The organism is Undibacterium sp. CY21W, from assembly GCF_014284265.1.
Classification (GTDB): Bacteria; Pseudomonadota; Gammaproteobacteria; order Burkholderiales; family Burkholderiaceae_D; genus Undibacterium; species Undibacterium aquatile.
This window is the reverse complement of record NZ_JACOGE010000001.1, coordinates 980,413-1,025,944: the sequence shown is the minus strand read 5'-3', so window position 1 is coordinate 1,025,944 and position 45,532 is coordinate 980,413. Positions and strand designations below refer to the sequence as shown.

Sequence of the window (45,532 nt, the reverse complement as noted above, 5' to 3'; positions counted from 1 at the left end):
CAACCGGAAGTGCATCTGCGTCCGAATGCGGTGGTGCCGTACAAATCGGTCGCCGCGGTGATGGCCTCGGCCCAGCGTCTTGGGGTGACCAAGATCGGTATGGTCGGCAATGAGCAGTTCTTGAAGTAATTCAGCCGCAAACGTAGTCACAAAATGCCGTCACAACGCGGCACATAAAAAAAGGCAGGGATTCCCTGCCTTTTTTGCTTTCGGTCCAGTCTGTCAGTAAGGCACCCGCTGAGCAATAAATATACTCCCCCCAGTATCTTAAAACGTCTTTATTTCATAAGGACATCAGGGGTGATTTCATAAAAATAGGGGGGAGTATATGAAATTCAGGATAAAACAGCTGCCGTTGTGTATCTTACTGCGACTCTTTTTCAGCCGCAGTATGAGTTGTAGCATCAGCCGTCGTATTAGTGACAGCTTCGGTAGCAGCTTCGGTTACAGCTGCGGTCGCCATGTCATCCGCAACAACATCCGCAATACCAGCATTAGCAGCAAGCGGAGTGAAACCAGCAGACTCCGGCTGATTGCGGTCTTTCTGCCGTATCGTTTTGAGCGCCAGTGCAATCAATAAAAATAACAAACACAGTAAAGCAATCGCTGGCGCAACCCATTTCACCCCCAGCAAGATCAGCCGTTGCTGCTCTTCTGATTGCGCAAAGAACCAGACATCCACCAATGGCAGCACATAGCTGACAAACACTGATGGCGCCAGCACCAGCACCGCCGTCATCACCAGAGCAATCAGCAAGGCTAACAGTTTAAGCAATACGTTCATTCTCATCTTCCTTCGCAATCGGCGTCGTTATTCTTGCGCGAACTCAGTTACTCACATCCGTGCTACTTAAAGGAACAGCACTGGCATCCACTATCCGGCTCACAGTGCGGATCACCACATATTGCTTACGAAATTCCAGTCCGCGCTGCGGCCATTTTTCTACATAAGCCGTCAGCGCTGGCAATGCCGCCGCAAAATCCTCACCGTTGACGCGGCAATCCGCTGCCTGCGCGCCGAGCTGATCACGCGATGCGAACAAGCGCACACCAAGAAACTGATCGGTCTGCAAGACAGCGTGAAATGCCTCCATGCTCTCGGTAAACAAACAGCAAGGGCAAAACGGATGCGCTTCTTTTTGCTTTGGTGGCGGATTGGTCGCCAGATGCGCAACCGGCCCTAATATCACCTGACGGAACCGCGTCAGTCCGACCGGTTCAGCCGCTTCAACAATTTTCGCGTCATTGGCCACATTCATTTCTATCACGGTGCAATCTCGTGGCACATCACGCGTCGCATCGAGCAAAACCACCAGATCCATTTTGACCCATTGCGCAAAGCCCTCCGCGATGGCGGCCGCCTCGTCAGGACCAAGCGCGTGCTGATATTCAGAAATCCCTTGCGAAAAATACTGTGAATGCCAGGCGTGTATGCGGGTGCAGCTACGAACCCGCCCTTCACCAATCACATTCGTTGTCACCGGCTGCACGGCCAGTGCCAACCCTTCCGGCAGTTGTATGCACGAAGCTAAGCGCTCAAATGCGAATCCGGCATCGCTTAGTGCAGCGGCCAGCACTTCCGTCAACAGCGGGTCGCTCTGCATCTGCGGCGTCTGCACTGACGACGTGACAGAAGCCACCGCAGGCGAGCCAGAGCTGAACTTATTTTTGAGGGTTTTGAGAGATTGAAGCAGCGACATAAAGTACGATCAGAAGACAGATGAAGCGCAATTGCAGGTCACGCTAAACCAGCATTGTACTTTTTTACGCCGCCGCTGAGCAGCAGTGCAATAAATTCTTACACTGCATCACACCAGAACCGGCTGAGTCTTGCTGCTTCGCTGCCGTGAAACCAACGCGGCAGCTCTCCTCAGATCAGCTATCCAGATGTGAAATCAGCAGATGACTCAGACGTGTCGCTTCTTTCTCACGGGAGTCTGCGCTGTGCGGTGCATCGACTGATAAACCGACGGCCAGAATATCGATCAGCAACAACTGCAATATGCGCGAAATCATCGATAAAAATGTAGCGTTATCTTCGGTGTGATTCACCGCCAGACAGACGCTGGCTTTTTTCGCTAACGGTGACTGATGTGGGGCAATCGCAATCACATCGGCACCAGCATTCAATGCAACGTCCACTGCATTCAGCAGTTCCGGCAACTTACCGGAATTAGACACCACAATCACGACATCACCGGGATTGAGTAATTCGGCTGCCATCGTGAACAAATGCGCATCGCCGTAATTGGCGGTCGGAATGCGGAAACGGAAAAATTTGTGCTGCCCATCCAGCGCGACCGCGCGGGAATTACCCATCGCATAAAATTCGACCTTGTTTGCCTTGCGCAATAAAGCAATCGCCTGATCTATCGCGTGCACTTCCAACTGATCGCGGAAATTCAAAATCGCCGACACGGTGTTATCGATCACTTTGGCACTCAGATCGTGGGTGCTGTCATTGCGCCTGACCTGACTGTGACGTACGGGAATAGTACCCGTCAGACTGCTGGCAAATTTCAGCTTGAAATCGGCGAGGCCGGTAAAACCCAGCGAGCGGCAAAAACGGATCACCGTTGGCTGGCTGACATCGGCCAGACGCGATATTTCTGCAATCGCTTCATTCAATACGGTACGCGGATTCTCCAGGATCAGCGCCGCAACGCGACGCTCTGCCGGGCTCAGTTCCAGCTGTATCTGTTGTATGCGATCCAGCAAAGAACTGTCGCCGCTGCGCCCGCGCAAATGCTCAGACAAGATGGCCGACACACCGTAAAAAGCCGGATTCGGTGTGGTAATCACATACGTTGGAATTTGCGCCAGATAGCTGCTGAAGCGCCCTTTCGCCTCGAAACGGCTGCGGAACAGCGACGCTGCAAACTTTTCTCCCATCAGTGGCACAATTCCACCACCAATATAGATGCCGCCAAAAGCACCCAGCGTTACCGCCAGATTCGCGGCGAAACTTCCCAGCATCGCGCAAAAACACTCCAGGGTTTCCAGACTGAGCGGCTCGGCTTCATGCAAGGCGGCATGCATAATTTCCTGCGCCGATAAGGCGCGCACCTGCTGCTGATGCCGCGCTGCCAGCGCACGATAGATCAGCTCCAGGCCGGGGCCGGAAATCAGACGCTCAGTCGAGACGTGCGGCCATTCTTTCCATGCGAACTGCAAGATCGCATATTCACGTTCATCACACGGCGCAAAATTGACATGCCCACCTTCGGAGCCCAAAGTGACGAAACCATCCGAGGTAGGTATCAGCCCGGAGACACCCAGACCGGTACCCGGGCCGAGCACGCCTATCACTGATTTTGCGACGGCAGTGCCGCCGCCGATCTGCATCACATCGCTTGCCTGCAAGCCGGGCAAAGACATCGCCAGCGCCGTAAAGTCGTTCACAATCAGCAAGGTGTACAGGCCAAATTCACGCCACACCGCTTCGATAGAAAAAGCCCAGTCACGATTCGTCATGCGGACATCGTCGCCGTCAATCGGGTTGGCAATCGCAAACGCTGCATGTTGAATGCGGCTACCCTGATGATCATGCAGGTAAGCACGGATCAAGGGCACGATGCCGGTGTAATCATCACATTTCAATACACGTACTGCAGAAAAATTTCCGGGTGCCGTTTCCAGCGTAAAACGGGCATGGGTCGCGCCGATGTCTGCCAGTAAACGTGGGCCACCGGAAAACCCGGCGCTATGATGTTCTGCGTGTTCTGCGTATGCAGGTCCTGCCAACGTGTGTTCTGCCATGTTTTTTTATTTAATTAATTTCCGGAATTTCATCACACCATGATCCAACATTTGTCTCGCTGTCTGCGCTGACAAAGGCTAAGCAATTTACCACAGCCGCTGCCGATTGCCGCATATTCTGTCGTGCTCAGTCCGACATTTGAACAACTAATTTCGCCGTGCTGCCCGCCTTCCAGAGTGCATCCAGCGTCACTTGCCGGCTGGACGCATCCCAGGCAAACGCGACCGGCTGATGTTGCAGCAGAATTTTTTCCGGTGCAGCGGTGATATTGTGAATAACGATTTGCAAGCGTCTGTCGCTGGCAGCACGCTTTTTACCGTTCACGGCATCCAGTGTCAGCACCAGTTGTCGTTGCCGGTATGCGCTGCGAAACTTCATCAGTGTATATGCGCCGTGTTCAAATGCCTTGGCCGTCATACCGTCATCATCGTATAACTGCGACTGGGAAGAGGCAACTGCGGGGTCATAGTAGTAGTGTAAATCAAGCGTCTGAGTCGAATACTCCCGGGTATTCTGCAGCGGCTTTGCCATCGGAATGAAAGCGCCGCCACGAACAAAAACCGGGATATGTTCACGAACAACATCGATGCTATGCCGGCTGCCTGCGGCATAAGTCTGCCCCGTATAAAAATCAAACCAGTTACTGCTGACTGGAAAGTAAACCTCTGCCTTTTTCTGACCTGCACTCAGTACAGGATGCACCAATAAATCACGCCCCCACAGATAACTATCGGATGCCGAGGTCAACACCGGATTCATTGGTTCGGCAAAAAACAGCGGGCGCATCAGTGGCCAGCCATGCTGGTTATTCTCAAATGCCAGCGTATAGTTATACGGCAGCAGGCGGTAGCGTAACTCTATCGCCGCCTTAGCAAGCGCCCGCGTCGCAGGCTCACGAAACACCGGCTCTGAGGCAACTTCCTCCTGTGCATGCGGGCGAAACACCGGTTGAAATACACCATATTGCAACCAGCGGGTATATAACTCGTCGTCCAGATTGGCACCGGCAAAACCGCCAAGATCAGAATGCATATACGCCATTCCCTGCATTCCCATTTGTAGCGCAATTTCGGGTTGCGAACGCAAACCACCCCAGGTCCGGTTCACGTCGCCCGACCACGGAATCATGCCGAAACGCTGCGAGCCGGAATAACCCGCGCGCATCAGAATGAAAGGCCGTTCTTGCGGATATTCTTTGCGGTAGCCTTCCGCAATGAGTTTCGCCCATTGATGCCCGTAAATATTATGAACCTGATCTGCCGATCCGGTTTTATGCTGCAGACCGGCAGGATGCACTTCCGGCTCGCCCAGATCGCCCCACCATCCGGCAACACCTTCGGCTTTCAGATTTTTGTAGATATTCCAGAACCATTGTTGCGCATGCTTATCGAACAGATCAATCAGGCCAGTGTGGCCGAAATAAAAATCATAGGTATAAGGCTGACCTTGCTGATCTTTCGCCAGAATATTTTCTGCAACGGCTTCTTTCCATCTGGCCGAACTGGTCAGGATAAACGGTTCGGTAATCAGTATGGTTTTGACGCCTTGTTGCGCAAAGTCGGCAATCATTTTTTTGGGTTGCGGGAAATTATCGCGATCAAAAGCGAGATTGCCCATGGTTCCTTTAATCTCTTTTCCGAACCAGTACAGGTCAAAAATAATCGCATCAACAGGAATCTGCTCTTCCTTATATTTCGCCAGTACTGAACGTGTCTCGGATTCTGAATGATAGCCAAAGCGGCTGGCGAAATTACCGAAGGCCCAACGCGGCGGCAATGGTTGCCGGCCTGTCAGTTGCGTGTACGCAGAAACGATGTCTTCCCAGCTATCCCCCGCAATCACCTGATAAGTCTGGCGTCCACTCAGGCTTTCATAGGCGAGCAGATTTTTCTTTTTACTATCGAGATCGAGAAATCCTGTTGTCGGATTATCGAAATGTATGCCGTACATTTTGGAAGAAAAAACCAGAGGCATAGCAAAATTCATTTGCTCGGAATGTTCTTCGTAACCGTAATGCGCCTTGTTATATAAGGGCAGGCGATAGCCACGCCGATTCATGCCAAGGGCGCGGGCACCTGCGCCATATAAAGCCTCATCCTGATCCAGCTGGAAATCCAGACTTCGCCCCTGTGCCGATTGCTGATACCCCTGATGTTCTGCAATCAGGGCTTGATTTTTGTAGGTATAACTGATCTGGAATGGCGCACGATTGATATGAACTGCCATGTTGCCGGCGATATAGCTGAGATGCTGGGCATCAGTACGAAGCTGTGCTTTGATTTTTTCCGGCTTCAACACCACTGCATGTGAGGCTTGCTGAAAATGTTCGCCCGCCGGAATAAAACTCGTCTCGATAATATTTTTTGTATACGGCTTGAATAGATAGCGGCCATCATTCGTTACCACTTCGAGATAAGCAGGCTGAACAGAAACACGCTGTATGCTGCGGCTGAGATTTTGCGCGGCAAGATCAGTCACACAGAACTGCATCAACAGCGCCAGCGTTGCCAGACATGAGATGCGTTTGAAATGCGTTTTCTGTTTCATGGTGCATCCTGTGCAATCAGAGCAATCGGAAACTGGCTCGCAAAAGTCACGCGGCCGTTAATGACGATTGCAGTCTTTCCTGAATAATGGTCACGTAATCGCTGACCATCAGAAAATACGCCGGCAACTGAAATCGGATTATCCTGATGTGCAGGTAAATCTAAGGCCACCACTACCTTATCGTGCCGCCCGTGGTCGTCGTATGTGCGCTTGAATGTATAAGGACGATCATTGATTTTCTGATGTATTCCTGCGCCGATGGCAGGATGCAGCCTTCTGAATGACGCGAGCTTTTGCCAGTGTGCGAGTACATCGGCAATCCGGTAATCCTGTTGCATAGCATTGGCTTTCAGCGCGTCCCAGTTCATGAAGGAACGCAGTCTGGCATCGCCCTGCGCTTCTTTCATATCGATATCACGCGCGGTTTCGTCGCCATAATAAATCTGCGCTGCGCCCGGACTCAGCAAGAGCCGCGTCGCCGCCTCAAAAGGCTGGTGTCGTTGCAGATCGAAAGGTGTGCTGTCATCGTGAGAACTGATGTAATTGAGAACCGAGTAACCTTGCAGATCGCCATGCAGTCGCGCTGAATACGTGCTGAAGAGCTGCTCACGATCTTTCTTCGCATCAGACTTGAAGCCAAAATTAATCAGATTATCAAAACCGTTTTGGTAAAAATTAATCTGGCTGCCACCATCCATCGTGAACTTCTGGCCTTCAGTGATCGAATAACCATAAACTTCTGCGGTCATAAAAAAAGGCGTGTCCCCGATTTTTTTCTTGGGATTTGCAGTTTTCCACTCGTCATAAGCACTGCTGGCGAGTTGTTTCAGTTCTTTCCAGACACCTGGCTCAACATGCTTGACGGTATCGGCGCGAAAGCCATCAACACCGTATTTCCGTATCCAGTCGATATGCCATTTCATCAGGTAATACCTGGGCGCGCGCGGATAGCCGGTACGTTGAAAAAAGTGATCAAGCTCGCTGATTTCTTTGGCATAACGGCCTTCGGCTTTCCATTTATCGATCAGAAATGGCGGTAATGGCGTCGACTCATTACTGTCGGTACGGATATCCGGCAAACCTTGCACCAGTGTGCAACTGACGGTACTGGCCACATCTTTGTAGGTACAGACTGGTGCATGGCGCACCCAGCTGTCTGGCCAGGCAGTATCTTGATCGGTCTGCGGACCGACGTGATTCATGACGATATCCAGCAAAATCCGTATGCCATGTGCATGCGCGGTATCGACCAGTTCGTGCATATCTGCTTCGGTGCCAAGATTGGCATCAACGCTGGTGAAATCGCGCGCCCAGTAACCATGAAAACCGTATGATTTACCACTGCCCTCGTCTGTCGCGCCATGTATCTGTTCGACTGGCGGTGTCAGCCAGATCGCATCCACACCCAGCTGATTGAAATAGCCTTCTTTTATTTTCGCAGTAATTCCCGCCAGATCACCGCCCATATAAGCACGCAATGGTCCAGCATCTTTTTTCCGGCCGTAAGCAAGATCGTTCGCAGGATTTGCATTGTAAAAACGGTCGGTCAGTAAAAAATAGATGGTCGCATTGTCCCAGGTAAAGAAGGGCTTCTCAGACGATGCTTTTTTATTTTTTTCGCTGCTATCGCTGCCGTGGCTTTCGGCTTTCAGGTGAACTTCATTGCCCGTACTCTCTGCGCGGACTGAAGGCGATACACATAAACTGCTAAAACACAGGAATAAAAATGGAATGCAGAACAGGAGGTTTTTTTTCATGGCGGAGCTCTTACCGGTCAATGCGGAATTGGGGCGCAGACGAAAGAAAAGTATCAGGTTGCGCCAGAGGAGATTGGAGACACCGCAACCTGAATTCAAATCAGCGTAATACAATCAAAACTCAGACAAAAATAAAGATGATTTTTTAAACCAAACGGTATCGTGGTTTATCTATGCGACTCATCTTTCACGATCAGAGTCAGCAAGCCCGCCAGTATCATGCAGGCACCACCAAGCACCAGCGTTTGCATGGTGTGTCCGTGAAAGAAAGTCTTCGTCACAAAGCCTAACAACAAGCCGCTGACAATTTGTGGAATCACGATAAAGAAGTTAAACACGCCCATGTAGTAGCCCATCTTTTCAGCCGGCAGTGCAGACGCAAGTATCGAATACGGCATAGTCAGAATACTGGCCCATGCGACACCGACACCGATCATCGGCAGCAGCAGCCATTCTTTTTGGGTGATCAGGAACATGCTCATCAAGCCCAGACCACCGAGCACAAGACAGGTCAGATGCACCGCTTTTTTGCTGCTCAGGCGAGCGAAAACCGGTAGCAAAAATGCTGCCAGCGCCGACACACCGTTGTAGACGGCAAACATGGTTCCCACCCAGTTTCCGGCATCCTGAAAAATACCGGAATGAGAATCCGTCGTGCCGAATACCTTATCGGCCACCGCTGACGTGGTGTAAATCCACATCGAAAACAAAGCGATCCAAGTAAAAAACTGTACGATCGCCAGTTGCACCATGGTCTGCGGCATCTGACGAAAACCGGCCATGATCTCTTTGACTACGTGAGCCATTCCGACTTTTTTCTGACGAGCCGCCTGAAACGCCTGCAGATCGGCCGGTGGCAATTCGTAGCTGAAAAATACCGTCCACATCACTGCCAGAAAATAGATAGCACCACCGGCATAGAATGAATATCGGACCGTGTCAGGAATAGTACCGTTCAATGACTCATTACTGAAACCAAACACGTCTGAAAACAGGGTCGGCAGCAATGATGCAATGACCGCACCGCAACCGATGAAAAAAGTCTGCATCGCAAATCCTGCTGTCTGCTGTTCCGGATTCAGCTTGTCGCCAACGAAGGCGCGGAACGGCTCCATCGACACATTGATCGCCGCGTCCATCAGCCACAGCACCAGGACGGCCATCCATAACGCAGAAGAATTCGGCATCAGAAACAAGGCCAGCGAGGCCAGAATTGCACCGATAAAAAAGAATGGCCGGCGACGTCCCCATGTCGGATGCCAGGTGTGATCGCTGAGATAGCCTATCACGGGCTGCACCAGCAGACCGGTGACCGGCGCCGCCAGCCAGAATAAAGGGAGATCATCCGGGCTGGCACCCAGGGTTGAAAATATGCGGCTGGTATTGGCGTTCTGTAATGCAAACCCGAATTGAATTCCAAAAAATCCGAAACTCATATTCCACAACTGCCAGAAAGACAGCAGGGGTTTATTGGTCAAACTAGGCATCTTGGTGTCCCCGTATTATGTGTGAGGCCGGATGAAATCTGGCATTGCGACCGCAAAGTCTTCACATTTTATGCTTGAATGTTTTTCAGATGATGAAGGCAATCACAGCCATGCTGAAAAACCCTTCTCCGGCATGCGTCAGAGAAGGGTCAGATTCACTACAGTGCTGAATTACCGGAGCAATTACATTTTGTAATTGATACCGACAAACATCTGGCGACCATACTTCTGGTAGCCGCGTGGACGATCAGGCGAACCGGAATACGTCTGGAACGCGGTATCGGTCAGATTATTCACCTGGAACAGCAACGATGCGCCTTTCGCAAATCCACTGGAAAAATCATAGCCAAGTTGCAGATCGACGACATTATCCGCCTTCACAAATGTCAGCTCGTTCTGCCCACCCGGGCCACCGATTTCGCCAACAAAATCGCTACGGCGACGCTGACTGATACGTGCGGAATAGCCGTTCTTTTCATAGTAAGCCGTAATATTTGCAACGCTCTTGGAAAGACCTGGCAAAGGAATGCTCTGACTACCGAAGCGGCTGTCTTTGATAGAAATAGCGCTATTGGTCAACGACAGATTGGCTGTCAGTCCAAAGCCATCCAATGCCGACGTCAGCAAATCCAGTGGCAGTGATACCGCCAGTTCCAGGCCTTCGAGCTTGCCACCCTGACCATTAACCGGTTGGGTAAATGTGCCGATATTTGTCGTCGCACCTGCAATATTCATGGCCGAAAAATCATACGGTGTCGTTTGCTTGTAGATATATGATTTCAGGTTTTTATGGAATATCGCTGCAGAAACGTAGGCTTTCTTGCCGAAATATTTTTCGTAAGAGAGATCAATGTAATCTGCCTTCCATGGGTCAAGCTGCGCATTACCACCGTTACCGCTTGGCGTTCCGGTTTTGCCGTTAGACAAACCGACTTCACGCGCTGCATTCAGCTCATCCAGCTTAGCCCGGGCAATCGATTTACCAATACCAAAACGGATTACCTGATCACCAGGCAAATTAGCTGCCAGATTCACACTAGGTAAAACGTCGGTATAAGTTTTTCCATCGGTAATTGGCACCAAAGCAGCGATAGGCCAAGACAACAAAGCATTTGATGTCGATGACTGATCCGTACGCACGACCTGTGCACCAACGTTACCCGACACAGGAATATTGGACACCATCGTTTCCAGATTCAGCTTCGCATAACCAGTCGTAACTTTTTCTGTCAGAGACCAGTTTTTTGTCGCACCCCATGGATTCAGGACGGCGGCTTTGTAGGGGCCGAAATTAGAGGACAGAACGCCCGGAATATCCCAGCTCAGCGTGCTTGGTAAGCCAATGAAACTGAGGTCCTGAGGGCTATACAAAACGCCAGGAGAAAACGTCCCTGCGCCGATTTTATCGAAGCCGGTTTCCAGGTGCTCTTTCGTCTTTTCACGTTTGGAATAATTCACGCCAACTTCCGCGCTGGAAATAACGCCATCGGTAAAATCACGCTTCAGACTGAAGCGGATGGAATTGAGCTTGTCACTCAACGATGGAACATTCACATAACCGTCGCCGTATTTGCCGCCTATGCTGATCGCTGAAGGATCGGAAAGACTATCGGCAAAAGTAAAGGTAGGAATGTCACGTCCATTCAGATAATTATAGGAGATATTACCTGCGCTGCGACCAGAGTTGATCTCTATGAGTTTTTCATGAATGTTCGCCGATGAATGACTAAAATCCGCAACGGCAGTCCATTGATCAACAGTGAATTTATTATTCCAGCCAAATGCTTTGATATCACTCTCTTTGGTGAACCAGTTATTCCGGATCACAGGGCTGGCGTTGATCGTACCGCCAACGACGAGTCCGTTGACAATATTCAGATTCGAGAAATTCGCACCGGACCAGCTTTCCAATGGCACTTCCACGCCACGGCGAATTTCATTTTGTGACAACTTTGAATAGTAAGTATCCAGCGTCGAGATAAAATTTTTCGATGGCCGCCACTCGAGTACGCCGATCACGCCATCACGTTTGGAATTACCTGTGATTGCCAGCCCCTTCACACCTTGTGGAGCTTTAACGCCTGCAGGGACGCCGTTATTTCCTTCAACCCAGTTCCAGGTTTCGAAAAAGTTGTTGACGTTCGGTTTGTCGCTGTGCGCAACGCCGACAGCCAGACCGATGGTGCGATTCGCAAACTGATCAATGTAGGACGCGCTGAAACGATTGCCGGTACTTGGTGCGCCCGGGCTTTCACTGCCGAGAGAATTTTTCTCGCCGCGCGCATTGAGGGAAATAGTGCGTCCGCCAAATGCCAGCGGCTTAACAGTCTGCAAATCAACCGTGCCTGACAGACCTTGTCCGACCAGAGATGAATCTGCAGTTTTATAGACAGTCACGCCATTGATCAGTTCGGAAGGATACTGGTCATATTCAACCACACGGCTGGCACTGGTGCTGGCTTGTTCACGGCCATTCAGTGTGACCGTCGATAAATCGCCGGAGGTGCCACGAATACTGATTTGTTGTGCCTGACCATTCACACGTTGCGCGGATAAACCTGGCAAGCGGGCAATCGATTCAGCGATGCTGGTATCGGGCAATTTGCCGATATCTTCAGCAGAAATCGCTTCGACGATGGAATTGGAATTTTTTTTCACACTGATCGCATCTTCGATACCTTTACGAATACCGGTAACAACGACAGTGTTTTCTGCAGTCTGCTGTGCATGTGCAATACCGGTCAGACTCAAGACCAACACTGCACAACCTGCCGCAACAGGACTCAACTTAAAACCCGGGCGCGCAAAATCCTGCCCATGCTCGCGCTTCTGCATAGCGTGCTTCATTTAATGTCCCCTCACTCTTATATTTGACCTACACCTCAGGAGTGATACTTTGTTTCAAAGTGCACTCAGAACCCAACGTTCCGAAAACAATTTTGTACTAAAACTAGATTATTTGTCAAACGGAGACTACAAAAAACTACTTTAACTATCAAACCTATGCGAAAACTGAGAGTAGATAAGGTGCAGCCTCGTTGCGTTTCTTCCACAAAGAACAAATCAGTAAATGTAGTTCAACTACTTTCGGCGATTTATTGCCTCACTTATTGCCTCACTTAGTGACATCATTTAGCAAATGGCGTTTCACAAGCCCTTTCTCGCCTGCTACCGAAAAACTTGAATTCTATGATCGCGGCGCAAAACCGGGAAAGTTGGCGGTGCTATGATATATTCCCATTCGAAAATATCTCTGCCAGACCGGTGCGGCATATGTCCGCAGATCTGTGGATATTGGCAACAATTGCAGTAAATATCGTCGCTGGCAGCTTCAGTTCAGCGACATCCCGAAAAAGAAAGCCACAATGAATCACAAATTAAGTATTGATGAATACGATGCTCTGGAACAGATCAGCAAACTGCCTAAAAACGTTAAACCTAATGCCTGCATAGGCAGAAATACGAAACGTCTGACCGGTATCAAACTGGTCGCGTACCGTAAGGACGGCAGCCTGGAACTGACTGAGAACGGTCGTCAGGTTTTGTTCATCAAGCAATGTATCGATGGTCTGCGCGCAATTGCAAATGACGCCGGAACCAAGCTATCCGGGCCTGTCGCTATATTTCTGGAAAAAAAGGGACACATACAAATCAATCCCGAATCAGGGCTGCATGAAATCAGTCAGCGCGGTAAAGAATGCCTGGCCGATATAGAAACCAACAGCAAGAAAGCTTGATTCGCTGCGAAATCACAATGACGCAGTAATGCGTCAGCAGGATGAAGTTCATGAAAAAAATGCCGCCCGTTTTAACAAATGGGCGGCATTTTCTATTTCAAAATCAACAGAGCTTACAGACAACGCTTCAGGACTCGCGCTGACATGAACGCGCAGATCTGTGAGTCAAATAAGCTGCTAGTATCAGACTGCATAGTGCCAGCAACATCACGATTGCATTGCCCCAACGTATATACGGCGTCACGCCTTGCCGCCCCTGCACTGTTGCTCGCAATATCCCCTGTTGCAGGTAGGGCAGTTGCGTCACCAGTCGCGCACCAACGTCAATTACCGCAGTCGCACCAGTATTTGTCGCCCGCAGCATAGGACGCCCCGTTTCCAGAACACGCATCATGGAAAACTGTAAATGCTGAGGGATCGCAATGGAATCACCGTACCATGCCATATTCGAGACATTCAGCAACAGGCTGGCAACCGCTTTACCTGAACCGTTTTGTGACGCCAGTTGTGCAGCGATTTCGTCACCAAACAGATCTTCATAACAGATATTCGGCAATACAAACTGATCCCTTACCTGCATCGGCGCCTGAATCACATTCCCCTTGGTAAAGTCACCCAAAGGAATATGCATGAGATCGACAAACCAACGAAAACCGAAAGGAATAAATTCACCGAAAGGCACCAGATGATGCTTGTCATAGCGATAGGCTTGCTGCTCATAAGACGGTGAGAAACCTAAAACGCTGTTTGCATAGCGACTGCCACCGTCGTGCACGGCAACACCGAGCACAACTGCACTCTGATTTTTTTGTGCAAACGCGTTAATGGCAGGCAAATAATCTGGCGGCAATTGCGATGACAACATCGGCAATGCCGTTTCCGGCGTGACGACCAGATCCGCTTTCGATTGCAATATCAGATCATGGTACAAATGCAGAGAATCATTCAGGTGATCCTGATCGAATTTTTTATCCTGTTCGACATTGCCCTGTATCAGATTGATAGTTAAAGGCTGACCCAGGGGCTGAGTCCATGTGATCGTGGTCAGATACTGACCGCCACCAAACAGCGCAATGACAGCGACAAGAACCAACAAGCGTACACGCCTGCTGTTTGTAAAGACCATCAAACCCAATCCGCCTGCGCAGAGGGCGACGAGCCAGCCTAGCCCAAGAACGCCAAGCACAGGCGCATAGCCCGCGAGCGGACTGGCAGTATGTGCATAGCCGATAATTGCCCATGGAAAGCCAGTGAATAAATAACCGCGCAGCCATTCATTCAGCAGCCATAAAGCAGGGAATAACAATACGGCACAGATTGTGGGATTAACTTGCCAACGTTGCCGCAGCCAGGCGAGCGTTGCCGCACACATCGCGGCAAACAATGCCAGATAAGATGTGAGTAAAGCAAGCGCGATAACAGCAAGAAAGATGGGCATGCCACCATAACGCGTCATGGCAACTAACAACCAACTGGTTGCAGTAAACAGACTGACGAAGCTGAATACCCACGCCAGCACTGCAGACTGGCGGATAGAAAACGCCTGCTGTCCTGGCCGGAGCAGCAAAGAGGCGAATAAAGCCATGCTCAGCAATTGACCCGGCCAGAAACCGAATGGGGCAAAGCCCGCAACGGCCACCACACCCGCCAGCGCCATCACCAGCAGCGCAGAACGGAAAGACAGAGTGGAAAGCAAAACCGCTGGTGACAATCGTTTCAGCAAACCAGCCTCATTCTTTCAACAAATTTGCTGGTCGCTGCTCAACCTGCAATATCTGCACCTCAACAGCATCGGCACGCAATACCTCAAAATGTAAATTACCGATTTCAAACTCATCGCCTTTATGCGGCACCTGACCAAGATGGCGCATCAGAAAATCGCTGATGCTTTCCAACTCATTACCTGGCATATGCGCACCAAGAACACTGTTGAACTGCTCAAGTTCAGTCAGACCTTTGATGCGCCAACGCTTGCCGTTACCTTTATTTTCCAGCGCCAGAATATTGTCTTCTTCTTCATCGAAATCGTATTCATCATCAATGTCACCGACGATTTGTTCCAGCACATCTTCGATTGTAATGACGCCTGCAATGCCACCATATTCATCGACCACCATCGCCATGTGATTATGATTGGCACGGAAATCGCGCAACAGTACATTCAGTCGTTTCGACTCAGGGATGTAAATAACGGGGCGCAGCATATCCCGCACATCGAACACTTCTTCTGCGTAATAGCGGAGCAAATCCTTCGCCAGCAGAATCCCGACCACTTTTTCAGGGTCACCATCGATAGCAGGGAAACGCGAATGCGCGGTACGCAGTACTTCCGGCATCCATTCTTCCAGCGGACGGGAAATATCGACAACATCCATTTGTGCGCGTGGCACCATGATATCGCGGGCGGAAAGATCTGATACCTGGAATACGCCTTCTATCATTGCCAGTGCGTCAGCATCGATCAGATTGCGTTCTTGTGCATCGGTCAGAACTTCTAACAGTTCAGCTCGATTTTCAGGTTCGGGGGATATGAATGCGGTCAATCGTTCAAACAATGACCTGTGGGGTTTAAGGTCAGTTGATCTGACCTTACTAGAGTGCTCTTGCATAGGAGGCGTGACGCCGTTGTTTCAATCCTACAGAATACAACAAATACGCCTGATTCCAAAATTTTGTTAAGGCGTTCACCTTGTTATTTCACAAAAAGACGGTTATTCGATGGCTGTTAGGTTGTTATTAAATGGCGATTAACGAAATTTAAAGTAAAGCCGGTCGCATGTATTGCACATGCCGGCAAAACACGCCAACGCATCAGCTTATGTCATCCAGATTCTCAGATTCATGGAATTTTGCATAATGCAAATGCGGTGTATCTCCTTGAAACTTTAATATATCAACATAGCGATGATTCCAGCGTATTGATGAACACGGATAATAATGACGCGCCCTCTGACTCTGATTCGTCATTTCGTCCAGCCCTTCGATACTCAGCACCAATGCCGCATTGAGTTCATTCAGTTGTTCTTTGGTGTAACCGTATAAAGGGCTGGACTCGTCGATCACATGTATCACAGTCCAACCCAGACTAAAAATGGGGTGGTGGTCACGCTCCAGTTCCAGATCAAGAATTTTACGGAAGCTGCCTGTCTCGGGAGAAGCATGATTTTTAACCAGACGCAGTTTTGCCGATGCTTCACTGATGATATTCATGCGGGCATTCGCCAGACGTATCATCAGTAATCGTCGCCCGTCAACCATGTGGCAAACCGGATGATCGGCAAAAATAATGTTCGAGCGCGGACGCGAAAAGCGCGCAAACATCACACCTGTCGTCAACGCCACACTGGACATTCCGATAAATATTTCCACAGACGAAATCACATGTGCATAGACCGTTTGTGGATGCATATTGCCGTAGCCGACCGTTGCCAATGTCTCTACGCTGAAGAAAAAATATCCGAGAAAATTATCCGGCGTCAGATTCGCAACAGGATGATCCCCGAGCGCATACAAACCGGCAAACACCATATTAAAAATCAGATACACCACGGCTGCAGCGAAAAAAAACATCGTCCAGCTTGATGTCATCGCATAAAAATAAATGTCCTGCAGATAATGGCGGTCTAGGCCAAAAGCGACAACATCACGTCCGCCCATGCTGATACGGCGGCCATGATGCTGGTGAGAGCGCGGCATTTTCATACTGAAGCTTAGTCTTGATAAGGATTTGCAAGGCCTAAACCGGCGAGGATGGCGATTTCCAGCGCCTCCATCTCTTCGGCTTCTTCATCCGTCTCATGATCATAACCTTGTGCATGCAGCACACCGTGAACAATCAAGTGCTGCGCATGCTCGACGACGGATTTTTTCTGTTCACTGGCTTCGCGCTGCAACACATCAGTACACAGAATAATATCGGCCTGAGTGACTTCTGCATCCTCATCTTCGGTATACGCAAACGTCAGCACATTGGTCGCATAATCTTTACCGCGATAATCGCGATTCAATACCTGTCCTTCCTCTGCATCGACAAATCTTAACGTCAGTTCCGCCGGAAAATATAAGGCAGCCTGTACCGTTTTACGCAACAAAGGGCGCGGTAATATTTCTTGCAAGCGCGGGTCTGCGTATTGAACTGATAAGCTCATTTTATGTTTGGAATTACTTTTTTCGGCCATGATGTACAGAACTGAATTGCGTTGTATTTTTTAATAAACCGAGTGCCGCGCTCTGCGCAGTGCTACCTGCATTCGCCGTTTCATAAGCATCGACGATGCGTCCGACCAGAGGATGGCGCACAACATCGGCGCTGGTGAATTGCGTGAAAGCGATACCGCGTACATCTTTCAGTACCTGGCAAGCATCGATCAGACCACTTTTCTGACCACGCTGCAAATCCACCTGCGTCACATCACCGGTAACGACAGCCTTGCTGCCAAAACCGATACGGGTCAGGAACATTTTCATTTGTTCCGGTGTCGTGTTTTGTGCCTCGTCGAGAATGATGAAGGCGTGATTCAAGGTACGACCGCGCATATAAGCCAGCGGTGCGATTTCTATCGCCTGTTTCTCAAACATTTTTTGAGTGCGGTCGAAACCTAACAAGTCGTATAAGGCATCGTACAAAGGACGCAGGTACGGATCAACCTTTTGCGCCAGATCACCCGGTAAAAACCCAAGACGCTCGCCAGCCTCAACCGCCGGACGCGTCAGAATAATCCGTTTGACCGCATCCCGCTCCAGCGCATCCACGGCACAGGCAACGGCGAGATACGTTTTACCGGTACCGGCAGGGCCAATTCCAAACGTAATATCGTGTTCGACCACCGCCCGCAGATACTGGGTCTGGTGCGGTGTTCTGCCGCGCAAATCGCTACGGCGGGTTTTCAGCACCGGGCTTTCCAGTTCACCAGCGTTTATTTCTTCAGCGGATTCTTCCAACGCTGCCAGCGTCGGCATTTTCTGGTTCTGATGCGCGGTTTGTTCGACTAAGGCTAACTGCACTTCATCAACCGATACCGGCTTTTTCGCCAGCAGATAAAACTGCTCGAGTAATGCCAGCGCCCGTTCAGCGTTATGTCCGCTGATAATGAATTTTTCACCGCGACGGAAAATCGTCACATCCAGCGCAGCTGAAATCTGACGCAAATTTTCGTCCAGCGGGCCGCATAAGTGGGCGAGGCGGGTGTTATCCAGCGGTTGCGGAATGAAATGAGAAACTGGCACCGGAGTCTTTGCCATCATGCAGTCACAGTCTCGTCAATCAATTCACCACGCAAGGAATAATTATAAGATTCAGTAATGCGCGTATTTACCAGCGTTCCTATCAATTCTTTGCCGCCGGCAAAATTTACCACGCGATTATTTTCAGTACGGCCTTGTAACTCATTCGGGTCTTTGACCGAAGGCCCGTCAACCAGAATGCGCTGAACGGTACCTATCATCGCGTTACTGTATTTTTTGGTATTCGCATCAATGACCGCTTGCAAGGTCTGCAAGCGGCGTAACTTCAGTTCCGCTGGCGTGTCGTCAGCAAGATTGGCGGCTGGCGTACCGGGGCGCGGGCTGAAGATAAAGCTGAAGCTGTTATCGAAACCGACATCATCAATCAGCTTCATCAAGGCATTGAAATCTTCGTCCGTCTCGCCGGGGAAACCGACGATAAAATCGGAAGATACCGACATCTCAGGTCGCACGTGCTTCAGGCGGCGCAGTACGGATTTATATTCGATTGCGGTATAGCCGCGCTTCATTGCCGACAAAATACGGTCTGATCCGTGTTGTGCAGGAAGGTATAAGTGGTTCACCAATTTCGGCACTTTTGTGTAGCAGTCGATCAGTCGCTGAGTAAATTCTTTCGGGTGGCTGGTGACGAAACGAATCCGTTCTATCTGCGGAAATTCAGCGACATATTCAATCAGCAAAGCAAAGTCAGCAATCTCGCCATCTTCCATCACGCCACGGTAGGCATTCACATTCTGACCCAGCAGGGAAATTTCTTTTACCCCCTGCGCAGCGAGACCGGCGACTTCAGCCAGCACATCATCAAAGGGACGTGACACTTCTTCACCGCGGGTATAAGGAACCACGCAGTAACTGCAATATTTGCTGCAGCCTTCCATAATAGAAACGTAGGCCGTCGCACCTTCCACCTTCGCTGGTGGCATGTGATCAAATTTTTCGATTTCCGGAAAACTGATATCAACCTGCGAGTGGCCGGACAAGCGGCGCGCATCAATCAGTTGCGGCAAGCGGTGCAGAGTCTGCGGGCCAAATACGACATCAACATAGGGCGCGCGTTTGATGATGGCATCGCCTTCCTGCGAGGCAACACAGCCACCGACACCGATCAGCAGATCAGGCCTTTTACGCTTGAGTTCACGCAGACGTCCCAGATCCGAAAACACTTTCTCGGATGCTTTCTCACGTACGCTGCAGGTATTCAACAGAATCACGTCAGCATCATCCGGAGAGTCGGTTTTTACCATGCCATCAGCAGCATTCAACACGTCTGCCATTTTGTCTGAGTCGTACTCATTCATCTGGCAACCGAAGGTTTTAATAAATACTTTTTTTTGCATCATTTTTTTCTGTAAAACAGCCCGCTTTCTCAATATGAACAAGGCCGCAGGCAATAACCGGATTCCGGCTGTATTCGAACATACACAAACTCATCACGCAGGAAAACCGATTCACATTCTCAAACAAAGCGACATCTGCTGACAGCGAGAAGACAGCCGACGGAAATTTACTTAATTTCCGGATTTTTAAATGGTATCGGTGCCCAGACTTCTGGCTTGGGTAATTGTTTCGGCATCTCATCCGATGTCAGTATCCAGACCTTATCAATATCGCCGAAAGAATTCTCCGTGTAATTCACCACAATTTTCGGCGCATCCAGCGAGGCTGCCATCACGATCAGATTATCGGCGTTGTATATGCGGCTGGATGGCGCCAGGTAGCGTGGTTTTCCATTCAAACGGATATCCGGATACGAGGACATATCGAGTTCACCACGCAAGGTGTTCGGCGGAAACTGACGTTGCGTCACGCCTTGTGCAAAAACTGTACATGTCAGACCGAACAAGACCAGCAGTAAACTGAGGCGACGGCAAATTGTAGTCAGGAACATAGTTATCACTTCATTTAAAGATAAGACCGGTACAAAATTATGCAGACGGGACATAACCACGAAGGCCATACACTGAGTGCAATCCGGAACAATCAAGCCGCCAGGGCCATTTTGCACAAGTCTTAAGATAAAATAAAAAAACCAAAAGAATCAATTACTTAAAGTATGAATCCAGATTCTGACAAGGGCGCAAGTTTACCACAGTCGCCCGTCCCAAGAGGGAATACCTGCCGCAGATCAACGGCCACAGCAAAATCTGGGATAATGTCGCAAAAATTGATGGATGACTGATGCATACCCGCTCTCCCCGCGCCGAAAAACGTGATTTTGATACCCGCCACTTCCGCCACGCCCTGTCTCAATTTGCGACCGGCGTGACAGTCATTACCACCAAGCTGGCAAACGGACAGTTTCTCGGCCTCACTGCCAGCTCATTCAATTCTGTTTCACTCGAGCCGCCACTGGTTTTATGGAGCCTCGGTAACGCTGCCAATAGCATGCCTGTGTTCACCGGCAACTCTCATTACGTGGTTAACGTACTGTCCGACCGACAAGCCTGGCTGGCAGAACAGTTTGCCAGCCGTAAAACCGACAGGTTCGAGGGCGTCGAATACACCTTGTCGCGTACCGGTCATCCTATCCTGAAAGGCGCCTCTGCCTGGTTTGAATGCCATAACCGCAGCCGCTATCCAGAAGGCGATCACGTCATTTTTGTTGGTGAAGTTGAACATTGCGAATTCACCCAACAGGCACCGCTGATTTTTCACGGTGGCCAGTTTATCCACGCATCATCCAAATAACCTGCCATGTTGACACTGACATCCGATGTGATCGGCTATATCGCCGCTTGCCTGACTACCAGTGCGTTTGTGCCACAAGCCTGGTTAACCTGGCAACACAAACGCGCCGAGGGCGTTTCCATCGGCATGTATCTGATCATGGTTTGCGGCGTGCTGGTGTGGATGGTCTACGGAATACTGTTGCATGCCTGGCCCATCATCATTGCGAACGCAGTGACGCTGGCACTGGCGATGTTTATTCTGGTGATGAAAATCATCTATAAATAAATCGCGCAAATACAAAAAATCCCACGGATGCCGTCAAGCATGGCGTCAACTCAGGCTTGCAGTATTTTCTGTAAAACATCACGTGAATCAAACGCGGCGCGTCGCAAGCGGTCATTCACGCCCAGCCATTCTTTATCCTGTGGTATCGCTTCAACCAGAATCAGATCAGCATGGGCATGATCCAGTTCACGCAAACCTGCATACAAATCATGTGCATAACCAGCCGCATCTGCCGGTAACCGCCGCACTGCCAGCGCCACGATTCCGGGATGCGGCTGGTAACTGAGTAAAGCGATCGTTTTCCCTTTTGCCTGCAATTGCGCAGCAACATTATCCAACTCAGCAACCGCCACCTGCACCACCGGTGTTTGCGGCGCGTAATGGGCATCAAGGGTGCCGGAAGCGCGCGGCGCAGCGGCATCGGGGCTGGCAGGTGTCACGCCCAACACTTCGGATAACTGGGCAGTACTGATCTGCCCCGGGCGCAGCAATACCGGGCCATGTGTCGCCAAGCGGCTCAGATCAACGATCGTCGATTCAATCCCTACCTCACTCTGACCACCGTCAAGCACCGCGGCAATCAGGCCGCCAGGCAAAATCTCCTGGGTAAATTCCTCGGCCACATGCTGTGCCAGCGTCGGGCTGACATGACCAAATTTGTTTGCCGAAGGGGCGGCCACGCCACCTTTACCGTTTTTAAAAGCAAGCAATAATTGTTGCGCCACAGGATGCGAAGGACAGCGTATGCCAACTGTATCCTGTCCACCGGAAACCGCATCCGGAATATGATCAGCGCGTTTTAAAATCAGCGTCAACGGTCCCGGCCAGAATGCTGCAATCAATTGATCTGCTTCGTGCGGAATATCTTTTGCCCAATAACGGATATCGGCACCGGGAGCAACATGCACGATCACAGGATGATCCGATGGACGTCCCTTGGCTTTATAAATATCAGCGACTGCAGCCGCGTTTTCAGCATCGGCCCCGAGCCCGTAGACGGTTTCAGTCGGAAATGCGACCAGACGACCAGCCTCCAGCGCCTGCGCTGCCGTGACAATTGCGTCGGGTGTTGATACCACTACATTCATGCCTGCTCCGGTGCTGCCAGACCTAAAATACCGCAGGCATGATGTAATGCTGCCCGCGCTTGTTCCATCGTTGGCGCAACGAAAGTGATGTGTCCCATCTTGCGCCCGCGCCGTGCTTCCGCCTTACCATACAAGTGCAAGTGAGCGCCCGGTATTGCGAGTATCTGATCCCAGGCGGGTTCGCGTGGCGTGTCGCTGCTGCCGCTGAACCAGACATCGCCAAGAATATTCAGCATCGCTGCAGGTGAATGCTGACGCACATCGCCCAACGGCAACTGTGCGAGCGCACGAACCTGCTGTTCAAACTGGCTGCTGACGCAGGCATCAATAGTGTAATGGCCGCTGTTATGCGGACGCGGTGCCATTTCATTCACGACCAGAGTACCATCGGTCAGCACAAAAAATTCTATGCACAGCACGCCGACGTAGCCCAGCTCTTCTATGATCGTCAACGCGGCTTTTTGCGCAGCATCGGCAACATCGGCAGACACGCTCGGGCTCGGTGCCAGCGTCGTGAACAGGATGCCATCGCGATGCACGTTTTCGGCGATAGGGTAAACCACGGCCTGACCATCGACACCTCGTGCGACCAGAACAGAAATTTCGTAGGCGAGTGGCAGCATTTTTTCAAGCACGCAGGCCTGACCGCGCATGCTGATAAAAGCTGCCGCCAGTTCTTCGCGATTACGGACACGCGCCTGACCTTTGCCGTCGTAACCAAGACGCACGGTTTTTAAAATACCAGGCAACAAATCATCTTTCGCGCTGGTCACGTCTTCCTTACGCGAAATACCCCAGTGCGGCGTCGGGAAAATACCGGTACGCAGACTGCAACGGGTGAAAAAGCGTTTTTCTATCAGCCGGTCTTGCGCAATCGACACGCAATCGCCGGAAGGAGACACGAAACCGTCGTAAGCCAGTTCCTTCATGCTATCCGCGGGGACGTTTTCAAATTCAGTCGAAATATGTTTCGTCAACGCCAGCAAGGCCTTCAGACCTTCGGGGCTATCGTAGTCTGCCTGTACATGATGTTCAGCAACTTGCGCTGCAGGGCAGCCAGCCTCAGGCTCCAGCACGGCAACCTTGTAACCCATCGCCTGCGCGGCATGCGCGAACATGCGACCCAGCTGACCGCCGCCCATAATGCCGAGACAGCTTTTTTCTGTATTGGGTAACAGGGCTTGTCGAGGACGTACTTGTTTGTCGATATTCATGATGTCTGTCTGAAAGTGACGCGATGACTGAGCATCGCCAACGATTACGAGAATAAGGCAGGAGAAATCATATACTCCCCCCTGAAAATGCAAAAAACCAGTTAATGTCGGCAAAAACAAAGGGGGTTTAAAAATACTCCCCCGGAGTATATAAAACGACTGATGCTGCTGACTAAGGTCAGTCTGATTAAATGGCCCGATTAGACTGAATAGCCTGTGCGAAGCGACTTACCTCCATCAGCTATCCACAAATTAAGCAAAAAAATAACTGGGTCAAAACGCTGCGCGAGAGAAATTATCTCTGACAAACTTTCCCTCGCCGCAGCTCTGATGATGAGCAATGGCTATGCTTGCCGCTATTCAGACGGGCAACACCATGTCGCGGGCAACCTGGGTTTGTTTAACGCGAAAATCGATCAGCTTTTGCGCCAATGCCTCATCAGTTGTCGCCAGCATCGCGACGGCTGCCAGCGCCGCATTCGCCGCGCCTGCTTCGCCGATCGCAAATGTCGCGACCGGTATGCCTTTTGGCATCTGCACTATCGACAGTAACGAATCTTCGCCACGCAGGTATTTGGATGGTACAGGCACACCAAATACCGGCACGATGGTTTTTGCTGCAATCATGCCTGGCAAATGCGCCGCGCCGCCAGCGCCCGCGATGATGGCGCGGATACCACGTTCGCGCGCTGTCTCCGCATAACGGAACATTTCATCCGGCATGCGGTGTGCAGATACCACTTGCGCCTCAAACGGAATACCGAATTCCTTCAATATCGCGACGGCGTTTTGCATCACATCCCAATCGGAAGAGGAGCCCATCACGACGCCCACCACTGCTTTATTCACTTGCGTCATGTTATGCCTTCAAAGTCTCACCAGTCAGACGCTCCAGCGCTTCACGGTATTTCGCTGCAGTCTTCCGGATCACTTCTTCCGGTAATGCCGGTGCCGGTGCGGTTTTATTCCAGCTGGTAATAGTTTCCAGATAATCGCGTACAAATTGCTTATCAAACGATGGTGGCGAAATACCAGTCGCATACGAATCTGCAGGCCAGAAACGAGAGGAATCCGCTGTCAGCACTTCGTCCATCAGGTGCAGAACACCATTGTCATCCAGACCGAATTCAAACTTGGTATCGGCAATAATAATGCCGCGCGTTGCTGCATAGTCTGCCGCTTCAGTGTAAAGCTGAATACTGATATCGCGGATTTTTGCCGCCAGTTCTTTACCGATCAGTTCCTCGGTTTTGGCAAAACTGATGTTCTCATCATGCTCGCCCATTTCCGCTTTCGCCGCGGGCGTAAAAATCGGCGCTGGCAGCTTGGCTGCCTGTGGCAGACCCGCCGGCAAAGTAATACCGCAAATTGCGCCGGTTTCCTGATAATCCTTCCAGCCGGAACCAATGATATAACCACGTACCACGGCTTCCACCATGATTGGTTTCAGGCGTTTAGCGACGACAGCACGACCGCGAACCTGTTCTACTTCATCGGCAGCCACCACACTCTCAGGCGCAATACCGGTCAGATGATTCGGCACGATATGTCCCAGTTTTTTAAACCAGAAATTCGCCATCTGATTCAGAACGCGGCCTTTATCCGGAATTGGCTCATTCATGATGACATCGAATGCAGACAAACGGTCACTGGTCACAATCAGCAATTTATCATCGCCGACTGCATAGTTATCACGGACTTTGCCTCGACCTAATAATGGCAAGGAATGAAGTGTGGAATGAATTTGGGTAGTCATGATTTTTTCAGCACCTCACGGTGCAACAATTTTGATTCAGCAAAAATGCGCAGGGCGCATACTCTGCGCCCTGAGATGTGACATCAGCTTAGTTGACGATTTGCGACAATGCGCCTTTTTTGTATTGCTCGGCCACTTTTTCGAGCGCCATAGGTTTGATTTTTGCAGCCTGACCTTCGCAGCCGAAAGACAGATAACGCGCCTTGCACACCAGTTTTGCGGCTTCGCGTGCTGGCTTCAGGTAATCACGTGGATCAAATTTGCCCGGATTTTCGAACATATAGCGGCGAATCGCCCCTGTCATCGCCAGACGGATGTCGGTGTCGATATTAATTTTGCGCACGCCGTTCTGGATGCCGATGACGATTTCTTCCACTGGCACGCCATAGGTCTCTTTCATGTCGCCGCCAAACTGACGGATTTCTTCGAGCAATTCTTGTGGTACGGAAGACGAACCGTGCATCACCAGATGAGTGTTAGGAATGCGGGCGTGGATTTCTTTGATGCGGTCTATCGCCAGAATATCGCCGGTTGGCTTGCGCGAGAATTTATACGCGCCGTGTGATGTACCGATCGCAATCGCGAGTGCATCACATTGAGTTTGTTTCACGAAATCAGCGGCCTGCTGTACGTCTGTCAGCAATTGTTCACGCGTCATTTTGCCATCAGCACCATGACCATCTTCCTTGTCGCCCATCATGGTTTCGAGTGAACCGAGCACGCCGAGTTCTGCTTCGACAGTCACACCGATAGAGTGAGAAAATTTCACTACTTCGCGCGACACTTCCACGTTGTATTCGTAGCTGGCAACTGACTTACCATCTTCCATCAGCGAGCCATCCATCATCACAGAAGTGAAGCCGGATTTAATTGCCGCCATACACACAGCTGGCGATTGTCCGTGATCCTGATGCATGACCACTGGAATATGCGGATACGCTTCAACCGCAGCTTCGATCAGGTGGCGCAGGAATGCTTCACCGGCATACTTACGGGCACCGGCAGAAGCTTGCATGATCACCGGCGCACCGACTTCATTGGCGGCTTCCATAATCGCGGTAACTTGTTCCAGATTATTGACGTTGAACGCAGGCAAACCGTAGCCGTTTTCGGCGGCGTGGTCCAGCAATTGACGCATGGATACGAGAGGCATAATTAACTCCAGAAGTACTATTAAAAAATTTAACCTGACAAACTCAGTTGTCGCCGACTTTCACTATTTTCATTGCGTTCGTGCCACCAACCTGTCCCATAGGTTCGCCCCAAGTCACGACGATCTTATCGCCCTGACTGACAAATCCTTTTTTCAGCAATACAGCTTCTGCCGCTTTCAACACGGCATCACGGTCTGTTGAATACGGTGAATTGAAGGTACTGACATTACGGTACAGCGCGACTTTACGCTGGGTGACAATACTCGGTGTCAGCGCAAACAAAGGCACATTAATACTGTGGCGGCTCATCCATAAAGCCGTCGAGCCAGACTCTGTTAAAGCGACGATGGCTTTAACGCCCAGATGATGCGCGGTAAACAAAGCACCATACGCAATCGACTGATCAATACGGGTGAACGCCAGATTCATAAAATCGGAATCGAGCTTGGATTCCTGAAATTTCTCGGCATCAAGACAAATGGCCGACATGGCTTCCACTGTCTCGACCGGATATTTACCTGAAGCCGTTTCAGCCGATGCCATCACAGCATCAGTGCCATCCAGTACAGCATTGGCGACGTCGGACACTTCCGCACGCGTCGGCACCGCATTCACGATCATGGACTCCATCATCTGGGTCGCGGTAATCGCCAGTTTATTTGACGCGCGCGCCATCTTGATCATACGTTTTTGCAACGCAGGCACAGCGGCATTGCCGACTTCGACGGCCAAATCACCACGCGCCACCATGATGCCATCAGATGCATCGAGAATTTCCTGCAGCGCCGGGATCGCCTCTGAGCGTTCTATCTTGGCGATCATCATTGGCTTGTGATTATAGGCTTCGCCAGCGATATTCGATAAATGCCGCGCCATTTCCATATCCGTCGCATTTTTTGGAAAGGAAACGGCAACATAATCAGCCTGAAAAGACATCGCTGTCTTGATGTCCTCCATGTCTTTGACCGTCAGCGCAGGTGCCGTCAGACCACCGCCCTGACGATTGATTCCCTTGTTGTTCGACAGCTCACCACCAATCTTCACAACGGTATGAATCTCGTTGCCGATAATCCTTTCAACTTGCAGCACGATCAAGCCGTCGTTGAGCAGCAAAATATCACCAGCACGTACATCGCGTGGCAAGGCTTTATAGTCCAGGCCGACTCGCTCCTGGTTACCGATGCTGCAATCGGCATCCAGAATGAATTTATCGCCATCAGCAACCACAATGCGCGTATTTTCAAACTTGCCGATACGGATTTTAGGTCCCTGCAAGTCTGCCATGATGGCAACTTCACAACCACATTCAGCCGCCGCCTGACGTACCATCGCGGCACGGTCTATATGATCCTGCGCCTTACCGTGAGAAAAATTCAGGCGCACAACATTCACGCCCGCCTTAATCATGCGTTTGAGGGTAGCCACATCGTTAGACGCGGGGCCTATGGTGGCGACGATCTTGGTTGCACGCAGCATCTGGTCTCCTGAATTATTTTTTATAAGATGAAGCTAAACGATGATCAAGCTTTGCAGCAAAGAACCCTTATTTTGCCGCGCGTTGCAACAGTATCTCAACCGCAGGCAAAGTCTTGCCTTCCAAAAACTCGAGGAAAGCACCACCGCCGGTGGAAATATAACCAACGCGATCAGCAATGTGGTACTTCGCAATTGCCGCCAGTGTATCGCCACCACCTGCAATCGAGAATCCCGCAGAATCCGCAATGGCCTGCGCCAATACCTTCGTACCGTTACCAAATTGATCAAATTCAAACACGCCGACCGGACCGTTCCAGACGATAGTGCCGGCTTTTTTGATTTGCTCTGCTAGTAACGCTGCGGTCACCGGACCGATATCCAGAATCATGTCGTCATCAGCGACATCAGCAACGGCTTTTACCGTTGCCGCAGCTGTCGGGGAAAACTCTTTTGCACACACCACATCGGTAGGAATAGGCACGGAAGCACCACGTTTTGCCATCATTTCGATGATGGCTTTTGCTTCATCGACCAGATCAGCCTCTGCCAGCGATTTACCGATTTTCAGACCAGAGGCCAGCATAAAGGTGTTCGCAATACCGCCGCCAACGATCAGGTTATCGACTTTATCTGCAAGCGATTTGAGGATAGTCAGCTTACTGGAGACTTTAGAGCCGGCGACGATTGCGACCAGCGGGCGCGCCGGATGGCCCAACGCCTTGCCCAATGCATCTAACTCTGCGGACAACAAAGGACCAGCGCAGGCAATCGGCGCAAATTTTGCAATGCCGTGCGTTGTTGCTTCGGCGCGATGTGCGGTACCAAACGCATCGTTCACATACACATCGCACAACGCTGCCATTTTCTGCGCCAGCGCGTCGTCATTTTTCTTTTCACCTTTGTTGACGCGGCAGTTTTCCAGTAATACCACCTGGCCAGGAGCGACATCAACGCCATCTACCCAGTTTTGCTTCAGCGTCACAGGCACACCCAGCAATTCGGACAAGCGCACGGCAACGGGTGCCAGCGTATCTTCAGGTTTGAATTCACCTTCAATCGGACGTCCGAGATGAGACGTCACCATCACTGCCGCCCCCGCTTGCAATGCTTGTGCTATCGCAGGCACAGAAGCACGGATACGCGTATCTTCGGTGATATTACCGTTGTCATCTTGTGGCACATTGAGATCGGCACGGATAAAAACACGTTTGCCTTGAAGCTGATTAGCTGCGATCAGATCGCTGAGTCGGTTGAATTGCATCGTAGTCTATGGGGGCAGGGTTAAAAAGCAGTCTTCCGGCCAGCGCAGCCAACAGCAACCAGGTATTTCTTCACTGTTGCCTGTTTGAATCGATGCTGACGCGGATTAAACCGCTATTTTACCAAAGCCCCAGCGCCTGCCACAGCGTTTTCCGGTCTAATTGCATGCATACCAGTGACGCATGTTGAAATTCACAGATAAAGCCGTGCCAGCGTGAATACCAGCATGCCAAAAATGATGGTTTGCAGCATATCTTTACGAATCAGAAAAAAGACGGTAGCGAGCACTCCGGCAATCAGCCGGGGATTATGCCAACTGACATCCAGTTGCGCGTTAGTCAGCAATAAATCCGGAACGATGATGGCAGCCAGCGCGCAGGCAGGCGCATAGCGCAGGGCTTCCTGTACGCGCTTGGGTAACTGAATCCGATTTCCTGCCAGCCAGAAACTGCTTCTGGCGATGAATGTTGCCAGAAACAGTAAAAAAATAACCATCCAAATATCAACGGCGCTCATCGTTTACCCTCTCTATCGTGTCGGTCGCGACGTGATTCGCGCCATTCATCGACCAACATCGCCGCCCCCATGCCAGCAATAACAGCAATTAACAACCCCAGCTTATATGGCATCGCAAATGCCACTAGAGCCACAACACTGGCAACCAATACCCCGACTATCGCGGCATGGTTCATCATCAACGGCAACATGATGCAGAGAATTGCCAGCGTGCCTGCGAATCCCAGCCCCCAACTCGCCGGCACCTGACTACCTAACAGAACACCAATCACGGAACCGAGTTGCCAGGATGCCCAGTTAGGGAAGATCAGGCCTTTCAGATAGGCAAGCTTCCCTTTTGCATCTGCGAACTCAGGAAAACGTTGAATAAACAAAGTGACAGAAAAATCGCCGGATAAATACCCGAGCCACGCGCGGGTGCGCCACGGCAGGTGGGAAAAATGCGGCGACAAGAGCGCTGAAAAAATCACAAACCGCAAATTCACCACCAAGGCAGTCACAAAAATCACCCATAACGGCGCATACGCCGCAATCAGTGGCAGCGACGATAATTGTGCAGAACCGGCGAAGACGATCAGCGTCATTCCCAAGGCTTGTGGCACACTCAGCCCCGCCTTAATCATGGCAACGCCGACCACCAGCCCCCATGCACCAACACCGAACCAGGTGGGTGCTCCCACTTTCAGCGCGGCTTTGGTAGCGGCTTGATCAGATTCAAATGACATGAGATTTTTTGCAATAGAAAAGTCCGCGATTTTACCGTCGAATCAAAAAGCACGCTGATCAGGCGACAGCAAGCGGCAGGAATCCGTTAAAATTCTCGTCTGGCGTTTTAACTTTATGGAATCATCATGACCACATCTAACTCCGCGAATAACGTTGTCGAGCTGCAAGCCAAAGATTTGCCTGCCTATTGCCCTAATCCTGCGATGCCGCTCTGGTCTTCACATCCACGCGTTTTCCTGGATCTGTCGCATGGCGGCTCAGCAACCTGCTCATACTGCGGTACGCAATATAAATTAGCGCCTGGTACTGTCCTCAAAGGGCATTGATCAGCACCACCAGCTATGTCAGCCAAAAAGCAATTTAACGGTAGTGCAGATGAAGCCGAGGCAGCATTTTATGCTGCCCTTGCCCGCGCCGATCTCGACGCACTGATGGCGCTATGGGCCGATGACGAAGAAATCGTCTGTATTCACCCCGGTGCTGCGCGCCTGATAGGGCATGCAGCAATACGCGCATCTTTTGAGGCTATCTTTGAAAGAGGCAGTGTACAGATTCATCCGACACAATTGCATGCTACGCATACGATGGCGACAGCTGTGCACAGCGTGATTGAACAAGTCGCGAAAACCAGCGACGCAATGCCGGAAGTTCACATATTGGCGACTAACGTTTATCTCAAAACACCGCATGGCTGGCGCATCACCATGCATCACGCCTCTGTTGCGGCGGGCAAAGCCCCCCTGGATTTATTTAAAGCCAGTGTTCTGCATTAAAACGTGATGAAATATCTGGCTCCTGCATGGCTACCCGGTGGTCATCTGCAAACAATTTATCCGGCCACATGCATCAGCAAGCCAGCGGTCAGCTTCCGCCGTGAACGGTGGGACACCCCCGACAATGATTTCATTGACGTTGATTTTATCGATGGCAACGCTGGGCAACCATTTGTTGTCCTGTTTCACGGTCTTGAAGGATCGAGTGACAGCCACTACGCACGTGCATTGATGGCGGCTGTTCAGGCGCGCGGCTGGTCTGGAGCGATTCCGCATTTCCGCGGATGCTCAGGAGAACTGAATCAGGCACCGCGTTTTTATCATTCTGGCGATGCCGAAGAAATTAACTGGATTATTCGTCGCCTGCATGCCCTGCATTCCAAAACCAACGCGGCTGCGCCTTTCTTTGCCGCTGGCGTCTCGCTCGGTGGAAATGCATTATTACGCTGGATCGGTGAATCGCAACAACAAGCGACTATTGTTCATGCTGCCTGCGCTGTTTCTGCACCGTTGGATCTGGCGCAAGGCGGTGCGTCCTTATCCAGCGGCATCAACATGCTTTACACCCGCATGTTTTTAAAAACCTTGAAGCCGAAATGTTTACGCAAGCTGGAGCAATTTCCGGGCTTATTCGACAGTAATCGCTTACTTGAAGCAAAAAATTTATACGAATTTGATAATGTCGTCACTGCGCCTTTACATGGCTATCTGGATACGGATGATTATTGGCACAGAGCCAGTGCAAAACACGTGCTGAACGACATCACTATTCCTACGTTGGTGCTGAACGCAAAAAATGATCCGTTTCTTCCTGGCCAGTATTTACCATTGAAGGCAGCGAAGTGCGTGCAACTCGACTACCCTGATCGTGGTGGGCATGTTGGTTTCGTCAGCGGAAAAATTCCAGGGCAACTGGATTGGTTACCACAAAAAATCCTTCACTTTTTTGACAAGGCGACACATGGATGACATCGTCAAAGCAGCAATGGCAAAGTGGCCCGATGTGCCTGATTGTTATGGCTGGCTGGCATTGGACGCGCGCGGCAACTGGCGTATGCGCGATGCACGATGCCAGGCGCTGAACCTGCCGGGCGACATCATCCGCCATCCTGCATTGATCAACTTCATCAACCGCAACTACACCGTTGATGAACGCGGCTGCTGGTTTTTTCAGAATGGGCCTCAACGAGTATATGTTGATTTGGAAACGACGCCGTATATTTTACGTACAGGCATACTGGGTATGCAGACACAAACGTCTGAAGCATTTACTGACATTGACCATGCATATATAGTTGAAGAAGGAAATATAGTATTCAGGTCTGGTCATCGGCTGGCGCAAATCGACGATAGAGATTTAGTCGAAGTATTACCTTATATTTGGAGCGGAACAAAGCCGGCTGATGACGAAATGCTTATCAGCTATCTGGATGAATGCAGTAATCCAATCGATCTCATGTTGCATTACAAAGAACTGAATATGCCTTTAAAAAAAGGCAAACTACAAAATTTACGCCAACTTTGCGGTATCCAGGCTCATCCTAGACCTGATGTCTAAAATTACAAACAACTTACTAGGCGCAAAAACATCGCAATAAAATTCAACTTACTGATGAACTCAAAAGCACCGTTACTCCATAAGAAATTTCTATTACTAATAAGAACTGAATTCAGCAATCACACAAGTCATTCCGATTGACGCTCACAAACCAAAACAATACTGGAACATAAATCTGGATATTGTTGCCCGAGTTGATAACATCCCTCAAGATACTCAGCAGATATTACATCAGTCGCCAATAAGCGATCCCATTGAAAATTAGCCAAAGCTTTAAAAAATACACCTGTACGGTGAACAACTCGAAAACCTGCCTCAACAACGTCTCTTTCCATTGTGTCAAGTGAATACGTTCGCCGATGCCCATGTACTTCTTCGGCTGACGTGACCGCAGCATTATGAGAAATCAATCCCATTTTGACAGCAATTTGTCGTGAAGGAGCATTGGCATTCGGACATGCCAATAAAAAGCGCCCACGATCTGCAAGCCATTCATTATTGACACGCTTCAAAACACGAACGGGATCATCAAGATGCTCCAACACATGTGTCATGACTATATTTTCAAATTTTTCAGGTAATACAAGACTTTCAAAAGTGGAATGAATTATCTTGGCACGACCTTCTACACGCTTTTCTGCCGCGTTAATCGCATCTTCTGAAGCTTCCACGCATGTAAGAGAAGAAAAATGTTCAAGCAAACGCGAGCTAAAAGCCCCCTGATAGCTCCCCAACTCCAGCATTTTCCCAACTTTAAAAAAAGGGGAAAATGTCCGGATCATGAATGGATGCATCACATCGAAGTCAAAGCTGTAGGCGTACTGCCTTTCTTGAACATCCTGTGTCTCTTGATTGTAATTTCTCGTCATAAATTGCCATTTTCAAATTTTTCTTGCAATGCTAGTCTCATCGTCTCGGTGCCGTTGTGCTCGCTTACCATGAAAAATCCAGCCTTAATGTACAAATTTCTCGCAGCGACATTCTCACTAGCGACTTCCAGCTCAATTTTCTCAAATCGCTGATCACGAACATAATTGATCGCAGCTGTAAGCAAGGCATCAGCCACCCCTTGTCCCTGAGCCGCAGGTATGACACTGACGCTAGTGATAAAGGCATTTGTACGAGCAAGATCATTGGTATAGCAAGCTAGCAGCGCAGATAACTCTCCGCCGATCCACACCTCAAATCTGGTAGCACGCAAGGCTATTTTTTCCGCATACTCCAATAAATCAACCCGGGTGTTTAACGGAGGTATGAAACAACGATCACAAGCATGTAAATGCGCCAACACCTGCATAACCGTTGACCCATTTATAGATAATTGCAAGTGCTCGTCAGAGTTCAAGTTGCGCTATTCCAAATCCAAATTTACCAAATTGGTTGCCGTTATATGCCAAGTAAATTTTTTCATCACATTGGAAAATATGCGGGTAACATTGCATGTCACTATCCCACTCTCCAGCAGCACCTGGCAAAGGGCAAGCCTGATCATCTCGTTCCCAGGTTTGTAAATCATCTGACCAAGCATGACCGAGACGGTAACCACGTGCCTTATTAGTACGAAAGTCAGTCGCCTCACGATAACAAAAAAACATATGATATCGAGAGGCTATTTGCAAAACTGTTGGTAATGCCTGGCATTCGTCTTCCCCTAAAATATCAGGAATAATCTGGTACCCGCCGTCTTTATGCCAGTTAATGCCATCATCTGAAACAGCATGTCCAATCTTGTATATGCGCTCAGGTGCTACGCTATCACTGTAGCGCTTCCAGTTTCGACCAAAAATGTACCACATATGAAACTGACCATTATTTTTTAGTACAAAACCATCACCAATCAGACAAGCCTCGTGTAATGAACTACTCAAAATTGGGCCATCACCTACACGCTGAAAAGTTAAACCATCATCTCGACTAATAGCAATTCCAATTCCTGTTTCGACGGAAACAGCCACTCGCCGACTCCAACCGCAGGTATAAGCATAAATTTCTTTCCCCACCCTTAGCACATTCATAGGGAAAATACCATGTTCATCAAAGCATCCTAGTTTCCCGGAGGCGATCACGTCGTCACTGGAAATACGCAAAACATTGTTCAGCGTTTTGTCCATATCTACAAACGCAATCTTGCTGAGAAATTTTCCTGATGCATCTTCTACGCGAGTTGAAAAATAAATCCTGACAAAGTCGTCAAATATCAAAGTTTGTGGCGACTGAGCAAATCCGATTCCATTATCAACAATATGATGTTGCGTAGGATCAAAAATTTTTCCTAATTTACGCCATCTCATGTCTCACCCTAGTATTCCATCTAACTCCGCCATACCAAAACCAAATTTTCCGACTTGGTCCCCAAGATAAAACATATAGATTTTTCCATCTAGTTCGAAAACATGTGGGTAACTGACCATTTCAGCATCCCAGCCATGATCGGAAACATTGATTCCTGCTTTCTCGTCATCTCTGGTCCAATCAATCAGATTTTCACTTGATGCATAACCAATTCGGTATCCGAACTCTTTACTTCGATAATTTTCACTATGTCGGTAACAAAAAAACATATGGTATTTCCCATTTGAGAAAATCACATCGGGACTTGCTTGGGCCTCGTCGTCCTCAATACGGCTCTCAATCAGATCACGATTATTTTTATCCCAATTTAAACCATCGTCAGACACTGCCATACGGATTTTATAGACGGGCTCGGGTCTGCCAGCGACTATCTTCCACTTTGTTCCTGCAATATAAAATAGATACCAACGGCCATTAAAATAGCGAATTTTCGGCCCACTAATGACAAATGGCTCATGAAGGGAATATCCCAACACAGGACCTGATCCTATTTTTTGAAAATTCGCCCCGTCATCACTCTCGGCACAACCAATCGCCACATTGAAAGGAACAGATTCACAGCGGGTCCATCCTGCATAGTAGGCAACATAACCCTGATTTTTTTTTATGACAGATACAGGATAAATACCGAATTCGTCGAAAGCACCAACATCTCCCATTGGAAGTATAGGCCGCTCCGAAACACGAACAATGTTATGTAAATTTTTTCGGTCCAAATCAACGAAAGCAGAATGACTGACGTACTGCCCATTCACATCCGCTAAAGGCCTGCATGAAAAATAGACTCTGACGACATCGTCCAGAATAAGTGTTGATGGCGCTTGCGCAAACTCCTTCAGCCAATCCAAACCAATCACTTGCTGAGGAGTAAATATCTTACCTTTTTTGATCCATTGGAACATAGTTATATCAACTCAAACTCTGTTGGTAGCTGAGACATCAAACTGTCTCGGGAATTAAACATTAAAACATCAATTATTGATAACCATGGCAGAAAATCGGCACCAAATTGTGTATAAGAAGGATAACGTGATTGAAGAAAATGAAGTGCAATTCTATGCTGTATAAAAGCATCTTTGCTGTACAAAGCAACACCACCAATAGGATTGATATATTGCGTTGCTTGTAAGTCTCTGCAGATCGATAAGACACGCTCCTGTCCGCTGAGCTGAGGCTGACTTTCAAAGTCTGAAGAGGTCAAAATACGTGTTGAAATTTCTAAATAGCGGCAGATAATTTTTACGGATATCGAGAGAAACTGGAATAAATTTTTTTCTTTGCTATTTAAAATTTCTTGCAACAACGGCTGCACTGCCGGGAAATAAGGAGCATTTTTGTATGCGGCCTCAAATTGTCGATACAATTTTTGTCCATCAAATTCGTCGGAGATCAAACGGTCGACAATGTAAGTTTGGTCAGATGCATTTTTGAGCGGTACAGAAAAAATTACGTCCTCATTATTACGTAACATCCGGTTCCTATTGATCCAGCCTTTTTTTGTGTATTTAATATTATCATAGAGAACGAATATATCGACAGCGCTAATCAACTGAAAATAACCAACATAAGGCAAAAAGTATGGCTGCATTATCCCGACCTTCACATCTGTTCTCCCGGCAATTTTTAGCTGATTATGAATCATGGGTAAGTAGGAACATAAAACGAAGTTGTCTCCTTATCTTTTTCGTTTTTCATCAACAAGTTCTTCTTTATGTAAAACCGACCATTCTCGCTCTCGTGCGTCAATGGCCGACTGCTCATAATACTGAGCATCCTTTTCACGTCTTGCGATATCCAATTGTTGCATCGCAGCCCTCCAGTTAGCCTGAATTGCATATGCTTCCGCCAAAGCGATGTGCTGCAACGCTTGCTTACCTTGAATTTCGTATACCTTCGCCAGCAGATTCTGTAGTTTTGCATCTTGGCGATATAAAACGAGCTGATCTCGTAAATAGCTTTCTGCCTGCCCTATTTTTTGCGCAGCAAGCAAAGCCTCCACATATTGGTACACGAGTCCTCGTGACAATGGAAGTTGCTCTATCGATTTTTCGGCTTCACGAATTGCGTAATCATATTTTTTTTCGGCTATAGCAATATCAATTGAAAGGCTACTGAATACACTGCTACGAGTCAAAATGGGCTGTAATACTGGATTCTTTTCGACCTGTTTTTTAACGTCAGAGTATAAACTGTCTGCTTTCAGATAATCTAATTGTTTTAGCGCGATAAAAGCTAAGCCATATTTAGCCGCAATTTTATCCTCAACTCTTTCCGACTTCATTTGCAAATCAAATGCAAGCTTACTATCCAACAAGCCTTGTACTGTTGGATCCTGCAGCACCCGGATTCGTGCTTTCATCAAAAAAAAGTCGAGACTGTCAGAAATTTGCTTATACCGCTGATCCAGGACGCGCGTCTGAATATCTGCAATACGCTCGCTGGTTAAAGGATGACTGCGCAGATAAGCTGGTACATTGTCATTGTAATTGCGTGTAGAAGCCTGTAACCGGCCAAAAAAACTGACCATACCATTTGCATCAAAACCTGAGTCACGCAAAATCTGAAAACCTATACGATCAGCTTCTCGCTCCGCCTCACGACTAAAGTTGAGTTGTTTTTGTATTGCCAAACCTTGGCCGCCTGCAGCCAGTGCAATGGCGGCATCTGGACTGGAGCGCGAGGCGAGGACGGCTAACGCTAATGCGGCTAAGGGGATGAGCGCATCATACTTTTGACTGCTCAGCATTCTTGCTATATGACGTTGAGCGACATGGCCAATTTCATGACCCATGACAGAAGCAAGCTCAGACTCTGACTGTGATGCAAGTATTAATCCAGAATGAAAACCGATAAATCCACCAGGAAACGCAAATGCATTCAGCACAGGATCTCGTACAGCAAAGAATTCAAAATCATAACGCTGCTCACCGCGCGCGTCAGGGCTGGCATCCAGCAATTTATCGCCAAGCCGGTTCAAGTATTCGGACACAGGACCATCATCAATATAGTCTGGATCCCGCCGAACAACATTCATAATCTGCTCGCCCAACTTACGTTCCGCGAGTGGTGATAATTCTTCGCGTGCAGTATCTCCTAAGGTAGGAAGGTTCTGCGCTACCGCTAGCTCCGAGCATATTGAGGAAGTACAACAAAGTGTTGTGGCCAGCAGAATTTGCATGAAACGTAAACGCAACACATTTTTTTTCGTTGCGATCGCACTATGATGCTGCACTGCTGGATATACTCCGAACATCTTCAACTGATCTCCTCACGCTATGACAACAGAAACTACAGCAACTGGCCTGACCCATTTTGATGAAACAGGACAGGCACATATGGTCGATGTTATAGAAAAACAAGATACACATCGCGTGGCAATTGCCAGTGGCGCTATTCGCATGCGCCCTGAAACACTTGCCATCATACAATCGGGTAATGCAAAGAAAGGTGATGTGCTCGGAATTTCCCGCATTGCCGCCATCATGGGCGCAAAACGTACCAGCGATCTGATTCCTTTGTGCCATCCTCTGGCTCTGACTAAGGTTGCTGTCGATTTTAACATTATGGAAGAAAAAGCAACGATAAGCTGTACCGCACAAGTTGAAACGTTTGGTAAAACTGGCGTGGAAATGGAAGCATTAACAGCAGTACAAATTGGTCTATTGACAATTTATGATATGTGTAAGGCCGTTGATCGCGGAATGGTGATGAGCGATATACGTGTTATGGAGAAGCATGGGGGCAAATCTGGCGACTGGATCAGTCTGATTGATGATGCTGGGGAAAATTAGTTCAGCTTGCGTTTTCCCCCGCGTGCTGTTGCGCTACTCATTTGGTCAAAGTCATTTTTACCGATCATGTAAATACCAGTAAAAATGACCTCCCACAATTTCTTTCTCCTGTAACGGATGAATCCAGAGAACATCTGGTTCTGGCGACATTGGGTCAATAGAAAATTTATGGTGAGTTACGTGGCAGCATTTTTTTAAACACATTCATATATCGCGGATCCATTGCTGCTTTAGCGCGCCAGTAGTCAAAATATTCCGGGTAAACATCTGGATGCAAGCGTTGTAATGTGCGCATTACCTGAATAGCTTGATCTTGTCGGCCATTCAGAACACACACCTCTGCTAGTTTGTTTAAATTATGCATAAAACCAAACCGGTACGTAGCACTCTCTATAAATGCAATTTCATCATCATGCATCCCTTCGGTGGGAACGATACTCATCAATTTAAAATAATCGTAAAACTGAGGAAATATGGTGATAGCAGGTTGCTGTAACGATTTCTGATTTTTAGCCCCCTCAGATCTTAATACATCAAATGCCTGCACTACTCGACGATAATCTAAGCTCAAAACCACGATAAGCGTCAATGTAATCAATGCTCCACTGACAACCAACACTGAAGGTAACACCACGCCGTTTGCCGGCCAGCGATTTTGTTGCAGCATACCCATTAGCATAGCGACAGGTAACAAAATATAGGCATACCAAAGTGGAAACTCCACCATGCTATGCACCATGACTGCCAATAAGCAAAAGCTGGCAAAACGCACAGCCAAACTTTGCCCGCTCAAAACGCATGTCTGGTATACCCACCAGGATAGAAACGCCAATAGGATAATAGTAAACGGCCAGCCCATTTCTGCTGCAAGATTCAACACCACATTATGACTGTGTTCAGCATAAGTAGATGAGGGGAAATTAGCGGCAATACGCACCTGTTCCTCCCCAAAACCAAACCATCCAATCCCTACCCAAGGGTGATGCGATGCGATATACCATGCTTGTTGCCACAAAGCAGCGCGCTCTGAACGGACACCACCAATGCGCTCAATCACAGAGCCGCCCTGCCATCCTAATAATCCAACAATATGAGACTCAAAAAATACGAGAAAAAAATAGAGACATACATAGCCCAACAAAATAGCGCCGGGAACAGTCTTAGGATGTTCATCTTTACGCAATAAGAGGAGAGCATAGGCTGGAATGATAATCCAACCTATGCGTGATTGCGTCATGACCAGACCGAGCAACAACATGATTGCACTGATAACAGTCAGTATGTTGGATAAACGCTGTACTCGATATAAAAAAATTATACCCGCCAAGCCAAAGCAAAGTATTAATGCAAGCTGATTAGGCTGCGCAATATTGCCGTAAGGACGAGGAAAAATCGTTGTTTTCCCCATGTACATTACGACAGGTGCCAAAGACAGCCCAGAAACCTGCAGAATTTGAATGACCACAGACAACAGGCTGGCGATAAAAAATGCACTCGCCATCATCAGCACCAAATGATCCCTCTCCTTTCTACTCTGAGAGAGAGACGTACCAATCACAGTGGCTAAAGCAGCAAGAAAAAAATAAGCTACTGGCAATAATAAATCTGCCCAAGATTGATGCTGAAAAAACAAATATTGAATCAACATCAATAAAGGAAAGCACAGAAACAATTTTGTTATTGCATGTCCATGCCAGGAAAATGCATTTTCCCTCGCTAATATGGCCGCCGCCACAATGAAGGAAACGATGATTGCCACATCATTCACGTAGGAACGAAGTGGATGTAGATGGTAAGGAATCAGAAATGAACTTACCACGCCCATAGCCAGTAGCAATATGGGAAAACGATGTTGATGAATCACTTGTCAATTAATTAGGTTGGTCAATAGTTGGAGGCGCTCTTCATCTGTCCTTGCATATGTTGCGCATCAGCAATATGCAGTGCAGTGATACATCATCTGAATTTATGTTACATCAGCAATAATATCGACAATATTGTCCACATCTGACAATGATAAATCTGGATAAATAGGTAAGCAAAGCACCATTTCGGAAGCATGGTGAGCAATGGGCAAGCCTGCTTTATCTGCGGAAGCCAGTTTGCTGTACATCTCAAATTCAGAAATCAATGGGTAAAAGTAGCGTCGAGGGTGAATATTAAAAGACTTCAATTTCAGATACAGCGCATCCCTGCTCAAGGGGAAGTGAGCGTCGATTAACACAGGAAAATATGAATAGTTAGAGCGTTGTTGTCCATTACGATCAAGACATCTGACGCCCTTGATGGAACTTAATTTTTCCCTGTAACGCGCATCGATTTGTCCTCGCTTTACAACTGCCTGATCAACATACTTTAATTGCAGCAGGCCAAGAGCTGCGTTCATTTCGCTCATCTTGCCGTTAATTCCTGTGGCAATCACACTGACTTCATCCTCAAACCCAAAATTTTTCAGATCATCAATCAGATGTTTCATTGCGGGATCGGCTGAAATAATCGCCCCCCCCTCAAATGTATTAAACACTTTGGTTGCATGGAAACTCAGAACTGAAAGGTCACCCTCATTCAGAACACTGCCATGATCTCCCGCAACACCAAATGCATGGGCAGCGTCGTAAATGACTTTTAATTTATATTTATCAGCAATTTTCTGAATTTTTTCGACGTCACAAGGATGTCCGTAGCAATGCACAGGTAAGATTGCCGACGTCTTTTCTGTAATCGCCGCCTCAATTTTGTCAGGATCAAGATTTAAAGTGACAGGATCAACATCTGTGAAAACTGGCGTGAGGCCATTCCACAGTAGCGCGTGCGAAGTGGCGACAAAAGAATAAGGCGTCGTAATAACTTCACCTTCAATATGAAGTGCCTTAAACGCAGCGAGCAAAGCAATCGTCGCATTGGCAAACAAAGAGATATTGGGCACCCCTAAGTATTGACACAAAGCCGTCTCCAACTGCTGATGAAATGGTCCGCAATTAGTCAAAATCCGGCTATCCCACATCTTCTCCAGATAAGGAATAAATTCATCCAAAGGAGGTAACTCGGGTCGGGTCACATAAATAGGGGTGACACTATGTTTCGGCATCAGATAAATTCCTTGATATCAAACTGAGTATCTTTTTTGATTACTTCAAATGTCGCTGGAGCTAAATCGTCACACCAACGTTTCCACATATGTCGTAAAGCACATTCGAAAGAATCCGCAACCAGTCCCTGCTGACAAAAGGCAGAATCAAGAAAGCGTTGCCGTAATCCCATGCGAATTTCCGACAGTTCCCGAAGTTGCAAGGCAATAGCACTACCTTTGCTGACAAAATCGTCAGGCCCCTCAGCAACAAATAATGACTGCAAACCAACATGGGAAAGATTACTCGCTCCTTGTCGCCCTGAAATTGTTGCGCCAACCATCGTTAGCGTGGGAACACCCATCCACAACGCATGATTCGTCGTCGTACCACCGGTATAGGGAAAAGTATCAAGACAGACATCAACTTTGTGATGAAGTGTCAGGTAGTCTCGCATGTTAGTACGCTGATACAGCGTCAATCTATCCTCAGAAATTCCTTCCTCCTCCAACCATTTCAACAACTGCTGGCAACTTTCTCTTGCTGGTAACCCACCAAAAATCATTGTGGATTTTGGTATCGCTCTCAATAATTTACCCCAAAGCGCAATCACTTCCCGATTGATCTTATCGATCCGGTTAAAACTACCGAACGTTATGTGGCCATTACTTAAAGCAGGCAAAGCGTTGACATCTGGAGCGTCATGCTGTGGCTGAAACGTAATTGAAATTGGAATAATTGCCAGCTTTTCGACAAATTGCTGCGCTACCTTTTCTGGCGGAATAAAGTAACGATCACCGATGTAATAATCCATCGATGTCAACCCAGTTGTCCCCGGGTATCCGATCCAGCTTGCTTGTATCGGAGCAGGCTTTCTTGCAAACGTCAAAAGTCTATTCAATGCAGTATGACCGGAGAGGTCAATCAGAATATCAATCTTATCGGCATGAATCATTTCTGCAAGCTTATCGTCAGATAAATTAGCCACTTTCAGCCAAGAGCGCACATACGCTTTCATCCGTTGCGTAACGTTATCCTCTACAGGATTATTGCTATACACGTAGATATGTAATTTTGTTTTTTTTGCGAGTGATGCCAGAATTGGTTCAAAAAAGGACACTACAGCATGATTAAATAAGTCTCCAGACACAAAACCTATTTTTAAAAATCGTTCGGTATCAACAGTATTATCGTACTCAAACTTCTTATCACCGAGGGAGGCTTCATATTGAGTTCCAAATAAACAATGTTCATTAAATAACTCATCTGTAGTCACCGATGTTTTATGACTTAAACAAAATAAATAATTACTATATGCACCATTAAACTCTGGATTTAGCTCTACTGATTTTTTGAAGCTTTCCACTGCATTATCAATTTGTCCACTATCTTTATAATAAGATCCTAAATTGTTGACTGCCAGATAAAATTCAGGATTTATTTTTAATGCTTCTTTTGTGGATTCAATCGCGTGATCAAGGTCGCCACGGGCAGCGTGAACATTTCCAATGTTTACAAAGTAATCTGGTGTATTACCTGAGTAAAATACAGCGGCCTTAAAACTTTTTAATGCATCATCTAGTTGCAATAACCCCAAGTAAGCTAAGCCCAAATTATTATGAGCATCAGCGACGCTATCGTCATTGGCTAAAGCACGTAAAAGAGATTTTTTTGCATTTACATAATCGCCTTGGCTATTTAATTCGCGTCCAACCGCATTTAACAACTCAACGCTAACAGATGGTATTTTTATAATCTGACGAAATGCTGTCTGAGCATTAACAATATCTCCGCTAGCCAGGTAAAGATTTCCCAAGGAAAAAAATGAATTCGCATCGTCAGGATTCGACTTAATCGCATTGTTTATTATTTCAATAAACTTATCATGCTTTTTCAGTTGCAGTAACACACTCGCCAGATTACGATAAATGTCTGTCGATTGTGGGTTCAGTTTTAATGCTTGCTCATAGCACTCTATTGCCTCTTCAGGCTTATCTACATCCACCAGGGCATTTCCTTTGGCTACCAATGCCTGAAAGAAAACAGGGTTATATCCGATTGCAATGTTATAAGCACCTATGGCTTCATGCGTGTTCTCAAGCTTTGCCAACGCATTACCTTTATTGTAGTGGGCTGCTGCATAAGAAGGATCAAGTTCAATAGCTGCGTTATATGACGATAGAGCCTCAGAAAAACGCTCCATTTTCATGAGCACATTACCTTTATTCAGGTGCGCTCTAGCCATTTGAGGATGAATAGTCAACAGATGCTCATAAGTAGATAAGGCCAGATCAAAGCTACCCTGATCTTCCAAATCATTTCCCTTTTTTAGAATTAATTTGGCTCCGTCATCGCCTACCTTTACAGTATTTTCTGCGTCAGAACGTGCTCCAAAAATACTTTTAATTCGTTGTAAAAATCCGTTTTTTTCCATTGAGAGCTCTGATATTGTCGAATGATTCTTGAGTTCAATTATTTCAAATGATGCATCAACCACTGGGTCAAATCATCGACATACTGATCGGTATAACCAATTTCCAATAATTGCCACTTAAAGACGTTACCTAACTGCGCTTTTTTATACACATTCAACTTGTTTTGCAGCTTGAACTCTGTAATTTTTTGTTCCATTTTCAGGAGAAGTTCTTTTTGCCTGCGTTCAAATTCTTTTTTCCCTTTGTTACCTGATTCTGTTTTTTTCTCGCGCTCAGCATAAAAATTTGCCAAAGTAATGCCAAATTCCTTAGACTTACTTGCATTGAACCAATCAAACAACATAAAACATTCTTCCTTCCCTCAAAAATTTACTTAGACAACATCATTCATATTAAAAAATTATCATCTTATATCACAAGTTAAAACAAGCAAAAAAAGATTAAAATTTCCTCTAAAAGGATGCGTCTTTGGGAACAAAACCGATCATTTCAGCAGTCTCTTTATTCAATAAAACGGTCCAACTATTGCGAGCAGAGACAATTGGAAGAAAAACCACCTGACTCCTATTAAGACCAGATTTAGCTATCTGGGCGTCAATTAACACATCATCTGCCGGATATTGTTTATACAGATCCTCAACACTACTAGCTTCACGCACAACCTGATTTTTTGATAATGTATAGTCTTGCCAAAACGCTGGCATTACACCTCTTAACTGCCCCGTCACAGATAACACCATCAACTCCATACGCTCGCTTTCACTTTGTGCGGCACGCATGCTTAACAAGCGAGGGCCTGTCAGTGATAATCGACGGAAATCAGGCGCGGCATCAGGTAATTTATCTTCAGCAATTTGAACCTGTGTGACAACATCGAA

The 45,532-nt window shown here is 48.2% G+C and carries 43 protein-coding genes (1 of these 43 cut by a window edge); 9 read left to right on the top strand and 34 right to left on the bottom strand.

Annotated elements, in window-relative coordinates:
- Positions 1-129, top strand: a 129-nt coding sequence (locus H8K29_RS17870) for an ExbD/TolR family protein (protein WP_370527135.1), incomplete at its 5' end; no start/stop codon positions are given.
- Positions 130-364: 235 nt separating this feature from the next.
- Here the strand turns inward: H8K29_RS17870 and H8K29_RS04590 are convergent.
- The 7 genes from H8K29_RS04590 to H8K29_RS04560 all read right to left on the bottom strand — a co-directional run bounded on the left by H8K29_RS04590 (position 365) and on the right by H8K29_RS04560 (position 12,398).
- On the bottom strand, positions 365-784 hold the full coding sequence (locus H8K29_RS04590) for a hypothetical protein (RefSeq protein WP_186896550.1): 420 nt from the start codon (positions 782-784) through the stop codon (positions 365-367).
- Positions 785-827: 43 nt separating this feature from the next.
- Positions 828-1,700, bottom strand: a complete 873-nt coding sequence (locus H8K29_RS04585; protein ID WP_186896549.1) for a DUF6348 family protein — start codon at positions 1,698-1,700, stop codon at positions 828-830.
- A gap of 175 nt (positions 1,701-1,875) precedes the next feature.
- Positions 1,876-3,759 (bottom strand): glucokinase, encoded by a 1,884-nt coding sequence (locus H8K29_RS04580; RefSeq protein ID WP_186896548.1) that lies wholly within the window; start codon positions 3,757-3,759, stop codon positions 1,876-1,878.
- A 127-nt stretch (positions 3,760-3,886) separates the two neighbouring features.
- Entirely contained in the window at positions 3,887-6,307 is a 2,421-nt protein-coding gene (locus tag H8K29_RS04575) for a TIM-barrel domain-containing protein (protein WP_255423243.1), read from the bottom strand.
- Positions 6,304-8,064, bottom strand: a complete 1,761-nt coding sequence (locus H8K29_RS04570; protein ID WP_186896547.1) for an alpha-amylase family glycosyl hydrolase — start codon at positions 8,062-8,064, stop codon at positions 6,304-6,306. The genes H8K29_RS04575 and H8K29_RS04570 overlap by 4 nt, the downstream gene beginning before the upstream one ends.
- 167 nt (positions 8,065-8,231) lie before the next feature.
- The gene (locus H8K29_RS04565) at positions 8,232-9,551 is read right to left on the bottom strand and encodes an MFS transporter (protein ID WP_186896546.1); all 1,320 of its coding nucleotides are present in this window, start codon (positions 9,549-9,551) and stop codon (positions 8,232-8,234) included.
- A 183-nt stretch (positions 9,552-9,734) separates the two neighbouring features.
- A complete protein-coding gene (locus tag H8K29_RS04560; protein ID WP_255423242.1) occupies positions 9,735-12,398 on the bottom strand; it encodes a TonB-dependent receptor in 2,664 nt (887 codons plus the stop codon).
- Between the two features lie 518 nt (positions 12,399-12,916).
- Here H8K29_RS04560 and H8K29_RS04555 point away from each other — a divergent pair.
- Positions 12,917-13,288: a hypothetical protein gene (locus tag H8K29_RS04555; protein WP_186896545.1), complete on the top strand. Its 372-nt coding sequence runs from the start codon at positions 12,917-12,919 to the stop codon at positions 13,286-13,288.
- Between the two features lie 127 nt (positions 13,289-13,415).
- Here H8K29_RS04555 and lnt read toward each other — a convergent pair whose 3' ends face one another.
- From lnt to H8K29_RS04520, 7 genes are all read right to left on the bottom strand, one after another.
- Entirely contained in the window at positions 13,416-15,011 is a 1,596-nt protein-coding gene (gene lnt / locus H8K29_RS04550; RefSeq protein WP_255423241.1) for an apolipoprotein N-acyltransferase, read from the bottom strand.
- 7 nt (positions 15,012-15,018) lie between these two features.
- The gene (locus H8K29_RS04545; RefSeq protein ID WP_186896544.1) at positions 15,019-15,897 is read right to left on the bottom strand and encodes an HlyC/CorC family transporter; all 879 of its coding nucleotides are present in this window, start codon (positions 15,895-15,897) and stop codon (positions 15,019-15,021) included.
- A gap of 202 nt (positions 15,898-16,099) precedes the next feature.
- Positions 16,100-16,990: an ion channel gene (locus tag H8K29_RS04540; RefSeq protein ID WP_186896543.1), complete on the bottom strand. Its 891-nt coding sequence runs from the start codon at positions 16,988-16,990 to the stop codon at positions 16,100-16,102.
- An 8-nt stretch (positions 16,991-16,998) separates the two neighbouring features.
- On the bottom strand, positions 16,999-17,436 hold the full coding sequence (ybeY, locus tag H8K29_RS04535; protein WP_255423240.1) for an rRNA maturation RNase YbeY: 438 nt from the start codon (positions 17,434-17,436) through the stop codon (positions 16,999-17,001).
- A gap of 13 nt (positions 17,437-17,449) precedes the next feature.
- Positions 17,450-18,532 (bottom strand): PhoH family protein, encoded by a 1,083-nt coding sequence (locus H8K29_RS04530; protein WP_186896541.1) that lies wholly within the window; start codon positions 18,530-18,532, stop codon positions 17,450-17,452.
- On the bottom strand, positions 18,529-19,869 hold the full coding sequence (gene miaB / locus H8K29_RS04525; RefSeq protein ID WP_186896618.1) for a tRNA (N6-isopentenyl adenosine(37)-C2)-methylthiotransferase MiaB: 1,341 nt from the start codon (positions 19,867-19,869) through the stop codon (positions 18,529-18,531). Before miaB ends, H8K29_RS04530 begins: the two co-directional genes overlap by 4 nt.
- A 167-nt stretch (positions 19,870-20,036) precedes the next feature.
- The gene (locus H8K29_RS04520) at positions 20,037-20,420 is read right to left on the bottom strand and encodes a hypothetical protein (protein WP_255423239.1); all 384 of its coding nucleotides are present in this window, start codon (positions 20,418-20,420) and stop codon (positions 20,037-20,039) included.
- Positions 20,421-20,710: 290 nt separating this feature from the next.
- Here H8K29_RS04520 and H8K29_RS04515 point away from each other — a divergent pair, with 290 nt between their 5' ends.
- Both H8K29_RS04515 and H8K29_RS04510 read left to right on the top strand, forming a co-directional pair.
- Complete coding sequence (locus tag H8K29_RS04515; protein ID WP_186896540.1) at positions 20,711-21,220, top strand: flavin reductase family protein; 510 nt, start codon at positions 20,711-20,713, stop codon at positions 21,218-21,220.
- Between the two features lie 6 nt (positions 21,221-21,226).
- The gene (locus H8K29_RS04510) at positions 21,227-21,487 is read left to right on the top strand and encodes a SemiSWEET transporter (RefSeq protein ID WP_186896539.1); all 261 of its coding nucleotides are present in this window, start codon (positions 21,227-21,229) and stop codon (positions 21,485-21,487) included.
- A 50-nt stretch (positions 21,488-21,537) separates the two neighbouring features.
- On the opposite strand, the gene H8K29_RS04505 is transcribed toward H8K29_RS04510, so the two are convergent.
- From H8K29_RS04505 to H8K29_RS04465, 9 genes are all read right to left on the bottom strand, one after another.
- Complete coding sequence (locus tag H8K29_RS04505; RefSeq protein WP_186896538.1) at positions 21,538-22,575, bottom strand: L-threonylcarbamoyladenylate synthase; 1,038 nt, start codon at positions 22,573-22,575, stop codon at positions 21,538-21,540.
- Positions 22,572-23,789: a 5-(carboxyamino)imidazole ribonucleotide synthase gene (locus H8K29_RS04500; protein WP_186896537.1), complete on the bottom strand. Its 1,218-nt coding sequence runs from the start codon at positions 23,787-23,789 to the stop codon at positions 22,572-22,574. Before H8K29_RS04500 ends, H8K29_RS04505 begins: the two co-directional genes overlap by 4 nt.
- Positions 23,790-24,149: 360 nt before the next feature.
- Positions 24,150-24,647, bottom strand: a complete 498-nt coding sequence (gene purE / locus H8K29_RS04495; protein ID WP_186896536.1) for a 5-(carboxyamino)imidazole ribonucleotide mutase — start codon at positions 24,645-24,647, stop codon at positions 24,150-24,152.
- Between the two features lies 1 nt (position 24,648).
- Complete coding sequence (locus H8K29_RS04490; RefSeq protein ID WP_186896535.1) at positions 24,649-25,545, bottom strand: phosphoribosylaminoimidazolesuccinocarboxamide synthase; 897 nt, start codon at positions 25,543-25,545, stop codon at positions 24,649-24,651.
- An 88-nt stretch (positions 25,546-25,633) separates the two neighbouring features.
- Positions 25,634-26,698, bottom strand: coding sequence for a class II fructose-bisphosphate aldolase (gene fba, locus H8K29_RS04485; protein ID WP_186886169.1), 1,065 nt, complete (start codon positions 26,696-26,698; stop codon positions 25,634-25,636).
- Positions 26,699-26,741: 43 nt separating this feature from the next.
- The gene (gene pyk, locus H8K29_RS04480; protein WP_186896534.1) at positions 26,742-28,175 is read right to left on the bottom strand and encodes a pyruvate kinase; all 1,434 of its coding nucleotides are present in this window, start codon (positions 28,173-28,175) and stop codon (positions 26,742-26,744) included.
- A 67-nt stretch (positions 28,176-28,242) separates the two neighbouring features.
- A complete protein-coding gene (locus tag H8K29_RS04475) occupies positions 28,243-29,436 on the bottom strand; it encodes a phosphoglycerate kinase (protein ID WP_186896533.1) in 1,194 nt (397 codons plus the stop codon).
- A gap of 191 nt (positions 29,437-29,627) precedes the next feature.
- Positions 29,628-29,951 (bottom strand): AzlD domain-containing protein, encoded by a 324-nt coding sequence (locus tag H8K29_RS04470; RefSeq protein WP_186896532.1) that lies wholly within the window; start codon positions 29,949-29,951, stop codon positions 29,628-29,630.
- A complete protein-coding gene (locus H8K29_RS04465) occupies positions 29,948-30,676 on the bottom strand; it encodes an AzlC family ABC transporter permease (RefSeq protein WP_186896531.1) in 729 nt (242 codons plus the stop codon). The genes H8K29_RS04470 and H8K29_RS04465 overlap by 4 nt, the downstream gene beginning before the upstream one ends.
- 126 nt (positions 30,677-30,802) lie before the next feature.
- On the opposite strand from H8K29_RS04465, the gene H8K29_RS04460 reads away from it, so the two are divergent.
- From H8K29_RS04460 to H8K29_RS04445, 4 genes are read left to right on the top strand one after another with little or no spacing between them, the layout of a single operon-like run.
- Positions 30,803-31,003, top strand: a complete 201-nt coding sequence (locus tag H8K29_RS04460; RefSeq protein WP_186896530.1) for a zinc-finger domain-containing protein — start codon at positions 30,803-30,805, stop codon at positions 31,001-31,003.
- Between the two features lie 15 nt (positions 31,004-31,018).
- Positions 31,019-31,450 (top strand): nuclear transport factor 2 family protein, encoded by a 432-nt coding sequence (locus H8K29_RS04455; RefSeq protein ID WP_186896529.1) that lies wholly within the window; start codon positions 31,019-31,021, stop codon positions 31,448-31,450.
- 6 nt (positions 31,451-31,456) lie between these two features.
- A complete protein-coding gene (locus H8K29_RS04450; RefSeq protein ID WP_186896616.1) occupies positions 31,457-32,419 on the top strand; it encodes a YheT family hydrolase in 963 nt (320 codons plus the stop codon).
- Complete coding sequence (locus H8K29_RS04445) at positions 32,412-33,008, top strand: DUF2946 family protein (RefSeq protein ID WP_186886162.1); 597 nt, start codon at positions 32,412-32,414, stop codon at positions 33,006-33,008. The genes H8K29_RS04450 and H8K29_RS04445 overlap by 8 nt, the downstream gene beginning before the upstream one ends.
- Positions 33,009-33,136: 128 nt before the next feature.
- Here H8K29_RS04445 and H8K29_RS04440 read toward each other — a convergent pair whose 3' ends face one another.
- The 6 genes from H8K29_RS04440 to H8K29_RS04415 are packed head-to-tail and all read right to left on the bottom strand — an operon-like array spanning position 33,137 to position 38,613.
- A complete protein-coding gene (locus H8K29_RS04440; protein ID WP_186896528.1) occupies positions 33,137-33,877 on the bottom strand; it encodes a bifunctional 2-polyprenyl-6-hydroxyphenol methylase/3-demethylubiquinol 3-O-methyltransferase UbiG in 741 nt (246 codons plus the stop codon).
- Positions 33,874-34,353, bottom strand: coding sequence for a GNAT family N-acetyltransferase (locus tag H8K29_RS04435; RefSeq protein WP_186886160.1), 480 nt, complete (start codon positions 34,351-34,353; stop codon positions 33,874-33,876). Before H8K29_RS04435 ends, H8K29_RS04440 begins: the two co-directional genes overlap by 4 nt.
- Entirely contained in the window at positions 34,343-35,299 is a 957-nt protein-coding gene (locus H8K29_RS04430; RefSeq protein WP_186886159.1) for a hypothetical protein, read from the bottom strand. The genes H8K29_RS04435 and H8K29_RS04430 overlap by 11 nt, the downstream gene beginning before the upstream one ends.
- 3 nt (positions 35,300-35,302) lie before the next feature.
- On the bottom strand, positions 35,303-36,262 hold the full coding sequence (locus H8K29_RS04425; protein ID WP_186896527.1) for a glycosylase: 960 nt from the start codon (positions 36,260-36,262) through the stop codon (positions 35,303-35,305).
- Between the two features lie 2 nt (positions 36,263-36,264).
- On the bottom strand, positions 36,265-37,002 hold the full coding sequence (locus H8K29_RS04420; RefSeq protein WP_222611395.1) for a WbqC family protein: 738 nt from the start codon (positions 37,000-37,002) through the stop codon (positions 36,265-36,267).
- 33 nt (positions 37,003-37,035) lie between these two features.
- The gene (locus H8K29_RS04415; protein WP_255423261.1) at positions 37,036-38,613 is read right to left on the bottom strand and encodes a M48 family metalloprotease; all 1,578 of its coding nucleotides are present in this window, start codon (positions 38,611-38,613) and stop codon (positions 37,036-37,038) included.
- Positions 38,614-38,635: 22 nt separating this feature from the next.
- Between H8K29_RS04415 and moaC the strand changes: the two genes are divergently transcribed.
- Positions 38,636-39,151, top strand: a complete 516-nt coding sequence (moaC, locus tag H8K29_RS04410) for a cyclic pyranopterin monophosphate synthase MoaC (protein ID WP_186886157.1) — start codon at positions 38,636-38,638, stop codon at positions 39,149-39,151.
- Positions 39,152-39,317: 166 nt separating this feature from the next.
- Here moaC and H8K29_RS04405 read toward each other — a convergent pair whose 3' ends face one another.
- The 5 genes from H8K29_RS04405 to tfpZ all read right to left on the bottom strand — a co-directional run.
- Positions 39,318-40,910 carry an O-antigen ligase family protein gene (locus tag H8K29_RS04405; RefSeq protein ID WP_186896526.1) on the bottom strand — a complete coding sequence of 531 codons (1,593 nt, stop codon included), beginning with the start codon at positions 40,908-40,910 and terminating at the stop codon, positions 39,318-39,320.
- 207 nt (positions 40,911-41,117) lie between these two features.
- Positions 41,118-42,239 (bottom strand): DegT/DnrJ/EryC1/StrS aminotransferase family protein, encoded by a 1,122-nt coding sequence (locus tag H8K29_RS04400; RefSeq protein ID WP_186896525.1) that lies wholly within the window; start codon positions 42,237-42,239, stop codon positions 41,118-41,120.
- Complete coding sequence (locus tag H8K29_RS04395; protein ID WP_186896524.1) at positions 42,239-44,653, bottom strand: tetratricopeptide repeat protein; 2,415 nt, start codon at positions 44,651-44,653, stop codon at positions 42,239-42,241. The genes H8K29_RS04400 and H8K29_RS04395 overlap by 1 nt, the downstream gene beginning before the upstream one ends.
- A 38-nt stretch (positions 44,654-44,691) precedes the next feature.
- A complete protein-coding gene (locus H8K29_RS04390; RefSeq protein WP_186886153.1) occupies positions 44,692-44,997 on the bottom strand; it encodes a hypothetical protein in 306 nt (101 codons plus the stop codon).
- A gap of 109 nt (positions 44,998-45,106) precedes the next feature.
- A protein-coding gene (gene tfpZ / locus H8K29_RS04385; RefSeq protein ID WP_186896523.1) for a TfpX/TfpZ family type IV pilin accessory protein crosses the window boundary here: on the bottom strand, positions 45,107-45,532 show its 3' portion. Its footprint extends 372 nt past the window's final position; only the last 426 of its 798 coding nucleotides appear in the window; the start codon falls outside the window, past its right edge; the stop codon is at positions 45,107-45,109.

Bases quoted from the DNA above. Each gene is read 5' to 3' on its own strand.
- purE (WP_186896536.1), bottom strand. From the start codon at position 24,647: ATGACGCAAGTGAATAAAGCAGTGGTGGGCGTCGTGATGGGCTCCTCT.
- H8K29_RS04560 (WP_255423242.1), bottom strand. From the start codon at position 12,398: ATGAAGCACGCTATGCAGAAGCGCGAGCATGGGCAGGATTTTGCGCGC.
- H8K29_RS04545 (WP_186896544.1), bottom strand. From the start codon at position 15,897: ATGCAAGAGCACTCTAGTAAGGTCAGATCAACTGACCTTAAACCCCAC.
- H8K29_RS04430 (WP_186886159.1), bottom strand. From the start codon at position 35,299: ATGAGATGGCGTAAATTAGGAAAAATTTTTGATCCTACGCAACATCAT.
- H8K29_RS04540 (WP_186896543.1), bottom strand. From the start codon at position 16,990: ATGAAAATGCCGCGCTCTCACCAGCATCATGGCCGCCGTATCAGCATG.
- H8K29_RS04575 (WP_255423243.1), bottom strand. From the start codon at position 6,307: ATGAAACAGAAAACGCATTTCAAACGCATCTCATGTCTGGCAACGCTG.
- H8K29_RS04490 (WP_186896535.1), bottom strand. From the start codon at position 25,545: ATGACTACCCAAATTCATTCCACACTTCATTCCTTGCCATTATTAGGT.
- H8K29_RS04465 (WP_186896531.1), bottom strand. From the start codon at position 30,676: ATGTCATTTGAATCTGATCAAGCCGCTACCAAAGCCGCGCTGAAAGTG.
- H8K29_RS04570 (WP_186896547.1), bottom strand. From the start codon at position 8,064: ATGAAAAAAAACCTCCTGTTCTGCATTCCATTTTTATTCCTGTGTTTT.
- H8K29_RS04450 (WP_186896616.1), top strand. From the start codon at position 31,457: ATGAAATATCTGGCTCCTGCATGGCTACCCGGTGGTCATCTGCAAACA.
- miaB (WP_186896618.1), bottom strand. From the start codon at position 19,869: ATGCAAAAAAAAGTATTTATTAAAACCTTCGGTTGCCAGATGAATGAG.
- H8K29_RS04555 (WP_186896545.1), top strand. From the start codon at position 12,917: ATGAATCACAAATTAAGTATTGATGAATACGATGCTCTGGAACAGATC.
- H8K29_RS04420 (WP_222611395.1), bottom strand. From the start codon at position 37,002: ATGATTCATAATCAGCTAAAAATTGCCGGGAGAACAGATGTGAAGGTC.
- H8K29_RS04515 (WP_186896540.1), top strand. From the start codon at position 20,711: ATGCATACCCGCTCTCCCCGCGCCGAAAAACGTGATTTTGATACCCGC.
- H8K29_RS04425 (WP_186896527.1), bottom strand. From the start codon at position 36,262: ATGTTCCAATGGATCAAAAAAGGTAAGATATTTACTCCTCAGCAAGTG.
- H8K29_RS04565 (WP_186896546.1), bottom strand. From the start codon at position 9,551: ATGCCTAGTTTGACCAATAAACCCCTGCTGTCTTTCTGGCAGTTGTGG.
- H8K29_RS04585 (WP_186896549.1), bottom strand. From the start codon at position 1,700: ATGTCGCTGCTTCAATCTCTCAAAACCCTCAAAAATAAGTTCAGCTCT.
- H8K29_RS04510 (WP_186896539.1), top strand. From the start codon at position 21,227: ATGTTGACACTGACATCCGATGTGATCGGCTATATCGCCGCTTGCCTG.
- H8K29_RS04440 (WP_186896528.1), bottom strand. From the start codon at position 33,877: ATGACGAGAAATTACAATCAAGAGACACAGGATGTTCAAGAAAGGCAG.
- H8K29_RS04590 (WP_186896550.1), bottom strand. From the start codon at position 784: ATGAACGTATTGCTTAAACTGTTAGCCTTGCTGATTGCTCTGGTGATG.
- ybeY (WP_255423240.1), bottom strand. From the start codon at position 17,436: ATGAGCTTATCAGTTCAATACGCAGACCCGCGCTTGCAAGAAATATTA.
- pyk (WP_186896534.1), bottom strand. From the start codon at position 28,175: ATGCTGCGTGCAACCAAGATCGTCGCCACCATAGGCCCCGCGTCTAAC.
- H8K29_RS04530 (WP_186896541.1), bottom strand. From the start codon at position 18,532: ATGATGGCAAAGACTCCGGTGCCAGTTTCTCATTTCATTCCGCAACCG.
- H8K29_RS04475 (WP_186896533.1), bottom strand. From the start codon at position 29,436: ATGCAATTCAACCGACTCAGCGATCTGATCGCAGCTAATCAGCTTCAA.
- H8K29_RS04445 (WP_186886162.1), top strand. From the start codon at position 32,412: ATGGATGACATCGTCAAAGCAGCAATGGCAAAGTGGCCCGATGTGCCT.
- H8K29_RS04460 (WP_186896530.1), top strand. From the start codon at position 30,803: ATGACCACATCTAACTCCGCGAATAACGTTGTCGAGCTGCAAGCCAAA.
- H8K29_RS04390 (WP_186886153.1), bottom strand. From the start codon at position 44,997: ATGTTGTTTGATTGGTTCAATGCAAGTAAGTCTAAGGAATTTGGCATT.
- H8K29_RS04395 (WP_186896524.1), bottom strand. From the start codon at position 44,653: ATGGAAAAAAACGGATTTTTACAACGAATTAAAAGTATTTTTGGAGCA.
- H8K29_RS04455 (WP_186896529.1), top strand. From the start codon at position 31,019: ATGTCAGCCAAAAAGCAATTTAACGGTAGTGCAGATGAAGCCGAGGCA.
- H8K29_RS04415 (WP_255423261.1), bottom strand. From the start codon at position 38,613: ATGTTCGGAGTATATCCAGCAGTGCAGCATCATAGTGCGATCGCAACG.
- H8K29_RS04580 (WP_186896548.1), bottom strand. From the start codon at position 3,759: ATGGCAGAACACACGTTGGCAGGACCTGCATACGCAGAACACGCAGAA.
- H8K29_RS04400 (WP_186896525.1), bottom strand. From the start codon at position 42,239: ATGCCGAAACATAGTGTCACCCCTATTTATGTGACCCGACCCGAGTTA.
- H8K29_RS04500 (WP_186896537.1), bottom strand. From the start codon at position 23,789: ATGAATATCGACAAACAAGTACGTCCTCGACAAGCCCTGTTACCCAAT.
- H8K29_RS04505 (WP_186896538.1), bottom strand. From the start codon at position 22,575: ATGAATGTAGTGGTATCAACACCCGACGCAATTGTCACGGCAGCGCAG.
- moaC (WP_186886157.1), top strand. From the start codon at position 38,636: ATGACAACAGAAACTACAGCAACTGGCCTGACCCATTTTGATGAAACA.
- H8K29_RS04520 (WP_255423239.1), bottom strand. From the start codon at position 20,420: ATGTTCCTGACTACAATTTGCCGTCGCCTCAGTTTACTGCTGGTCTTG.
- H8K29_RS04470 (WP_186896532.1), bottom strand. From the start codon at position 29,951: ATGAGCGCCGTTGATATTTGGATGGTTATTTTTTTACTGTTTCTGGCA.
- fba (WP_186886169.1), bottom strand. From the start codon at position 26,698: ATGCCTCTCGTATCCATGCGTCAATTGCTGGACCACGCCGCCGAAAAC.